The organism is Enterococcus sp. FDAARGOS_375 (genome assembly GCF_002393265.1).
In the GTDB taxonomy this organism is placed as follows: domain Bacteria; phylum Bacillota; class Bacilli; order Lactobacillales; family Enterococcaceae; genus Enterococcus_D; species Enterococcus_D innesii.
This window is the reverse complement of the sequence record NZ_CP023515.1, coordinates 3,313,530-3,371,200: the sequence shown is the minus strand read 5'-3', so window position 1 is coordinate 3,371,200 and position 57,671 is coordinate 3,313,530. Positions and strand designations below refer to the sequence as shown.

55 protein-coding genes (2 of these 55 cut by a window edge) are annotated in these 57,671 nt (G+C 41.4%); 43 read left to right on the top strand and 12 right to left on the bottom strand.

Annotated features, from left to right (window positions below; translation table 11 throughout):
- Nucleotides 1-126 carry the 5' end (the start) of a MurR/RpiR family transcriptional regulator gene (locus tag CO692_RS17435; protein WP_096742843.1) on the bottom strand. Its footprint begins 795 nt before the window's first position, so the window shows 126 of its 921 coding nt (coding positions 1-126); the start codon lies at nucleotides 124-126; its stop codon lies off the left edge, out of view.
- A 260-nt stretch (nucleotides 127-386) separates the two neighbouring features.
- Between CO692_RS17435 and CO692_RS17425 the strand changes: the two genes are divergently transcribed.
- The gene (locus CO692_RS17425) at nucleotides 387-1,778 is read left to right on the top strand and encodes a 6-phospho-beta-glucosidase (RefSeq protein ID WP_096742842.1); all 1,392 of its coding nucleotides are present in this window, start codon (nucleotides 387-389) and stop codon (nucleotides 1,776-1,778) included.
- 20 nt (nucleotides 1,779-1,798) lie between these two features.
- The gene (locus tag CO692_RS17420) at nucleotides 1,799-3,232 is read left to right on the top strand and encodes a 6-phospho-beta-glucosidase (RefSeq protein WP_008378424.1); all 1,434 of its coding nucleotides are present in this window, start codon (nucleotides 1,799-1,801) and stop codon (nucleotides 3,230-3,232) included.
- A gap of 231 nt (nucleotides 3,233-3,463) precedes the next feature.
- On the opposite strand, the gene CO692_RS17415 is transcribed toward CO692_RS17420, so the two are convergent.
- Both CO692_RS17415 and CO692_RS17410 read right to left on the bottom strand, forming a co-directional pair.
- On the bottom strand, nucleotides 3,464-3,934 hold the full coding sequence (locus CO692_RS17415) for a glutathione peroxidase (protein ID WP_077454296.1): 471 nt from the start codon (nucleotides 3,932-3,934) through the stop codon (nucleotides 3,464-3,466).
- Between the two features lie 152 nt (nucleotides 3,935-4,086).
- Nucleotides 4,087-5,472 (bottom strand): MATE family efflux transporter, encoded by a 1,386-nt coding sequence (locus CO692_RS17410; RefSeq protein WP_096742841.1) that lies wholly within the window; start codon nucleotides 5,470-5,472, stop codon nucleotides 4,087-4,089.
- 185 nt (nucleotides 5,473-5,657) lie between these two features.
- On the opposite strand from CO692_RS17410, the gene trxB reads away from it, so the two are divergent.
- The 6 genes from trxB (at nucleotide 5,658) to thrB (ending at nucleotide 12,299) form a co-directional block, all read left to right on the top strand.
- Entirely contained in the window at nucleotides 5,658-6,590 is a 933-nt protein-coding gene (trxB, locus tag CO692_RS17405; RefSeq protein ID WP_015509534.1) for a thioredoxin-disulfide reductase, read from the top strand.
- Between the two features lie 146 nt (nucleotides 6,591-6,736).
- Entirely contained in the window at nucleotides 6,737-8,464 is a 1,728-nt protein-coding gene (locus CO692_RS17400) for a phospho-sugar mutase (RefSeq protein ID WP_096742840.1), read from the top strand.
- A 247-nt stretch (nucleotides 8,465-8,711) separates the two neighbouring features.
- The gene (locus tag CO692_RS17395) at nucleotides 8,712-9,005 is read left to right on the top strand and encodes an ArsR/SmtB family transcription factor (RefSeq protein ID WP_005225828.1); all 294 of its coding nucleotides are present in this window, start codon (nucleotides 8,712-8,714) and stop codon (nucleotides 9,003-9,005) included.
- A gap of 116 nt (nucleotides 9,006-9,121) precedes the next feature.
- On the top strand, nucleotides 9,122-10,372 hold the full coding sequence (locus tag CO692_RS17390; RefSeq protein WP_096742839.1) for a homoserine dehydrogenase: 1,251 nt from the start codon (nucleotides 9,122-9,124) through the stop codon (nucleotides 10,370-10,372).
- Nucleotides 10,373-10,374: 2 nt separating this feature from the next.
- Complete coding sequence (gene thrC, locus CO692_RS17385; protein WP_081118105.1) at nucleotides 10,375-11,433, top strand: threonine synthase; 1,059 nt, start codon at nucleotides 10,375-10,377, stop codon at nucleotides 11,431-11,433.
- Nucleotides 11,430-12,299, top strand: coding sequence for a homoserine kinase (gene thrB, locus CO692_RS17380; RefSeq protein WP_096742838.1), 870 nt, complete (start codon nucleotides 11,430-11,432; stop codon nucleotides 12,297-12,299). Before thrC ends, thrB begins: the two co-directional genes overlap by 4 nt.
- A 78-nt stretch (nucleotides 12,300-12,377) precedes the next feature.
- On the opposite strand, the gene CO692_RS17375 is transcribed toward thrB, so the two are convergent.
- A complete protein-coding gene (locus CO692_RS17375) occupies nucleotides 12,378-13,265 on the bottom strand; it encodes a pyruvate, water dikinase regulatory protein (protein ID WP_010748043.1) in 888 nt (295 codons plus the stop codon).
- A gap of 95 nt (nucleotides 13,266-13,360) precedes the next feature.
- Here CO692_RS17375 and CO692_RS17370 point away from each other — a divergent pair, with 95 nt between their 5' ends.
- The 9 genes from CO692_RS17370 to recO all read left to right on the top strand — a co-directional run bounded on the left by CO692_RS17370 (nucleotide 13,361) and on the right by recO (nucleotide 20,631).
- The gene (locus tag CO692_RS17370) at nucleotides 13,361-13,792 is read left to right on the top strand and encodes a Fur family transcriptional regulator (RefSeq protein WP_005225833.1); all 432 of its coding nucleotides are present in this window, start codon (nucleotides 13,361-13,363) and stop codon (nucleotides 13,790-13,792) included.
- A gap of 160 nt (nucleotides 13,793-13,952) precedes the next feature.
- Entirely contained in the window at nucleotides 13,953-14,129 is a 177-nt protein-coding gene (rpsU, locus tag CO692_RS17365) for a 30S ribosomal protein S21 (RefSeq protein WP_002356740.1), read from the top strand.
- Between the two features lie 33 nt (nucleotides 14,130-14,162).
- On the top strand, nucleotides 14,163-14,612 hold the full coding sequence (locus CO692_RS17360) for a GatB/YqeY domain-containing protein (RefSeq protein WP_077454289.1): 450 nt from the start codon (nucleotides 14,163-14,165) through the stop codon (nucleotides 14,610-14,612).
- Nucleotides 14,613-14,796: 184 nt separating this feature from the next.
- Complete coding sequence (locus CO692_RS17355; protein WP_371875354.1) at nucleotides 14,797-15,756, top strand: PhoH family protein; 960 nt, start codon at nucleotides 14,797-14,799, stop codon at nucleotides 15,754-15,756.
- Nucleotides 15,757-15,777: 21 nt separating this feature from the next.
- Nucleotides 15,778-17,979, top strand: a complete 2,202-nt coding sequence (locus CO692_RS17350) for an HD family phosphohydrolase (protein WP_096742837.1) — start codon at nucleotides 15,778-15,780, stop codon at nucleotides 17,977-17,979.
- Nucleotides 17,979-18,455 (top strand): rRNA maturation RNase YbeY, encoded by a 477-nt coding sequence (ybeY, locus tag CO692_RS17345; protein WP_077454286.1) that lies wholly within the window; start codon nucleotides 17,979-17,981, stop codon nucleotides 18,453-18,455. The genes CO692_RS17350 and ybeY overlap by 1 nt, the downstream gene beginning before the upstream one ends.
- Nucleotides 18,439-18,828: a diacylglycerol kinase family protein gene (locus CO692_RS17340; protein ID WP_170920108.1), complete on the top strand. Its 390-nt coding sequence runs from the start codon at nucleotides 18,439-18,441 to the stop codon at nucleotides 18,826-18,828. The genes ybeY and CO692_RS17340 overlap by 17 nt, the downstream gene beginning before the upstream one ends.
- 36 nt (nucleotides 18,829-18,864) lie before the next feature.
- Nucleotides 18,865-19,764 (top strand): GTPase Era, encoded by a 900-nt coding sequence (gene era, locus CO692_RS17335; protein WP_005225846.1) that lies wholly within the window; start codon nucleotides 18,865-18,867, stop codon nucleotides 19,762-19,764.
- A 93-nt stretch (nucleotides 19,765-19,857) separates the two neighbouring features.
- The gene (gene recO, locus CO692_RS17330) at nucleotides 19,858-20,631 is read left to right on the top strand and encodes a DNA repair protein RecO (protein ID WP_096742836.1); all 774 of its coding nucleotides are present in this window, start codon (nucleotides 19,858-19,860) and stop codon (nucleotides 20,629-20,631) included.
- On the opposite strand, the gene CO692_RS17325 is transcribed toward recO, so the two are convergent.
- Complete coding sequence (locus tag CO692_RS17325; protein ID WP_096742835.1) at nucleotides 20,625-21,431, bottom strand: AraC family transcriptional regulator; 807 nt, start codon at nucleotides 21,429-21,431, stop codon at nucleotides 20,625-20,627. The two genes, recO and CO692_RS17325, sit on opposite strands and share 7 nt — an antisense overlap.
- Before the next feature lie 121 nt (nucleotides 21,432-21,552).
- Between CO692_RS17325 and CO692_RS17320 the strand changes: the two genes are divergently transcribed.
- The 5 genes from CO692_RS17320 to glyS all read left to right on the top strand — a co-directional run bounded on the left by CO692_RS17320 (nucleotide 21,553) and on the right by glyS (nucleotide 28,862).
- Nucleotides 21,553-23,565 (top strand): beta-galactosidase, encoded by a 2,013-nt coding sequence (locus CO692_RS17320; protein WP_096742834.1) that lies wholly within the window; start codon nucleotides 21,553-21,555, stop codon nucleotides 23,563-23,565.
- Nucleotides 23,565-25,322 (top strand): glycoside hydrolase family 35 protein, encoded by a 1,758-nt coding sequence (locus tag CO692_RS17315; RefSeq protein ID WP_096742833.1) that lies wholly within the window; start codon nucleotides 23,565-23,567, stop codon nucleotides 25,320-25,322. The genes CO692_RS17320 and CO692_RS17315 overlap by 1 nt, the downstream gene beginning before the upstream one ends.
- Nucleotides 25,323-25,621: 299 nt before the next feature.
- Nucleotides 25,622-25,861: a hypothetical protein gene (locus tag CO692_RS17310; protein WP_081118113.1), complete on the top strand. Its 240-nt coding sequence runs from the start codon at nucleotides 25,622-25,624 to the stop codon at nucleotides 25,859-25,861.
- A gap of 15 nt (nucleotides 25,862-25,876) precedes the next feature.
- A complete protein-coding gene (gene glyQ / locus CO692_RS17305) occupies nucleotides 25,877-26,788 on the top strand; it encodes a glycine--tRNA ligase subunit alpha (protein ID WP_077454407.1) in 912 nt (303 codons plus the stop codon).
- A gap of 1 nt (nucleotide 26,789) precedes the next feature.
- Nucleotides 26,790-28,862, top strand: coding sequence for a glycine--tRNA ligase subunit beta (gene glyS / locus CO692_RS17300; protein ID WP_096742832.1), 2,073 nt, complete (start codon nucleotides 26,790-26,792; stop codon nucleotides 28,860-28,862).
- 145 nt (nucleotides 28,863-29,007) lie between these two features.
- Here glyS and CO692_RS17295 read toward each other — a convergent pair whose 3' ends face one another.
- Entirely contained in the window at nucleotides 29,008-29,685 is a 678-nt protein-coding gene (locus CO692_RS17295; RefSeq protein WP_096742831.1) for a response regulator transcription factor, read from the bottom strand.
- 18 nt (nucleotides 29,686-29,703) lie between these two features.
- Nucleotides 29,704-30,849: a sensor histidine kinase gene (locus CO692_RS17290; protein ID WP_096742830.1), complete on the bottom strand. Its 1,146-nt coding sequence runs from the start codon at nucleotides 30,847-30,849 to the stop codon at nucleotides 29,704-29,706.
- Between the two features lie 244 nt (nucleotides 30,850-31,093).
- On the opposite strand from CO692_RS17290, the gene CO692_RS17285 reads away from it, so the two are divergent.
- From CO692_RS17285 to CO692_RS17270, 5 genes are read left to right on the top strand one after another with little or no spacing between them, the layout of a single operon-like run.
- Complete coding sequence (locus CO692_RS17285) at nucleotides 31,094-32,323, top strand: efflux RND transporter periplasmic adaptor subunit (RefSeq protein WP_096742829.1); 1,230 nt, start codon at nucleotides 31,094-31,096, stop codon at nucleotides 32,321-32,323.
- Complete coding sequence (locus CO692_RS17280) at nucleotides 32,307-32,981, top strand: ABC transporter ATP-binding protein (RefSeq protein ID WP_096742828.1); 675 nt, start codon at nucleotides 32,307-32,309, stop codon at nucleotides 32,979-32,981. The genes CO692_RS17285 and CO692_RS17280 overlap by 17 nt, the downstream gene beginning before the upstream one ends.
- Nucleotides 32,978-33,778 carry an ABC transporter permease gene (locus CO692_RS17275; protein ID WP_396108714.1) on the top strand — a complete coding sequence of 267 codons (801 nt, stop codon included), beginning with the start codon at nucleotides 32,978-32,980 and terminating at the stop codon, nucleotides 33,776-33,778. Before CO692_RS17280 ends, CO692_RS17275 begins: the two co-directional genes overlap by 4 nt.
- Nucleotides 33,775-34,182 (top strand): ABC transporter permease, encoded by a 408-nt coding sequence (locus tag CO692_RS18165; protein ID WP_396108711.1) that lies wholly within the window; start codon nucleotides 33,775-33,777, stop codon nucleotides 34,180-34,182. The genes CO692_RS17275 and CO692_RS18165 overlap by 4 nt, the downstream gene beginning before the upstream one ends.
- Nucleotides 34,175-34,753, top strand: coding sequence for a hypothetical protein (locus CO692_RS17270; protein ID WP_096742827.1), 579 nt, complete (start codon nucleotides 34,175-34,177; stop codon nucleotides 34,751-34,753). The genes CO692_RS18165 and CO692_RS17270 overlap by 8 nt, the downstream gene beginning before the upstream one ends.
- Before the next feature lie 71 nt (nucleotides 34,754-34,824).
- Here the strand turns inward: CO692_RS17270 and rlmD are convergent, their stop codons facing one another.
- Nucleotides 34,825-36,201: a 23S rRNA (uracil(1939)-C(5))-methyltransferase RlmD gene (gene rlmD, locus CO692_RS17265; RefSeq protein WP_096742826.1), complete on the bottom strand. Its 1,377-nt coding sequence runs from the start codon at nucleotides 36,199-36,201 to the stop codon at nucleotides 34,825-34,827.
- Nucleotides 36,202-36,315: 114 nt separating this feature from the next.
- Here rlmD and recX point away from each other — a divergent pair, with 114 nt between their 5' ends.
- The 4 genes from recX to CO692_RS17245 all read left to right on the top strand — a co-directional run bounded on the left by recX (nucleotide 36,316) and on the right by CO692_RS17245 (nucleotide 40,005).
- Nucleotides 36,316-37,110: a recombination regulator RecX gene (recX, locus tag CO692_RS17260; RefSeq protein ID WP_192940715.1), complete on the top strand. Its 795-nt coding sequence runs from the start codon at nucleotides 36,316-36,318 to the stop codon at nucleotides 37,108-37,110.
- Nucleotides 37,103-38,254 carry an A/G-specific adenine glycosylase gene (gene mutY / locus CO692_RS17255; protein ID WP_096742824.1) on the top strand — a complete coding sequence of 384 codons (1,152 nt, stop codon included), beginning with the start codon at nucleotides 37,103-37,105 and terminating at the stop codon, nucleotides 38,252-38,254. The genes recX and mutY overlap by 8 nt, the downstream gene beginning before the upstream one ends.
- A 93-nt stretch (nucleotides 38,255-38,347) precedes the next feature.
- Nucleotides 38,348-38,881 (top strand): DUF402 domain-containing protein, encoded by a 534-nt coding sequence (locus CO692_RS17250; protein ID WP_005225863.1) that lies wholly within the window; start codon nucleotides 38,348-38,350, stop codon nucleotides 38,879-38,881.
- 161 nt (nucleotides 38,882-39,042) lie between these two features.
- A complete protein-coding gene (locus CO692_RS17245) occupies nucleotides 39,043-40,005 on the top strand; it encodes an N-acetylmuramoyl-L-alanine amidase (protein WP_096742823.1) in 963 nt (320 codons plus the stop codon).
- 58 nt (nucleotides 40,006-40,063) lie between these two features.
- On the opposite strand, the gene CO692_RS17240 is transcribed toward CO692_RS17245, so the two are convergent.
- Entirely contained in the window at nucleotides 40,064-40,507 is a 444-nt protein-coding gene (locus CO692_RS17240) for a GNAT family N-acetyltransferase (protein WP_081118119.1), read from the bottom strand.
- Nucleotides 40,508-40,649: 142 nt separating this feature from the next.
- Between CO692_RS17240 and CO692_RS17235 the strand changes: the two genes are divergently transcribed.
- The 8 genes from CO692_RS17235 (at nucleotide 40,650) to CO692_RS17200 (ending at nucleotide 49,908) form a co-directional block, all read left to right on the top strand.
- Entirely contained in the window at nucleotides 40,650-41,765 is a 1,116-nt protein-coding gene (locus CO692_RS17235; protein WP_077454400.1) for an AI-2E family transporter, read from the top strand.
- A 112-nt stretch (nucleotides 41,766-41,877) separates the two neighbouring features.
- On the top strand, nucleotides 41,878-43,254 hold the full coding sequence (locus CO692_RS17230; protein WP_096742822.1) for a hemolysin family protein: 1,377 nt from the start codon (nucleotides 41,878-41,880) through the stop codon (nucleotides 43,252-43,254).
- Nucleotides 43,255-43,491: 237 nt separating this feature from the next.
- Nucleotides 43,492-44,508, top strand: a complete 1,017-nt coding sequence (locus tag CO692_RS17225; protein ID WP_096742821.1) for a lipoate--protein ligase — start codon at nucleotides 43,492-43,494, stop codon at nucleotides 44,506-44,508.
- Between the two features lie 10 nt (nucleotides 44,509-44,518).
- Nucleotides 44,519-45,244, top strand: a complete 726-nt coding sequence (locus CO692_RS17220) for a methionine ABC transporter ATP-binding protein (protein WP_096742820.1) — start codon at nucleotides 44,519-44,521, stop codon at nucleotides 45,242-45,244.
- Entirely contained in the window at nucleotides 45,231-45,899 is a 669-nt protein-coding gene (locus tag CO692_RS17215; protein ID WP_096742819.1) for a methionine ABC transporter permease, read from the top strand. The genes CO692_RS17220 and CO692_RS17215 overlap by 14 nt, the downstream gene beginning before the upstream one ends.
- Nucleotides 45,900-45,904: 5 nt before the next feature.
- A complete protein-coding gene (locus tag CO692_RS17210; RefSeq protein ID WP_096742818.1) occupies nucleotides 45,905-46,720 on the top strand; it encodes a MetQ/NlpA family ABC transporter substrate-binding protein in 816 nt (271 codons plus the stop codon).
- Nucleotides 46,721-46,911: 191 nt separating this feature from the next.
- Nucleotides 46,912-48,492, top strand: coding sequence for a peptide chain release factor 3 (locus CO692_RS17205; protein WP_005225872.1), 1,581 nt, complete (start codon nucleotides 46,912-46,914; stop codon nucleotides 48,490-48,492).
- Nucleotides 48,493-49,152: 660 nt separating this feature from the next.
- Nucleotides 49,153-49,908 (top strand): hypothetical protein, encoded by a 756-nt coding sequence (locus CO692_RS17200; RefSeq protein WP_096742817.1) that lies wholly within the window; start codon nucleotides 49,153-49,155, stop codon nucleotides 49,906-49,908.
- A 112-nt stretch (nucleotides 49,909-50,020) separates the two neighbouring features.
- Here CO692_RS17200 and CO692_RS17195 read toward each other — a convergent pair whose 3' ends face one another.
- The 3 genes from CO692_RS17195 to CO692_RS17185 form a co-directional block, all read right to left on the bottom strand.
- The gene (locus CO692_RS17195; RefSeq protein ID WP_096742816.1) at nucleotides 50,021-51,079 is read right to left on the bottom strand and encodes a WxL protein peptidoglycan domain-containing protein; all 1,059 of its coding nucleotides are present in this window, start codon (nucleotides 51,077-51,079) and stop codon (nucleotides 50,021-50,023) included.
- 20 nt (nucleotides 51,080-51,099) lie between these two features.
- Complete coding sequence (locus CO692_RS17190) at nucleotides 51,100-51,594, bottom strand: hypothetical protein (protein WP_096742815.1); 495 nt, start codon at nucleotides 51,592-51,594, stop codon at nucleotides 51,100-51,102.
- Nucleotides 51,595-51,919: 325 nt separating this feature from the next.
- A complete protein-coding gene (locus CO692_RS17185; protein WP_096742814.1) occupies nucleotides 51,920-52,420 on the bottom strand; it encodes a hypothetical protein in 501 nt (166 codons plus the stop codon).
- Nucleotides 52,421-53,807: 1,387 nt separating this feature from the next.
- Between CO692_RS17185 and CO692_RS17180 the strand changes: the two genes are divergently transcribed.
- The 4 genes from CO692_RS17180 to CO692_RS17165 all read left to right on the top strand — a co-directional run.
- Nucleotides 53,808-54,275: a hypothetical protein gene (locus CO692_RS17180; protein ID WP_096742813.1), complete on the top strand. Its 468-nt coding sequence runs from the start codon at nucleotides 53,808-53,810 to the stop codon at nucleotides 54,273-54,275.
- Between the two features lie 674 nt (nucleotides 54,276-54,949).
- On the top strand, nucleotides 54,950-56,482 hold the full coding sequence (locus CO692_RS17175) for a helix-turn-helix domain-containing protein (RefSeq protein ID WP_226818204.1): 1,533 nt from the start codon (nucleotides 54,950-54,952) through the stop codon (nucleotides 56,480-56,482).
- Nucleotides 56,483-56,761: 279 nt separating this feature from the next.
- Nucleotides 56,762-57,199, top strand: a complete 438-nt coding sequence (locus CO692_RS17170; protein WP_096742812.1) for a hypothetical protein — start codon at nucleotides 56,762-56,764, stop codon at nucleotides 57,197-57,199.
- Between the two features lie 443 nt (nucleotides 57,200-57,642).
- On the top strand, nucleotides 57,643-57,671 hold the start of the coding sequence (locus CO692_RS17165) for a hypothetical protein (RefSeq protein ID WP_096742811.1). 592 nt of this gene lie beyond the right edge of the window; the window shows 29 of its 621 coding nt (coding positions 1-29); its start codon is at nucleotides 57,643-57,645; its stop codon lies off the right edge, out of view.

The window sequence follows — 57,671 nt, the reverse complement described above, 5'->3', positions numbered from 1 at the left end:
GGTTTTTTCTGACAATTCCTTGATGGTTTGATCCGCCATCGCAGTCGGGTTGTCTAATAAATAATCGATCAACGATCGTTCCGCGGGTGCTAGTTTGATTTGGCGCATTTTTTCTTGTAGCAACATGGTATGTAGACTCCTTTTTACATTTTTTTGTTATAATTTGTAAATGGTTTTTACAGAATTTCTTCTTTATTAAGTACCTGGTTAATCGTTTATATACTAATTATTCCTTATTTTATGCTCTTTGTAAATCTTTTTTACAAAACACCTGCTAGAAGAAGCGAGATTTGCAAACGCTTTTTCTAAATAAGCTATTTACATTGAATCAAATGTTTTTATGAATGATAATAAGAATGTAAATAAAATAGCAAAGGAGCAATACAATGACAAAAGGAATTAAAATTGCAACCATTGGTGGCGGCAGCAGCTATACCCCGGAGTTAATGGAAGGCTTTATCAAACGCTATGAAGAATTGCCGATTCGTGAAATTTGGCTAGCAGATATCGAAGCAGGAAAAGAGAAATTAGAAATCGTAGGTGCGATGGCACAACGAATGTGGGACGCCACGCCTTATGATGTAAAAATCCACATGACATTGGATCGAGAAGAAGCGCTAAAGGATGCCGATTTCGTTACGACTCAATTCCGAGTAGGGTTGTTGAATGCCCGCATCAAAGATGAACGAATTCCTGCCTATTACGGCATGATTGGTCAAGAAACCAATGGCCCTGGGGGAATGTTCAAAGCGTTCCGTACGGTACCGATCATTCTTGAAATTGTTGAAGACATGAAACGTTTATGTCCGGATGCTTGGTTGATCAATTTTGCGAATCCAAGCGGCATGGTGACAGAAGCAATCGTGCGTTACGGAAAATGGGACAAAGTCATCGGGTTGTGTAATGTGCCAGTCATGGCAACCATGATTGAGCCAGCCTTAATTGGCAAAGAACCGGATGAATTGATTTACAAATTTGCAGGATTGAACCACTTCCACTGGCACAAAGTTGCTGATTCACACGGCAACGATGTAACGATGGACATTATTGATAAAATGTATGAAGAAGACAATGGCTTACCGAAGAATATCTTTGATGTACCATTTTACAAAGAACAGCTGGAACAAATGAAGATGATCCCTTGTGGGTATCACCGTTACTACTATCGTCAAGAAGAAATGTTGAATCATGCGATCGAAGAATACAAGACTGTCGGTACGCGCGCGCAACAAGTAAAACAAACCGAAGCCGAATTGTTTGAGTTGTACAAAGATCCTGAATTGGATCATAAACCTGAACAGCTGCAAAAACGTGGGGGTGCTTACTACTCAGATGCAGCGTGTGAAACGATTGCTTCCATTTATGCTAATAAAAATACCCAAATCGTCGTTTCAACCAAAAATGAAGGCGCCGTGCCTGATCTACCTGCCGATTGCGTAGTTGAAGTGACCGCTTACGTTGGTGGACAAGGCGCGAGAAATGTTGCCTTTGGTGAGTTACCAACAGCTGAAAAAGGTTGGTTACAGGTAATGAAAGCAATGGAATTATTGACGATCGAAGCCGCTGTGACTGGGGATTACAATATCGCATTACAAGCATTCACCATCAACCCACTGGTTCCATCAGGGGATACGGCAAAACGTGTCATGGACGAACTGTTTATTGCCCACAAAGATCACTTGCCGAAATTTAAGGAAACGATCGCACGTCTTGAAAAAGAAGGCGTCGAAGTACAAGATGAAGTAGCCCGCGAACTTGATCGCGAACTCGTTAAATAAAGAGAAAGTAGGAAAGAAACATGGCATTTAGAAAAGACTTTTTATGGGGCGGCGCAACAGCTGCCAATCAATGTGAAGGAGGCTACCAAGAAGGCGGACGCGGCTTAGCAAACGTAGACGTGGTACCGATCGGCAAAGATCGTTTTCCAGTGATTACTGGTCAAATGAAAATGTTTGATTTTGATGACGAACATTTCTACCCAGCAAAAGAAGCGATCGATATGTATCATCGCTACAAAGAAGACATCGCATTATTTGGCGAAATGGGCTTTAAAACCTACCGCTTGTCGATCGCTTGGAGTCGGATTTTCCCTAAAGGGGATGAAACAGAACCAAATGAAGACGGCTTGAAATTCTATGAAGATCTTTTCAAAGAATGCCACAAATACGGGATCGAACCGTTAGTAACGATCACTCACTTTGATTGTCCGATGCATTTAGTTGAAAAATACGGGGCATGGCGTTCTCGTGAATTAGTCGGATTCTATGAAAACTTGTGTAACGTGATTTTCAACCGCTACAAAGGATTAGTAAAATACTGGTTGACCTTTAACGAGATCAACATGATTCTACATGCGCCATTTATGGGAGCAGGTTTGTACTTTGAAGAAGGCGATAACGTTGAGCAAGTGAAATACCAAGCGGCTCACCATGAGCTGTTGGCCTCTGCGATCGCAACGAAAATCGCTCATGAAGTCGATCCTGAGAACAAAGTAGGTTGTATGTTAGCTGCTGGCGCATACTATCCATATACAAGCAAACCAGAAGATGTCTGGGAATCTCGCAAAGCAGATCGCGAAAACTATTTCTTTATTGATGTTCAATCACGTGGGGAATATCCACAATATGCGCTGAAAGAAATGGAACGCAATGGGATCGAAATCAAAATGGAAGAAGGCGACCTTGAGCTGTTGAAAGCTCATACCGTTGACTTTATTTCTTTCTCTTACTATTCTTCCCGCGTATCAACAACGGACGCTGAATTGTTAGAACAAACGGCTGGCAATATTTTTGCCTCTGTGAAAAACCCATACTTGGAAGCAAGTGAGTGGGGGTGGCAAATTGATCCACTTGGTTTGCGGATCACGATGAATGACATTTATGATCGCTACCAAAAACCATTGTTCATCGTTGAAAACGGCTTAGGAGCTGTCGATACACCGGATGCAGATGGTTATGTGGAAGATGACTATCGAATCCAATATTTGGCAGAGCATATCCAAGCAATGAAAGATGCGGTTGAACAAGATGGTGTCGATTTATTGGGCTACACCACATGGGGTTGTATCGATTTAGTTTCAGCTGGAACCGGTGAAATGAAAAAACGCTATGGTTTCATTTATGTGGACCGTGACAATGAAGGAAACGGCACCTTGAAACGAACAAAGAAAAAATCATTTGATTGGTACAAACAAGTGATTGCTTCAAACGGTGAAGATTTGTCGAATAACTAATCAAAAGAAGCTGCCGATGATCTCTTTAGATTCTCTAAGAGATCATCGGCAGTTTTTTAAAGTCTTTTTAAAAACTTTTGTAACGAACAGCTTCTTTAAGAAGAAATGGAGGTTCAAATATTTTTGATAACCGACAATGAGAGTGTTGTAAAATGTTTGCGTTGCAGCAATTACAAAAAGGCGACCTTAAGGATGAAATATTTTGCCCTTAAGGTCGCCTTTATCAATTTTTTAAAGAACTTTTTCAATTTCAGGAATCATTTTTTGAGGATTGGTTTGTGGAGCAAAACGCTCAACGACTCTGCCTTGGCGATCCACCAAAAATTTCGTGAAATTCCATTTAATGGCTTTGCCTAGCGTGCCCGGTGCTTCTTCTTCCAAATAGCGAAACAAGGGATCCGCGTCTTTGCCATTGATCACCGTTAACTTGTGCATCGGAAAATCAACACCATAGGTGGTTCGGCAAGCGGCTGCGGCTTCTTCGGCTGAACCGACTTCTTGTTTGAACTGGTCAGAAGGAAATCCTAAAACGACCAACCCTTGGTCTTTATAGGTTTCATAAAGACCTTGTAATTCTTTGAACTGCGGGCTCAAACCGCACTTCGTAGCTGTATTGACAATCACTAGCGGTTGACCTTCGTATTTTGCTAGCGAATACGTTTCGCCGTTTTCTAATGTTGCTTGGTAGTCATAGATTGACATAGCAAACGCTCCTTTTAATGTAAATCATAGTCGATAGCTTCTGAGACAAGTATAGAGCAAAGTCTTCAAAAAAACCAAGCAAACTTCTTGGGGTATCTTATTTTTTATGGAAAATAAAAAGTCCAGCAGTCACCGAGACCGCTGGACTTTAATTATGCTTCTGGTAAGACTTCTGGTTCGGCTTCTTGGGGATGAACGACAGACTTGGTTTTCCAGACACCAGAATGCCAGCGATAGATCATTAAGACACTGCGGAGTGCTTCGTCAATGGCATAAGCGATCCAAACGCCGATCAAACCGAATTTAAAGACGATCGCCAATGAGTAAGAAAACGGTAAGCTGATGACCCATAGAACAACCAGACTGCAGATCAATGGGAACTTCACGTCGCCACTTGCATTCAAAGAACCCACAAGGATCATATTGACTGCACGAGCTGTTTCTAAGACGATCTCTACCAAAAAGACACCTTTAGCAATCTCGATCACTTCCGCGTTGGAGGTAAAGATTCCCATGATTGGCTCAATAAACAAGTAAGTCAATAGACAGATCGTCACTGAGGCAATGATCCCGATCACCATCGTGCGCATGCCTCGCTGATGCGCGCGATCGAATTCTCCAGCACCGACATTGCGGCCAATCATGATTTGATTCCCTTGACTTAATGCGGAGGCAATCAAATAAACAAATTGGGTGATAGCTGTTACGTAAGATTTCGCAATCAAGACACTTGCACCAAGTTGAGCCACGATCATCGTCACCACGACTTGCGCACCTTGATAGGAAAGAGACTCACCAGAAGAAGGCAATCCGTAAGTCAAAATGTTTTTCATCACACCCCAAGAGACGTTCGAAAAACGGGCAGACAAAACAGAAAAATTCACGTGCTTCTTCAGTAATATTGCGGCAATTACTAAACCGATCGAATTACCAAAGACGCTAGAAAATGCCAATCCAGTCACACCGAAATTCGGCAATCCGAAGGGGCTGTATAAGACAAAATAATTCCCAATCACGGCTAGAATACTAGCAAACATCGGTACCAATAACGCTGGTTTTGTGAAACTGTGGCTACGCATAACAGCAATTATGACCGCCGTGATCGAGGAAAGGAACAGACTTCCGCCATATACTTGTAAGTACCCATGCCCGAGGGCAACTAATTCAGCATCCAGTCCCATGAAACGCAAGAGATAGGTTGAGCCAAAAAGGAACATTAAGCTGATTAAAATTCCAATGAATAATGAGCCAAAAAGAGCGGTATTGATGACTTTCGGGATCTGGTCCCGTTTTTTTGCACCAATTAATTGGGCAATAATGATCTGAGTACCTACGGTGATGAAACCGTAAATAAAGACCGTTAAATTTAACAGTTGATTGGCGGCACTGACAGCCGCTACTGCTGGCTCGGAGTAATGAGAAATCATCCAAACGTTGATATTCCCAATAACGACCCGCAAAAATAGCTCAACAAAAATCGGCCAGCTGAGGAAAAGCAGTTCGCGATCTGATTTTCCTAAAAGTTTTTTCTTATTCAATTGTAAGGACTCCTTATTTTCTATATAATAGACGTATCGTGAAAATTTTACAAAAATTGAAAAGAAAGTCAATGTAATTTTCAAAAGTAAAAGCAGGAATATCTTATTATTTTTTGTAAGCAGATGAGTTGAAAGAATTTGCTTTTGAAAGTAAAGTATGGGTAGTCCAAATTGGAGGGAAATATATGTATGATGTAATTATCATCGGCGCAGGCCCTGCGGGGATGACAGCAGCGCTTTATGCGTCAAGATCGAATTTATCAGTACTAATGATTGAACGAGGAGCACCTGGCGGACAAATGAACAATACGGCTGAGGTTGAAAACTATCCTGGCTTCGAATCAATATTAGGCCCTGAACTAGCATTTAAAATGTATGAAGGTGCCATTAAATTTGGTGTTGAAAATGCCTATGGGATCGTTCAAAGCATCACGGATCAAGGTGAGTTCAAAGAAGTTGCCACCGAAGACAAAACCTATCAAGGGAAAACAGTCATCATTGCCACAGGATGTGTACATAGAAAGTTAGGCGTCAAAGGCGAAGAAGAATTCGCAGGACGCGGAGTTTCATACTGTGCGGTTTGTGACGGTGCCTTTTTCCGTAACAAACGCTTGATCGTTGTTGGTGGAGGCGACTCAGCAGTCGAAGAAGCTATCTACTTAACGCAATTTGCTTCTGAAGTAACGATCGTTCACCGTCGTGACGAATTACGAGCACAAAAAATTATCCAAGACCGCGCATTTGCCAACGAGAAAATCTCTTTTATTTGGGATTCTGTTGTGGAAGAAATCAAAGGCAATGAGATGGTCGTAACTGGCGTGCAAATCAGAAACGTAAAAACGGATGAAGTGACAGAAGAAGCTGCTGGCGGTGTCTTTATCTATGTTGGTTTAGATCCGTTGACAGAACCATTCAAAGCTAGCGGTATCACGAATGATGCTGGCTGGATCTTGACAAATGATCAGATGGAAACTTCAATTCCTGGTGTTTACGCGATTGGCGATGTTCGTGAAAAAGGCTTGCGTCAAATCACAACGGCAGTCGGCGATGGCAGTATTGCTGGTCAACAAGTGTTTGATTTTATTGAAACACAAAAGGATGCTCAATTAACAAAATAATCTAATGGAATTAGCTGTTATTTTTAAAGTGTCAATCACTTTTGATAGCAGCTTTTTTTATTTTTCGTTGGTTATTCTTTGAGAAATCTGTAAGTAGTGTTATACTAATTTTAGAGCATTTTAACGGAAAAAGGAGAGGTTATTTTATGGCATGGGAACAAACATTTAATCAATGGAAAAACAGTGAACACTTAGATCCACAATTAAAAGAACAATTGACCGCATTAGAAGCAGATCCTGCGATGTTAGAAGACGCTTTTTATATGCCTTTGGAATTTGGGACTGCTGGCATGCGAGGGATTTTAGGACCTGGTATCAATCGGATGAACATTTATACGATTCGTCAAGCAACGGAAGGCTTGGCCCGCTTTATGGATACACAAGATCCCGAAACAAGACGTCGTGGCGTAGCGATTGCCTATGATTCCCGTCATTTTTCACCTGAGTTCGCGATGGAAGCAGCAAAAACATTGGCAAAACATGATATTCCAGCCTTTGTCTTTGAAAGCTTACGTCCGACGCCAGAATTATCTTTTGCTGTGCGTTACTTAAAAACCTTTACTGGAATCATGATCACTGCTTCTCACAATCCAGCCGAATACAATGGCTACAAAGTATATGGGGAAGATGGTGGGCAAATGCCACCAGCAGATGCGGATGCATTGACAAAATTTGTTCGGGAAATTGAAAATCCGTTGGAGATCCCTGTATTAAGTGAAGAAGAAGCCAAAAACAGCGGCTTGATCTCTATTATTGGCGAAGAAATCGATACTGCCTATCTGAAAGAAATCAAAGAAGTCACGATCGATCAAGAGTTGATCGATACGGTGGGCAAAGATTTGAAACTTGTCTATACACCACTTCACGGAACAGGGCGGATGCTTGGCGAGAAAGCGTTGAAACAAGCTGGTTTCCAACAATTCATTATTGAACCCTCTCAAGCGGTTGCTGATCCAAACTTCAGCACAGTAAAATCACCGAATCCAGAAGAGCACTCTGCCTTTGAATATGCGATTGCTTTAGGAGAAAAAGAAGGTGCTGACCTATTGATCGCAACAGATCCAGATGCCGATCGCTTAGGGGCTGCAGTAAGAATGCCAGATGGCAACTACCAAGTCTTGACAGGTAACCAGTTAGGTGCATTGATGATCCGTTACATTTTAGAAGCCCATAAAACAGCTGGAACATTGCCAGAAAATACAGCAGTCTTAAAATCGATCGTTTCTAGTGAATTGCCAACAGCGATCGCTAAATCCTACGATGTTGATATGATCAATGTTTTAACTGGCTTTAAATTTATTGCCGAAAAAATCCAACAATTTGAAACAGACCATTCTCAAACTTTCATGTTTGGCTTTGAAGAAAGCTATGGCTACTTAGTTAAACCATTCGTACGGGACAAGGACGCGATCCAAGCGCTCGTTTTATTAGCAGAAGTGGCTGCTTTTTACAAACAATCAGACAAAACATTGTATGATGGTCTGCAAGATATTTTTGAAGAGTACGGCTACTATGCAGAAAAAACGATTTCTGTAACGATGAGCGGCATGGAAGGGGCAACTAAGATTGCTGCCTTGATGAATACTTTCCGTGAAAAAGCACCTTCTGTCTTCGCAGGAACCCCTGTCGTGCAAACAGAAGACTTTAAATTGTTGACTCGTGTGGGCTTAGATGGTCACCAACAAAAAATGACCACACCGCCTTCTGATGTTTTGAAATACACCTTGGAAGATGAAAGCTGGATTGCTGTTCGTCCTTCTGGGACCGAACCAAAAATCAAGTTTTATATTGGTGTAAAAGGCGAAACGGCAGAAGCAGCAGAACAAAAAATTGCTGATCTGCAAGCAGCGATCGAAGAAATCACAGGTGAATAAAGTCATCTGATGTCTTCATAATCAAAAAAATTGCAATTGACTGAATGATCCGAGTGGTAGAAAAAGAAGCGTTCGCTTCCCTCAGCAAACAGGTGTTGAGGGACCGAAGCTTCTAAAGGGAATTTTCTGACGCTTGGATCTATTCTTGTCTTTTAGCTCGTTTCTTTTCCTTGATCGTCGAGCATTGATTGACAAGCTGTCTATCAAGGGCTAAAATGCAAAAGGAAATAAGAGAGGATGTGGCGCGATGACTACGCCGAAACTAGAAGAAATTCAGCAAGTAACACAGATTTTTAAAATGCTTAGTGATCCCACTAGACTAAAAATTTTGTTGTCTCTTCAAGAAGGAGAGCGCAATGTCACTTCGATTGCAGAACAAGTACATATGGAACAATCAGCAGTTTCTCATCAGCTGAAACTTTTGAAAGATAATCGGATCGTAAAGTCGGAAAGACAAGGAAAAACCATCCTTTATAGTCTTGATGACAAACATGTTGTGGATATTTTGCAAAAAACATTCGAACATATCCATCACCGTTAAAACTAGGGCGAGAATTTCTCAAAAGTCCTAGTTTTTTCTTATTGTTTTTGGTATGCTAGTGGAAATATTAAAATTAGATGAACGGTTTTTAATAACGTTTTCAGTTAGGGGGCATTATGGGTAAGCAATTGAACATTGGATTATTAGGAATGGGTGTTGTCGGCAGCGGGGTATGCCAAGTGTTGGCAGAGCAAAAAGAAGCCATTCTGGCACGCACAGGAGTCAGTGTGCAAATCACGAAAGCATTAGCTTCGCCTTACGAGGATAAGTCTGCGTTAGCGGCTAAGTACGGGTTTGCGTTGACGAATGAGGCAAATGAGTTGTTTGAAGATGAGACCATCGACGTAATTGTGGAATTGATCGGGAAGATCGATCCGGCAAAAGCGTTTATTTCAGCTGCTTTAGAAAATAAGAAGCACGTTGTGACGGCAAATAAAGACTTGATTGCCACCCATGGACCTGAACTGCTGGCAATCGCTGAAAAAGCCGGGGTGTCTCTTTATTATGAAGCCAGCGTGGGTGGTGGCATTCCGATCTTGCGTACATTGAGCACCCACTATCTGCCTGATACCATCACAGGGATTTTTGGTATCGTCAATGGGACGACCAATTATATGCTGACAAAAATGACGGAAGATGGCATGACCTATGAAGATGCTTTGTCACAAGCCCAAGCAAAAGGTTTTGCCGAATCAGATCCTACTAATGATGTTGACGGTATCGATGCGGCCTATAAAATGGTGATCCTGACCAAATTTGCTTTTGGGAAAACGATCTATGTTGCTGATGTGGCAACAAAAGGCATCCGCGGCTTAGCTGTGGCAGATATTAAGCAGGCACAAGCCTTTGGTTATGAAGTGAAGTTGATCGGTGCAGCACAAAAGACAGTTGACGGTTCCCTTACTGTGTCAGTTGGACCTGTATTAGTGCCGAAAAACCATGCGTTAGCGACGATCCAAAACGAGTTTAATGGCATTTTTATCGAGAGTGAAGGCATCGATCAATCAATGGTTTATGGACCAGGAGCAGGATCACGACCGACGGCCACCAGCGTGGTAGCGGATTTGACCGTTTTAGCAAAAAATAAAAGCTTTGGGATCGTTGAACCTTTTCTAACTTTTGAAAAAGAAACAGCATTAGCATCTGTAGAAGAAGTCCCTAGCCGGCATTATGTGTCTTTTTCAAGTCAAGAGATCAAAGGGAACGCTCTTCCAGAATGGTTTGCGTTTGAGCAAACGGTGTTCAACGAAGTAGACCAACGAATAGCTGGAATCACCAATCCAATGAGCGAAAAAGAGTTAACAGAAAAACTCGCAACTTATACCGATGCACAAGACATACAAATAATGAAAGTGATGGAGGAATAAACATGTATCAAGGATTATTGCATCAATACAAGGAATATCTGCCAGTCAACGAAAATACACCAGCATTGTCGCTGGCTGAAGGCAACACGCCGTTGATTCCCTTACCAAGCCTTTCCAAGGAATTAGGGATTCAATTGTATGGAAAATACGAAGGGCTGAATCCGACAGGCTCTTTTAAAGACCGAGGGATGGTCATGGCGGTGGCAAAAGCGGTGGAAGAAGGTGCCAAAGCAATCGTCTGTGCATCGACAGGAAATACCAGTGCGGCAGCAGCAGCTTATGCGACCAGAGCGGGGATCAAAGCCTATGTTGTTATTCCAGATGGCAAGATCGCTATGGGAAAATTGGCGCAAGCGATCGTTTATGGAGCCGACATCATTTCGATCCCAGGAAACTTTGATGAAGCGTTAAAAGCAGTACGAGATATTGCAGAAACCGAAGCCGTGGCGCTAGTAAACTCTGTCAATCCTTATCGTTTAGAAGGACAAAAAACAGCGGCCTTTGAAGTATGCGAACAATTAGGACAAGCACCGGATGTTCTTGCGATTCCTGTCGGTAATGCAGGAAATATCTCGGCATATTGGAAAGGGTTCAAAGAATGGCATGAGAAAAAAGGCACCACGTTGCCAAGAATGCATGGGTTTGAAGCTGAAGGTGCTGCTGCGATCGTCCGTGGTGAAGTCATCGAACAACCAGAAACGATTGCTACAGCGATTCGGATCGGCAATCCAGCCAGCTGGCAGTTGGCAGAAGCCGCTCGTGATGAATCAAATGGACACATCGATGCAGTAACCGATGAGGAAATTTTGAATGCTTACCGTAAAATTGCTGCGCAAGATGGTGTGTTTATTGAACCAGGCTCAGCTGCCTCGCTGGCTGGTGTCATCCAGCACGTGAAAGCAGGGAAAATCAAACCAGGTGAGACTGTCGTTGCCGTCTTTACTGGAAATGGTCTGAAGGATCCTGATACAGCTATCAAAGCGACAGAAGTAACCATCAATAAGATGAGTGATTTAGAAGAAATGCGTCAGCATCTTCGTGAAGGAGTTGCCAATCTATGAAGATCCGCGTTCCTGCAACCAGTGCGAACTTAGGTCCTGGTTTTGATTCCTGCGGGATTGCCCTGTCAAAGTATTTGTTCATTGAAGTTTTAAAAGAAAACGATACGTGGGAAATCATCCATGAGCTAGGTTCAGAGATCCCAACGGATGAAACCAACTTGCTTTTGCGTGTGGCATTGAAATTAGCACCAAACATGAAGCCTTTGAAAATCCGAATGAGTTCGGACATTCCTTTGGCACGAGGCTTAGGCAGCAGTTCCTCGGTGATCGTCGCCGGGATTGAACTAGCCAACCGCATGGCGCATATGAATCTGAGTGCAGCACAAAAACTTGAGATCGCAACCGCCATTGAAGGGCATCCTGACAACGTCGGACCAGCGATCTATGGAGATTTTGCGATTGCTGCCTATGATCATCAGCACAAGCATACGTATTTAGTCAAACATCATTTTCCTGAATGTGAGATCATCGCGTATATTCCTCACGATGAGTTGTTGACGGAAGCAAGTCGCCAAGTCTTGCCCCAGACACTTTCTCACGAGCAAGCAGTCGAAGCCAGTGCGATCGCCAATGTTATGATCGCAGCAGTCATCAATGGCAATCTGCCTCTTGCAGGGAAATTGATGCAGCAAGATCGTTTTCATGAAGCCTATCGTGAGAAACTTGTTCCACACTTGTCGACCATTCGCCAGATTTGCGAAGAAGAAGGCGGTTATGGCTGTTTCTTGAGTGGCGCAGGTCCCACTGTCTTAGCAATCGTCCCAGAAGACAAGGCAGAACGTATCTCAAAACTTTTGCATGCGCTGGAAAGTAATGCGTATATCGAACAATTGCAAATCGATCGTGAAGGGCTACAAGTTTTCTAAAGAGCTTTAAAATGAAAAATATACCAAAAACGATGAGCAGACTGAGTCCGCTCATCGTTTTTTATTGCTTAATAGTGGTTAATCTTTCGTCTCTGAGGTGTAATAGCTATGATCTTCTAAGTTTAATGCATTTAAAATCATTGAGGCGGTTTCTTCGATGGAAAGAGAAGCGACATTGATCACGACACAACCTAATTTCTCATAAAGATCATTGGCGAACGTCAGCTCCGCTTTGATTTTTTCGATATCGGAATACGCAGAATCGGGGTTCAAGCCGTAGGAGCGCATCCGTTCTTTGCGGATACTGTTTAATACATTCGGATCGTTTGTTAACCCAACGATTTTTTTCGGATCGATTTCCCAGAGCTGTTTTGGGATGTGGGCTTGCGGAACCAAAGGCAAATTAGCGACTTTTAAGTTTTTGTTCGCTAAAAATAGACTCAAAGGCGTTTTTGAGGTCCGAGAAACACCCAATAAAACGACATCCGCCTCTAAAAAGCCACGGGGGTCTTTCCCGTCATCATACATCACAGCAAACTCCATGGCTTTGATGCGTTTGAAATAATTTTCATTCAAGTGATGCAAAGCGCCGGGTTCTCGTGACGGTGCCACCCCAGTGCGGCGTTCAACTTCACTCACAGGCGGTGTTAGTACATCAAAATGATAGAGATCCGCTTCTTCACAAAAATGATTCGTCAAATCCACAAGTTCTTCTTTGATCAAGGTATGAAGAATAATGGCATTGTGTTTTTTTGCATCTGATAATGCTTTGATCAAGTGCTCTTTCGTGTGGATAAACGTGCGTCTGAAAAGGTTGAATTCGACGCTGGGGTATTGGGCCATTGTCGCTTGTGCAAGCTTCGATGCCGTTTCGCCGGCAGAATCAGACAATACGAACATCGTCACTGCGGCACTGGTTTGCAATTTTTCTTGCAAGTCTGGTTGTTCAGGTTCAGTTGGCTTCATAAGAAAAATCCTCTCTTGCTTTTTTATTGATTTCATTATACCATACTTAAGATTGATAGAATCGGAATGATTTTGATTTATCAGGAGGGCCTACGATGAAAAATCAAACACTTATAGAGCATGCCATGACTACATTGAAAGAAAATGGCTTTAAATACACCAAAAAAAGAGAAGCGATCATCACTTATTTAGTGAAACGCAATCGCTATTTACCAGCAAAAGAAATTCATGAATACATGTCGGAAAAGTATCCTGGTTTGAGTTATGATACGATCTACCGGAATTTGCACGATTTTTCTGAGATCGGTATTTTAGAAGAAACAGAGCTGAACGGGGAGATGAAGTTTCGCTATAACTGCTGTGCAGAATTAGAGGACCATCACCACCATCATTTCATTTGTACAGTCTGCGGCAAAACAAAAGAACTGCATATTTGTCCAATGGACTTCTTTCAAGAACAGCTTCCTGGTTGTTTGATCGAGGGTCATCGCTTCGAGATTTTGGGGCGTTGTGAAGAATGTCAATGAAAACCCAAACAAACTTGACAGTATCGAAGACTTTTTTACCAGAATGCCTTGACACTTTTTCAGGGGTTAGCTATAATTTTTAAAGGACAGTCGTGTTTTTTGGGATTTTATTTCAATAACAACTACGGTTACTTTTTAAGCTCGGAGGGAGGGAATTTACATGTCAAAAACAGTCGTTCGCAAAAACGAATCACTTGACGATGCTCTTCGTCGCTTCAAACGTTCCGTGTCAAAAGCGGGTACTTTACAGGAATCTCGTAAACGTGAATTTTACGAAAAACCTAGCGTAAAGCGTAAGAAAAAATCTGAAGCAGCTAGAAAACGCAAAAAATTCTAATTTTCTACTGTTTTGAGAATTGGAGCTGGTAGTGTGACACTACTAAGTACACTGAATGATGACATGAAGACAGCGATGAAAGCCAAAGACAAGGAAACCTTGCAGGTGATCCGCATGTTGAAAGCATCAATTCAAAATGAGCAGATCAAAAAAGGTACTGACTTGAATGAAGAAGAAGAGTTGACTGTTTTATCTCGTGAGATGAAGCAACGTCGGGACTCTTTAAATGAGTTTGAGAAAGCTGACCGAAAAGATCTAGCCGAGAAAGTCAAAGTTGAAATTGCAGTTGTTGAAAAATATTTACCAGCGCAACTTGATGAAGCGGAAATCCGCCAAATCGTTGCTGGAGCGATTGAAAAGACTGGTGCTTCTTCTTCCAAAGAATTTGGAAAAGTGATGGGTGCTGTAATGCCGCAAGTCAAAGGCAAAGCAGACGGCAATCAAGTCAATGCAATCGTTAAAGAATTATTGGATCAAATGTAAGCTCACGCCGCAAGTATGGATGACATGCTTGCGGCTTTTTTCTGATTTCGAAAACTTAAAAAAAGCATAAGGACAAAAGGAAACTACCTTTGGGCTTTATAAGTAATTTTTCTTTTTTCCATCTTATGTTATTATTAATAAGAACGCCAAAAAAGGAGCTGTAACATATTTGACAGACAAAACTATGACGATCGAGATAACACTTAGTGAAAACGATGATGTTCGTTTGCTATTAGGTGCTCACGATAAAAACATTAAAATTATTGAAGACTCGACAGGGACGGTCATTCACACTCGTGGTGAGCTAATCCAAATCGTCGGCGAAGCGGATGCAGCAGAAAAAGCACAATCTGTGATTCGAGCGTTGCAAGAGTTGATCAAACGAGGTATCAATATCAGTACCCCTGATGTGATCACAGCATTGAATATGGTAAACAAAGGCAGTCTTGATTATTTCAAAGATATGTATGAGGAAGAAATCATCAAGGACCGTAATGGTAAACCGATTCGGGCGAAAAATGCCGGTCAAAAGAAATATATCGAAGCTGTTCGCAAACATGATGTGGTCTTTGGTGTCGGACCAGCTGGAACAGGAAAAACCTTTTTAGCCGTTGTCATGGCGATCGCTGCTTTAAAGAAAGGCCAAGTGCAAAAGATTATTTTGACACGGCCCGCTGTGGAAGCAGGAGAAAACCTTGGTTTCCTACCGGGAGATTTGAAAGAAAAAGTCGATCCTTACTTACGACCCGTTTATGATGCGTTGTATCAAATTTTCGGGATGGATCATACGAATCGTTTAATGGAACGTGGCGTCATAGAGATCGCTCCATTAGCATATATGCGAGGGCGCACGTTAGAAGATGCCTTTGTAATTTTAGATGAAGCTCAAAACACGACGATCGCTCAAATGAAAATGTTTCTGACACGTTTAGGATTCAACTCCAAAATGATCGTCAATGGCGATACGAGTCAGATCGACTTGCCAAAGGGAACTTTAAGCGGTTTGATCCATGCGGAGCGAACGTTGCAAGAGATCCCCAAAATTGCTTTTGCTAATTTTGAAGCAGGAGATGTGGTACGGCACCCAGTTGTGGCCGAAATCATTCGAGCTTATGAAGAAGCAGATCTTAAAGACAAGCGCTGATCGTCTTTTAGGAGGAGAACTATGATCATTCAACCACTACGGAAATTTAGAGAAAGACTTGGGAAGTTCTATTTACCAGTTTTAATGTTTCTATTCTTTCTTTTTTCGATTGGTATCATGTACACCAGCGTCAAACAGAACAATGTCGATTATAGCGAAGGTCAGGTGGCGGAAGAAAACATCCGTGCCAATAAAACGATTGAAAATACCGCTGCGACAGAACAAAAGCGCAAATTAGCAGCAGAAGCGGTTCCACCAGAGTATACTTATCAAGACACACTGGCGCAGACACAGCACGATCGCATCGACCATTTATTTGACTTAATTGATTCAGTCAAAAAGTCGGTAGATGATGCCCACGCTAAAGAAGTTGCTGAGGCTGATGTGGATGAAAATATCCCTAAACCGAGTACGGATGAATACATCGCAGCATTAAAAAAAGAGTTTGAAAAAATGAGTGATGATGAACTTGATTTTTATCAGTCATTGACGAATAATTTTTTGTCGACGTTATTTTCTTTAAGTAGCGATGAATTGAATACGGTACGAACCTATGCCTTACAGCTAGTGGACGAGCAAATGGCTAAGCAGATCCGCCAAACAGAACTCAGCACTTTCCGCTCGGAGGCAGAAGACAAGATCCAATTTCTAGATGTTACTTCAGACATGGCATCAGTATTGCGTTTTATTGTCAATCAAGGAATCGTCGTCAATGATATTCCCAATGAAAAGCGGACGGAAGAAGCGAGACAAACCGCCATGGACGCTGTTCCACCGGTAATGATCTATCAAGGAGAAATCATTGTTCGTGAAGGCTCACAGATCGATGCCAACGCATTGGAAAAATTACAGCTTTTAGGAATGACCAATCAAACCTTCTCAGTTTTTCCATTGATCGCTTTAGTTTTAGCGATATGCTTACAAATGCTGATGCTGTTTTATTATACAAGACAGACAAAAGACGTTGAAAAACGTATGAACGCCGTCACTTTTTATATTTTGGCGATGGCATTCAGTATTTTGATCATGAAATTCTTCCAACTGTTCCAATCAGAATTAGTGACCTTTATCCCGCTCTTTTTCCCAGCAGCCTTTACACCGCTGATTCTGAGCATTTTCTCCAGCAGACGTTTAGGAATATTATCCGCGATTTTCCAAGTGGTCAGTGCACTCTTCATTTACTTTGATTCCAGTGGGACCAACTTGTTGACGACTGTTTTAGTGACCTACCTTTTCTCTGGTTTAATGGGGACGATGATCAAACGAGCACGTATTGCCAGTCAAGGGAAAATCGCAGTCATGTGGGTGATCGTTTTCCCATTACTCTTAAGCATCATGCTGGTCATTTTCCAAGGAATGGATTTGGCCCGCGGCAACACATGGACAACACTCGTCTGTGGATTGGCCGGCTCGCTCCTAAGCTATTTGCTGACAATGGGGCTGCATCCGTATATCGAACTATTGGTAACGGACGAAAGTATGATCGTTTTGAATGAATTGAGTAATCCGAACCATCCGTTGTTGAAACAGTTGTTGGAAGAAGCACCAGGGACCTATCATCACAGTATGATGGTTGCCAATCTTAGCGCCAATGCTGTAGCCGAGATCGGTGGGCAAAGCTTACTGACCCGCGTGGCTTGTTACTACCATGACATTGGTAAAGTCAAACATGCCAATTTCTTCGTCGAAAATTTACCTGCAGGTGCTGAGAATCCACATAATTTCTTGCTACCTGAAGACAGCAAACAAATCATCTTCGGTCACGTGATCGATGGGGCCGAAATTCTCGAAGAAGCCAAAATGCCGCGGATGGTGATCGATATTTGCCGTCAACACCATGGCACAACTCTGATGCGTTATTTCTATGTCAAAGCTCAAGAACGTAATCCCGAGGTGACGGAAGAAGATTTCCGTTATCCTGGGCCAAAACCGCAAACACGAGAAGCGGGTGTCGTGAGTATCGCTGATAGCTGTGAAGCAGCGGTTCGAGCAATGGAAAATCCGACCAATCAAAAGATTCAAGAATTTGTTGCGAATCTCATCAATGACCGGATCTTGGATGGTCAACTGGATGAAACAGGGTTAACGTTGAAAGAAATCCGGATGATTGAAAAATCACTGGTCAATGGACTTTGCAGTACCTTCCATTCACGGATCAAATACCCAAAGATGAAATCGGAAGCAGAGAAAATGAAAGAAGAACAAGAAAGAAGAGAGCGCTAATGGAGATTACCTTTTTAGATGAGACAAATTCAGTAGGGGAAACCAAGATCAAAGAGATCGAAGGCCTTCTACAATTTGCTGCAGGACATTTAGACCTTCCAGAGGATACAGAGATGTCGGTCACGTTTATGGACAATGCAGCCATCCAAGAAATCAATCGGGAGTATCGCGGCAAAGATATGCCGACAGATGTCATCAGTTTTGCCTTCGAAGAAGAAACGCCAGAGGAGATGCCGATCATTTTTGACGAAGCCCTTGAAGAGATGCCTCGTGATCTAGGAGACATTATGATCTCCATTGAACGGGCAAAGGAACAAGCTGCTGAATATGGGCATACTTATGATCGGGAACTTGGTTTCTTGGCGCTGCATGGTTTCTTGCATATCAACGGCTATGATCATATGACACCAGAAGATGAAAAGGAAATGTTTGGATTGCAAAAGGAAATACTGGATGCCTATGGACTCAAAAGATAAGAATATTGGGAAAAATAAACAGTTTATCTCGTCAATCGAATTTGCTTTCACCGGTATAAAAACCGTCTTTAAAGAGGAGCGTAATATGCGTAAACATGTTGCGTTAGGTATCGTTGCGATCATTGCAGGCTTTGTTTTCCGTTTGAATCAAATGGAATGGCTTTGGCTGCTGTTAGCTGTTTTCTTAGTGTGGATCGTGGAGATCATCAATACAGTCTTTGAGAATGTCGTTGACATGTTTACGGACTTTCATTTCCATCCTATCGGAAAAAAAATCAAAGATATGGCAGCTGGTGCTGTGCTGATGACCGCTGTGTTTGCATTAGTGGTCGCCGCGATCATCTTCTTGCCAAAATTGCTACAGCTCTTCTAAAGATGCACCAAAACCACAAGATAAAGGGGAACAACAATGACAACACACAAATCAGGCTTCGTTGCGATCGTCGGGCGGCCAAATGTTGGAAAATCAACACTACTAAATCGAGTCGTAGGACAAAAAATCGCGATCATGAGTGACAAGGCGCAAACGACTCGTAATAAAATTCAAGGGGTCTATACGACAGATGACGCACAGCTGATCTTTATCGATACACCAGGGATCCATAAACCCAAACACCGTCTAGGCGATTTTATGGTGGAAACCGCCTATAGTGCACTTCGTGAAGTTGACGTGACACTATTTATGATCAGTGCCGATCAAAAGCGCGGCAAGGGTGATGATTTTATCATCGAACGGTTGCGTCAAAGCCAGACGCCGGTTTTCCTAGTGATCAATAAAATAGATAAAGTCCATCCAGATGCCTTATTGGCAATTATTGAAGATTACTCTTCACAAATGGACTTTGCTGAGATCGTACCGATTTCCGCAACGGAAGGCAATAATTTCGAAACGTTAATGAAACTACTGATCGATGAAATGCCTGAAGGGCCTCAGTACTTCCCAGAGGATCAAATCACGGACCATCCAGAATACTTTATCGTTTCCGAATTGGTACGGGAAAAAGTTTTGTTACTGACCAGAGATGAAGTGCCTCACTCGGTAGCGGTTGTTGTTGACTCCATGAAACGGGACCATAATGATAAGGTGCATATTCAAGCGACGATCATTGTCGAACGTGACAGTCAAAAAGGCATTATCATCGGTAAAGGTGGAAAAATGCTGAAACAAATCGGGACGAAAGCTCGTTTAGACATTGAACACTTGTTAGATGACAAAGTCTTTTTGGAACTATGGGTGAAAGTTCAAAAAGATTGGCGCGACAAGCAAACCTTCTTAACAGACTACGGCTATCGCAAAGATGAGTATTAAGGAAATTTAGATCAATCATGGTCTGCTTTAAAAAGGAAAAACTGATGCAGTTAGTTAACTGGATCAGTTTTTTTAAAGAAATGGGGTACAACGATGAATCTTGTGGAAACAAAAGGAATCTTACTTTTTTCAAAAGACCATAAAGAAAAGGACAAGTTAGTCAAAATCTTTACGGAGTCAGCTGGGAAGCAAATGTTTTATGTCAAAGGGGCTCATCGGAAAAACAACCCCTTGGCACCAGCCTTGCTCTCCTATACTGAAGCGACTTACATGGGAACCATCAAAGCGGAAGGCTTGTCCTTTTTAAACAATGCCAAAGACATCCATCCATTTCGTACGATTCAAAGCGATATTTTTATCGCTGGCTATGCGACTTATCTGTTGAATCTGGCTGATTCTGCCATCGATGATCGGGTCTATGATCCACATCTTTACCAATTTCTGCACGAGGCGTTACAATTGATGGATCAAGGAAACGACGCAGAGATCATCACCAATATTTTTGAGATTCAGATTTTACACCGTTTCGGGATCACTCCAAATTGGACGCATTGTGCCATCTGCGGAAAAACTGACGGTCGGTTTGACTATTCCTCAAAATATAGCGGTATTTTATGTGAACAGCACTGGGGGATGGACGAACGTCGCTATCATGCGAATTCTCGTGCGATCCATTTTATTCGCTTATTTTCGCAAATATCCTATGAGCAGATTGCTTCGATCAAATTAAAGCCTGAAACGAAAGCAGCGATTCGACAAGTGATCGATCTATTGTATGATGAATATGTCGGCATCCATTTGAAAAGCAAGAAGTTTATCGATCAGATGGGGCAATGGCAAGACGTCTTAAAACCGAAAAATCAATGATAGAGTTGGCGAAACTTCAATGGAGTTAAGCCGACTCTTTTTTTGAACAATGCGGTAAAGTGACTCGCATCTTGAAAACCCACGGCGAAGGCGGCTTGCTGAATGGGCAGATCCGGCTGTGCCACCAAAAGTTCTTTGGCGCGGGCCATGCGATAGTTTAATAAGTATTGGGCGGTGGATTGTCCTAGAAAACGCTGGAACAACCGCGAGAGATATTGGGGCGAAACATAGACTAAGCCAGCCAAGTCTCTGATCGTGATCGCCTGATCGTAATTGGTTTCGATTTCTTGTATTACAGGGATCAGATATTGTTGAAACAAGGGGTGTTTTTCGGTTGGATTCCCCGAGTTCTCTTGCATGATCGCCAGCAAAAAACGATAACACTCGCTAGAAGCCTGTAACGGATCCCAACTGATTTTTGGGTCTTCTTTAATGCGTTGTTTGATCCAAGTCATATAGGAAAAAGTTTCAGACTCTTCAAATAAAAGATAAGGTTTACTTGTAAATTGTTTTAAGATCTCAGCTGCCAAAGGTCCTTGAAAAGTGGCAAAGGAGGTTTTCCAATCAGACAAGGGATAGTAGCGATGTGGAGTAAAAGGAAAAATCAAGATGCCTTCACTGGGACGTAAGATAAAGGATTCTTGACCAAAGGTGACGCGGCCTTCTCCTTGTTCTGTCTGCAGCCAATGAAAGTAAGGGTAGCCATCGGGTCGAACAACGTCATCTTGTGGCCAATCGTTTCCGATACTTTCAAGCGACAAAGGCAGCTGCTGGTTTGTTTGATAAAAATAAATAGGCATATCCAACCTCCATGTTTCGAAAAGTTATAAAATAGTGTTTCATGTATTATACTACAACAGAATGAAAAGCCTTACAATAAGAGAGTAGAAATCATTTTATTTTAAAGGAGCGTTCATTCTTATGACAAAATTTTTCGATCGAATTTTATTTGGCGGCGATTATAACCCCAATCAATGGCCCAAAGAGATTTGGGAAGAAGACATTCGAATCTTTAAAAAAGCGAGTATCAATAGTGCGACCGTCAACGTCTTTTCATGGGCAAAGATCCAGCCTTCTGAAAATTGTTATGATTTTGAGGAATTGGATCAAATTATCGAAAGATTAAGCAAGGAAGGGTTCGATATCGTCTTAGCGACATCGACGGCGGCGCTGCCAGCTTGGATGTTCAAGAAATATCCGGAAGTCGCTCGCACCGATTATGATGGTCGCCATCATAAGTTTGGGCAACGGCACAATGCCTGCCCTAACAGCTTAGTCTATCAAAAATACGCAGAACGCTTGGCAACGAAATTAGCCGAACGTTACGGCGAAAATCCACAAGTGACTTGTTGGCACATCAATAATGAATACGGCGGCGAATGTTATTGCGAAAACTGTGAGAAAGCGTTTCGTGTTTGGTTAAAAGACAAGTATCAAACGATCGAGGCAGTGAACAAAGCCTGGAACATGGAATTTTGGGGACACACTGTGTATGAATGGGATGAAATCGTGCTGCCAAATGCGCTGTCAGAAGGAATCGGCTATGACAAGACGGCTTTTGCAGGAATTTCTATTGACTACCGACGGTTCAACTCGGATAGTCTTTTAAAAAACTATATGATGGAACGGGACGCTATTCGGAAAATTGATCCGACAACTCCGATTACAACGAATTTGATGGGAACCTTTAAAGGACTGGATTATTTCAAATGGGCAAAGGAAATGGACCTTGTTTCGTGGGATAATTATCCATCGTATAATACGCCATGGAGTTTAGTAGCCATGACCCATGATCTAATGCGTGGCTTGAAACAACAGCCCTTTATGTTGATGGAACAAACACCTTCGCAACAAAACTGGCAACCTTATAACTCGTTGAAAAAACCGGGACAAATGCGGGCACAAAGTTACCAAACCATCGCGCATGGGGCGGATACGATCCAATACTTTCAATTACGACGTTCCGTTGGCGCTTGTGAGAAATTCCATGGCGCGGTCATCGAACATGTCGGTCATGAAGACACGCGAGTTTTTCGAGAAACAGCCGCTCTTGGGGCGGAATTAGCGCAGCTTTCAGACATCATTGGGACGCAATCTCAAGCACAAGTTGCTTTGATTTTTGATTGGGACAATTACTGGGCATTAGAATACACCAGCGGTCCGACAGTCGACCTGAAGTATGTAGAACAGATCCATCGCTACTATCGGTATTTTTATGAACAAAATATTGCCGTCGATTTGGTTCCCGTGGATGCTGACTTATCAAAATACAAGCTAGTTGCAGCTCCGGTTCTTTACATGATCAAAGAAGGGATGCAAGAGCGGCTCACTGATTACGTTAAGAAAGGTGGTTCTTTACTTACCACGTATATGAGCGGTATCGTTGATCAATCTGACAATGTTCACTTAGGGGGCTATCCTGGGCCATTGCGGGAGTTAGCTGGCATCTGGGTGGAAGAAATCGATGCATTAGCCCCAGAACAATCAAACGGGGTTTCCTTAGTCAATGAAGAACTGACAGGAACCAGTAATTTAGTCAGCGATTTGATCCATTTAGAAACCGCCGAAGCACTAGCGCATTATACAAGCAATTTTTATGCAGGAATGCCGGCAGTGACGAAAAATACGTTTGGTGAAGGAACTGTCTATTACTTTGGTGGCCAGTTGGAAGATCAGCTACAAGATCAGCTTTTCAAAACAATCGTCGAAGAAACCGGTATTACCCCAGTGATCGATGAGGCAACAAAACTGGAAGTTGCCTGTCGTGAAAATACAGAGGCGAAATTCTTCGTTATCATCAATTTCCACGAAGAAGCACAACCGTTGCCAGAAATTTTCGTCGGAGAAACGGATATCCTGACAGGTGAGGTTCTTTCTTCAGAAACGAAACTGGCACAGTACACCATCTATATCGTCAAAGAGGAGCGTAACTGATGCGAACTTTTGCTATTGAAGATGACTTTTATTTAGACCACAAGCCGTTTAAAGTGATCTCTGGAGCGATCCACTATTTTCGTGTCGTTCCTGAATATTGGCAAGATCGTTTAGAGAAGCTACGCTTGATGGGCTGTAATACCGTGGAAACCTATGTTCCTTGGAATCTCCATGAAGCACAAGAAGGTGTCTATCAGTTTGAGGGGATCCTTGATTTGCGGCGATTTATCCAAACGGCACAAGAAGTAGGGCTTTATGTCATTTTGCGACCAGCACCTTATATTTGTGCGGAGTGGGAATTTGGGGGACTACCTTATTGGCTATTGCAAGATCCTATGATGAAGCTTCGGTTTGATTATCCACCATTTATGGAAAAAATCACTCGTTATTTCGCCCATTTGTTTCCACAAGTGCGGGATCTGCAGATCACCCAGGGTGGTCCGATTTTAATGATGCAAGTAGAAAATGAATACGGCAGCTATGCCAATGATAAAGAGTATTTGCGGAAAATGGTGGCTGCGATGCGGCAGCATGGTGTAGAAACGCCGTTAGTGACCTCCGACGGACCTTGGCACGATATGCTAGAAAACGGCAGTATCAAAGACTTGGCTTTGCCTACGATCAACTGCGGCTCCAACATCAAGGAAAACTTTGAAAAACTTCGAAGATTTCACGGAGAAAAACGGCCACTGATGGTCATGGAATTTTGGATCGGCTGGTTTGATGCCTGGGGTGACGACCAGCATCATACGACCTCCACAGAAGATGCAGTAAAGGAATTACAGGATTGTTTAGCATTGGGTTCTGTCAATATCTATATGTTTCATGGTGGGACCAATTTTGGCTTTATGAACGGGTCAAACTATTATGAACGCTTAGCGCCGGATGTCACTAGCTATGATTACGATGCCTTACTGACAGAATGGGGAGAACCTACTGCCAAATACCAAGCCTTCAAAAAGGTGATTGCTGACTATACGGAAATTCCTGAGTTTCCCTTGAGTATGGAAATTGAGCGAAAAGCTTATGGAACATTCTCAGTGAAAGAACGAGTCTCCTTGTTTTCGACGATCGACACGATCAGTCAACCAATCATATGTAATTACCCCTTATCCATGGAAGCCTGCAATCAAGCGACAGGTTATATCTATTATCGCTCACTGATTGGGTCTGCTCGGAAGATTGCCGACTACCGTCTGATCAATACGATGGATCGTGCCCATACATTTATCAACCAGGAACTTTTGCGCATCGATTATGATCAAGAAATCGGTCAAACCTACAGTTTCGATTTATCAGAATCAGAAAACGAGTTGGGGATCTTGGTGGAGAATATGGGGCGGGTCAATTATTCCGTAAAAATGAACCATCAGCACAAAGGCATCAAAGACGGTGTGATCATCAATGGCGCATTCCAAAGCAACTGGGAAATCTATCCTTTACCGATGGATAATTTGCATGCCATTGATTTCCAAGGAAAATGGCAAAAAGGACAACCAAGTTTCTCACGCTTTGAATGTGTTTTTGATGAATGTGCAGATACCTTTATCGAATTGCCAGGCTGGGGTAAAGGGTTTATCCAAGTCAATGGTCATATGATCGGCCGTTTCTGGGAAAAAGGACCACAGCAACGCTTGTTCGTCCCGGCACCGTTTTTGAAAACTGGAATAAACGAGATCATCGTTTTTGAAAGTGATGGGAAAATCGCTGATGAGATCGTCTTTCATGATCACGCGGATTTAGGTCCAGAAGCATAAAAGTTCAAATTAGTCATTGACAAACCCTAGCTTCAACTACTATCATAAGGGTAATCGAATCCGTGCTATGACCGGAAGAAAGAAAGAAGTCCATTCCATGAAGCGAACTTGGGAGAGTGAAAGCCAAGTTGGAACCTTATTTCGCAGGCGTCCGTGAGCATGATCAATGAAGCTGCCGACTTGTCGGAAGTAGGGTGGAACCGCGAATGTATCGTCCCTATATCTATACACTCCGTATAGATATAGGGACTTTTTTATGTTTCACACCAAGAATAGCCAAAAACAAAGGAGGGTTTTTTATGTTATTTGATATGACGATTCCAGCAAGTGCGTTTACCGAAAAAAAGCTCAAAGTATTAGCAAGTATTCCGCTGCAGGTTCGCCTTTTAAAGGATGAACAGCTTATCCATGAATTTACAACGAGTCCAGACCAAATGCTTTACGACTTATCTGATGTTTTAGAAGCAGATGTCGTGGTCGAAGTGAAATTGATCCCCGGATCAGTTGTCGAATTTTATCCTGTCGTCAATGCGTTATAAGAAAGGAAGAAAAAGATGAGTAAACTAACTGTGCAAGAAATGATTTTGACCCTGCAAAAATTCTGGTCTGAAAACGGCTGTATGCTGATGCAGGCCTATGATACAGAAAAAGGGGCTGGAACCATGAGCCCATATACATTTTTACGTGCAATCGGTCCAGAACCATGGAACGCCGCTTACGTAGAACCTTCTCGCCGTCCAGCTGATGGCCGCTACGGGGAAAACCCAAATCGTTTGTATCAGCACCACCAGTTCCAAGTCGTGATGAAGCCTTCTCCTGAAAATATCCAAGAGCTTTATTTAGAAAGCCTGCGTCTTTTAGGGATCGATCCATTAGAACATGATATTCGTTTTGTCGAAGATAACTGGGAAAATCCCTCAATGGGTTGTGCAGGTCTTGGTTGGGAAGTTTGGTTAGATGGGATGGAGATCACTCAGTTTACGTACTTCCAACAAGTTGGCGGCTTAGCATGTAAGCCAGTGACATCAGAGATCACTTACGGCTTAGAACGTCTAGCATCTTATATTCAAGAAGTTGAAAGTGTCTACGATCTTGAATGGTCTGCAGGTGTCAAATATGGTGAGATTTTCCGCCAACCTGAGTATGAACATTCAAAATACTCCTTTGAAGTCAGTGACCAAGACTTGCTTTTAGGGAACTTCGATCGTTTTGAACAAGAAGCAAAACGTTGTATCGATGAACGCTTAGTTCATCCAGCTTACGACTACATCTTAAAATGCAGCCATACCTTCAATTTGTTGGATGCACGTGGCGCAGTCTCCGTCACTGAACGTGCTGGGTACCTCGCACGTATCCGTAACATGGCGCGTCAAGTAGCAAAACTATTTGTAGCAGAACGGGAAAACCTCGGTTATCCATTGCTTGATCCAGAAGTGGCGCAAAAACTGATTGAGGAGGGAAAATAAGATGGCACAAAACCTATTATTAGAAATCGGCTTAGAGGAATTACCTGCGCATGTCGTAACCCCAAGTATGAAACAATTACAAGAAAAAACGGCAGCTTTCTTAGATGCTCATGCATTGCCTTATACAACGATCGAAGCCTATTCAACACCTCGCCGCTTGGCTGTCTATGTCACCGGTATTCCTGAAAAACAAGCCGATACACAAGAAGACGTCAAAGGACCAGCGAAAAAAATCGCCTTAGACGAAGCTGGCAACTGGTCGAAAGCAGCGCAAGGATTTGTTCGGGGACAAGGATTGACAACCGATGACATCACCTTCCGTGAATTAAAAGGGGTTGAGTATGTCTATGTAACGAAACATACCCAAGGTCAAGCAACCGTTGAGGTATTGAAAGGATTGCAGGAAGTAATCACAAGTTTGACGTTCCCAGTAACGATGCACTGGGCAGATTACGATTTTGAATACATCCGACCCATTCATTGGATCGTTGCACTCTTTGGTGAGCAAGTCATTCCTTTCCAAATCCTTGATATTGCTACCGGTCGCGAGTCAAAAGGTCATCGTTTCTTAGGTGAGGCAGTCACGTTTGATCATGCGGACGAGTATTTGGAAAAAATGAAGCATCAGTTTGTCATTGCTGATCCAAGCGAACGTCAACAAATGATCACTGCACAAATCAACGAAATCGCTCAAGAAAACAACTGGCGGATCGATTTAGATGAAGACTTACTAGAAGAAGTGACAAATCTGGTTGAATACCCAACAGCGTTTGTAGGGGACTTTGAAGAAAAATATCTTTCTGTACCTGAAGAAGTGTTAGTTACTTCTATGAAAGAACATCAACGCTACTTCGATGTCCGCACCCTTGATGGAGAATTGCTGCCGCATTTCATCTCTGCCCGCAACGGGGATGCTGTGAAAATCGATAATGTTATCAAAGGAAACCAAAAAGTACTGACCGCCCGTTTAGAAGATGCTGAGTTTTTCTACAATGAGGACAAAAAGCTAACCATCGACCATTGTGTGGAAAAGCTTAAGCAAGTCACGTTCCACGAAAAAATCGGCAGTTTGTATGAAAAAATGCAGCGTGTTGGATTAGCTGCACAAATCATCGGGAAGACGGTTGGTTTAACAGAAGAAGAACTGACCGACCTTCAAAGGGCAGCTCAAATATATAAATTTGATTTAGTGACCAATATGGTAGGGGAATTCCCTGAGTTGCAAGGGATCATGGGGGAAAAATATGCCCTGATCCAAGGAGAGAAAACAGCAGTTGCCCAAGCGATTCGTGAACACTACATGCCGATCTCAGCAGAAGGCGAGCTGCCACAATCAAAAATCGGGGCTGTTTTAGCGATTGCGGATAAATTAGACAGCTTACTTGCTTTCTTCGCTGTTGATATGGTTCCAAGCGGTTCAAACGATCCTTATGCTTTACGTCGTCAAACCTACGGGATTATCCGCATCCTAGCTGAAAAACGCTGGTATTTCCCATTTGCTCAGTTACAAGAAGAGATTCGCGAAGCCATTAATGCCCAACCGGAAGTTTTTGGGATTCAACTTGCCGCAGGTCAAGAACAAGTGACTGATTTTGTGAAAGGCCGTCTGCGTCAATTCTTACTCAGCAAAAATACGCGTCATGATGTTATTGAAGCTGTTTTAGGCGCTCGTCAAGCAGATATCAGTACGTTATTTGAAACGGCTCAGATGTTAAGAGAACATCTGCAAGACACCGACTTCAAACCATCAATGGAAGCCTTGACTCGAGTCATCAATTTAGCGAAAAAAGCCGAATTGGAACAAGCAGCCATTGATCCTGCCTTGTTTGAAAACGACTCTGAAACTGCCTTGTATGAAGCGGTCTTAACAGTAGAGGACAAGTTCCCACATCAAACGATGGAAGAAAACTACCAAAGCTTAGTAGCACTGCGCCCATTGATCGAAGCTTATTTTGATCAAACAATGGTCATGGTTGAAGATGAAAATATTCGCCGCAATCGTTTTGCCTTGTTGGATAAAATCGCGAAGATGAGTTTGGCAGTGGCTAGTTTAGATGCTTTGATTACGAAATAAAGGAAGCTTGCAGTTGCACGTTTCTAAATAAAAAAAGCTGGAACTGAAAGAATCAGTTCTGGCTTTTTTCTATGTTTCTCGATTTACTTGTGTTCAGTCACAAGAAAACCGTCCTTATCGTACAATGAAAGGACGGTTTTTGGTGTTAAATTTTATAGCCTATCCCCCAAACGGTTTTGATATAAGAGGACTTCTTGTGGGTATCGTGCATTTTTTCCCGAAGGTTTCGAACGTGGACCATGATGGTATTATTGGAAGACGTGTAATATTTTTCGCCCCAAACCTCTTGAAACATTTCCTCAGAGCTTACCACTTGGCCTTTTCGCTCCATCAATAATTTTAAAATGGAAAACTCGATGGGCGTCAGGGAAAGTTCTTCTTCTTGCAAGAAACATCTTCGCTTATTGATATCTAATTCCAACTCCCTCACGATCAATTTGTTTTGATCTGATCCGTTGTATTGGGTCGAGCGACGTATCTGAGCTTTCACCCGAGCGATCACTTCCAACGGACGAAAGGGCTTCGTGATGTAATCATCGGCACCAATTGTCAAACCAGTGATCTTATCGATTTCCTCAGATTTAGCTGTCAACATAATAATTGGGTAATGATACTTTTTGCGGATGATTTTACACAGGTCAAAGCCTGTGATATCTGGCAGCATGACATCAAGAATCGCCAAAGAAAAGCTGTTTTGGTCGATCTGTGCCTGAGCTTCATTCCCATCTGCACAAGTGATGACAGAAAAATTTTCGTTTCGTAAATAAAAGGCAATCAAATCTGAAATTTCTTTTTCATCTTCAACTAAAAGTATCTTTTCCACTCGTATTGACCTTCCTTTTCAGTTAACTGACTTTCTAGTTTTTTCATGTTTATTTGTCGCTAAAGGCAATGTGACGATCATCTGAATCTCATTGTTCTTGCTAGCAGCTCGGATCGTTCCCTGATGCGCCAAAATAATTTCTTTGGCGATCGCCAATCCGAGACCTGCTCCACCTGTCTTGGTTGAACGAGCTTGATCCAGACGATAGAATTTTTCAAATAATGCCTCCAATTGTTCTTGTTCGATCGGCTCACTTTGATTCGCTAGGATAAAAGTTGCTGCTTGTTCGTCCACGGTTAGCTGCATTATGATCGTGGTTTGATCAGGCGCATAGGCAATGGCATTTTTTAACAGATTGTTTAACACTCGCGCCAACTGTTCACTATCGGCTTTTAATTTCAAGCTCTCTGGTCCAGAGTAGCAGATGGTTTGTTCTTTTTCTTTCAGCAGCGGATAGAATTCTTCTTGGATTTGCTTCAGTAAGAAGACGAAATCAAGTTCCCGTTGATACAATTGGATGTCTTGCAGATTAAAACGGGTGATGTCGAAAAATTCATTCATCAGCGTTTCCAAACGCTCAGACTTTTCTAAAGCAATCGTCAAGGATTGCGTCATTTGTTCATTGGTCAAGTTTTTCGTATCCAACAATAGGTTGAGATAGCCGATCACTGAAGCTAAGGGAGTCTTTAAGTCATGCGCCAAATAGGTGATCAAGTCCTTGGTGCGCTGTGTTTCTTCCTTTAAAAGAGCCTCATTGCGGTTCATCGAATCTTTTATTTTTAATAATTCATGATCGATCGCTAGGCTGCCCGTCGAACTTGCTTCCGATTGAGAGAAAAAGAGCTGAATTCCTTCGGCGATCCTTGCAATTTTTTTCCTTGAAACATAACGATAGATAAAATAGCAAATCAAGGTAACGGCAAAAACGAGAAAGAGGGAGAATGCCAAGAACAATTGTTTAACAGGGCGCCAGTCGACAAATGTACCAAGGATCATCCCGCCTTCGCCATCACTTGATTCCACAACTTCCTGTAAAACGAGGTTTGAAAAAAAATTATCCAGCACCATTTGAATGAGTCTCGTTTCCTTTAATAGCCATAAGGCTCCTACCAATAAGAAGAAGCCAACCAGAAAAAAGACAAATGAAGAATATTTACTACGCATGAAACAGTCCTTTCTAACTCGTTCTTGATTCTTTCTTGATTATAGCAAAGAGGAGTAGGAGCGAATAGCTAATTCTTCTTAAGAAATCTTCATATTAATAAAAAAAGAATGGAAGAATTCTATTTTCTTAAGAAATCTTCAGCAGATATTAAGAGAAACGTTCAAAACGGAAATTGATTCAATGGTTAAATAAAGGTGGTCATTCGATTAACCAATCAGGAAGGTGAGATGTTTGAGAAAGCATATGAACAAATCAAAAAAGAGTTTCATGATCATCAGTAGTTTACTGATCATCGGCAGTTCAGGCTGGACGAGTGCCTGGGGAATTGCTCGTCGTGAAGAACCTTCCATCACTCAAATAACTTTGCAAGATCTGCAACCGAGAGCAGATTTTTACTTAGTAGGAGTCGTTGAACCAGCAAGAACGGTTGAAGTCAAGGTGGATAGCTCAAGAGGATCAGTTGTTGAGAAGAAAGTAGAGGCAGGGGATCAAGTCAAAGCAGGGCAAGCTCTTTTTGTTTACTCTAACCCTGAGGGGGCTTTGGCCATTAAAGAAGCAGAACAGGCGACGGCAAATCGCTCGAGAGCTGTGGAACAAGCAAGACGGCAAACGAATCAAAAATGGGAACAATACAATAAGGTCACGAATCAGCTGGAGGAGACGAAACAAAAAATTGCCAGTGCGGAAGAAGAGGACAAAGAAGGGCTGGAAGATCGTAAAACCGATTTGGAAATGCAGCAAAGTCAATTACTGCTAGAAGCGCAAAACTTGGAAAGCAGCATTGGCGATGCCGAATTAGAGCTGGAACGGGCAGAATTAGAACTACGTTCAGTCAAAGAGCAGCATGGCTCAGACGTCGTGGAAGCCGAAATTGATGGAATCGTTAAAGACGTGGACGAACGACAAATGAATCGAAGCGCAAGTGAAGCGACTCCAGAGAATCCTTTTATGACGATCGTTGATACCAGTCGTCTCTTTTTAAAAGGGACTGTGGATGAATTTCGTCGCAATCAACTTGAGCCTGGTCAAAAAGTTGAACTTAGAGACCGTAATGGCGGCAGTCAGCGATGGACTGGAAAGATCACCCGAGTTGGGGATATGAAAGAGCCTTCGGTAGTGGTTGAAGAACAAGGCGCAAACCCTAATTTGTCGCAATTTAGTTTTGAGGTCGTTTTAGATGAAAGTGTGGAGCCACCTAGTATTGGCATCCATTGTTTTGTAGAACGCATTGAGGAAGAGCAAACCGCGATCAAGCTGCCCAAATCTTTCGTATTTTTTGAAGAAGATAGGCCCTTCATTTACGTCGTTGAGGACCATAAAATTAGTAAACTATCCGTGGAAATCATGGAAGATGAAACGGATGAAGCCATGTATCTGTTAGAAAGTGAACTGGATATGCAAGTGGCGCTCGTCTTCCCAACAGTTCGGATCCAAGAAGGAATGGATGTGAGACCAAATGATCCAACTGATTGATGTCTGCAAAACGTTCCCACAGGGCACTAGCGAGATTCACGTTTTGAAAAAAATCAACTTAACAATCAATGCTGGCGAGTTTGTTTCCATCATGGGCCGATCAGGATCAGGCAAGTCGACCTTGATGAATATTATTGGCTGTTTAGACACGCCAACAACGGGCAGCTATCTACTTGATGGTAAAAATACCAATCAAATGAGTGAAGATGAACTGTCCGAGATCCGCAATCAAAAAATCGGCTTCGTGTTTCAAAATTTTGAACTGTTGCCCAAACTATCCGTTTTACAAAATGCTGCCTTACCGCTCTTGTATGCTGGTGTCAATCAGGAAGAACGAACGACTCGAGCAATTCACGCTTTAGAAAGTGTCGGATTGAGGGATCGGATCGATTTTAGGATCAATCAGTTGTCAGGGGGGCAAAAACAACGAGTAGCGATCGCTCGGGCATTAGCAGGAGAAGCAAATGTGATCTTAGCGGATGAGCCGACGGGTTCTTTAGATACCGCTAATAGTCATGAGATCATGGCGCTATTTACTAAGCTGAATCATCTAGGAAAAACAGTGGTTTTGATTACCCACGAACAAGAAGTCGCGGACTATGCAAAGCGGCAAATCGTCATTAAAGATGGTGAAGTTGTTGAGGAGGGCACAAGATGACCGAAAATATTCGCTTAGCCATTCAAGCAATCTACCAGCATCGTTTGCGTTCCTTGTTGACGATGCTAGGAATCATTGTCGGGATTGCCTCCATCATTTCCATTGTGAGTATCATCAACGGAAATACTGAGAACATGAAAAAGCAGCTGATTGGTGGTGATACTAACTCGATGCGGATTGAATATGACGCCAGAAGTGCTTTTTTAGCGGGCGAAAGCGGCAGAAATGATCGTTTGCCTGATTACGCCCCGCAACTATCAGAAGGAGAGCTGCAAAAGCTGTTGACTATTGATCACGCCAAGAACGTTAGCTTGTTCTATGAAGCCAATCTGACAGTTTTCCAAAGAGACCAGCAAACCGATACGACAGTGCTAGGCATGGATGGCGGGTTCTTTGAAATTTTGCCCCATACGATCCTTGCTGGCAGAGCAATGACTGAAACCGAATTGCAGACACAAAAGCAAGTTGCGGTGATTACGAAAGATTTGGCGGAAATTTTTTTCTCGTATCGTGATCCTATCAATCAACTGATCGAAATCAATGGGACGCCCTTTCGCATCGTTGGCGTAGCTGTTTCTGACACGGAGCAACTGTCAGGGAAATATGTCTTCATCCCTCGAGGCAGCCAAAGTTTCGTCGAAGGAAAGCTCAACCAAAGGCCAACAGTGCTGTTTCAGGCAACGAATGCGGACATCTTAGAATCAGCAGTCGTTCAAGCCAGCCATGAATTGACCAAGAGTATTCCGCCTTCAGATTTTGTTTTTTCATCCGCAACTATGATGAAGTGCAGAAAATGACCGATGATATCAATCGATCAAATATGATTTTACTGGGGGGAATTGCTAGCATTTCCTTACTCGTCGGTGGGATCGGTGTAATGAATACGATGCTGGTCAGTGTGACAGAGCGTACCAGAGAGATCGGTTTGAAGAAAGCATTGGGTGCCAAACGTAAAGTGATTTTGCAGCAATTTTTGACTGAAGCAATCGTTTTATCGGTGATCGGGGGGCTGATTGGCATCATCGTCGGTCTGTTGATCAGTCTGATCGCTTTGCGTCTGTTAGAGTATCCGATGACGATCTCATTGTTATCCATTTTGATCAGTGTGTCATTTTCAATGCTGATCGGTACTATTTTTGGTTACTTACCCGCTTATAAAGCGTCGAAATTAAAACCGATCGAAGCATTACGCTATGAATAAAAGGAAGGTGTTTTTTAAGATAAAAAAACAAACAGCAATTATCTTGTTTGTGGCATTACTTAGTGGTTGTGGTGTTGCTGCGAATGACCCACAGACAAACAACGACAACGTACCGATCAACAACCAAATCAATACGCCGCAAACGCAAACAAGTCAAAGTGGAGACGAGACCCAAAATAATCACGATCAAACCGATCAGACAAAAGCGCAACAAGTGACTCAGACAGATGCAGAGCGAGCGAATGAGGAATTGGCACAAGCAGATGAAACGGGCACACTCATTCTTATTGATGGTGATCGTTTTGAGATGGAGTTGACGAACATTTCTCAAGGAACAGGGGAAGACGGCGAAGTCTTTGATATGGCGATCGCATCTGAGGAAAGATTATCCTTTACGATTACTAGCGAGACTGAGATAAAAGTAATTCTATATGATGCACAATCACATAATTCTCGAATTGTGGAGGGGTCACGTGCAGATCTGCAGCTTGAACGATCGGAAAGTCTGTATGGGCAGCGAGTAGGGGACACCTTTATTGCCACGAAAGTCCTCGTCTTACAAATCAATTAATCGTTATGCTTAAAAGACAACGAAAACAACATTCGCCTGACAGATCATAAGATGAGTTGTCAGGCGAATGTTTATTTGCGGGTCAATTTTACTACCACTTCACAGCGGGCGGTTTGTGGAAACATATCTACTGATTGCAGATATTCTACGTGAAACACTTTGGCTAGTTGGACTAAGTCTCTTGCTAAAGTAGAAACATTACAAGATATATAGACCATCTTCTTCGGTGGCTGTTTCAGCAAAGCTTTCAATAATCGTTCATCCAAGCCCGTCCTTGGCGGATCAACAATGATGCTATCAGGTCTGAAGCCTTCATTGAACCATTTTGGTAAGAGCTCCTCAGCAGTCCCCGTTTCATAATGGGTATTTTGGGCACCAATGCGGCGCGCATTTTCTTGGGCATTTTCAATTGCTTGAGGAATAATGTCCATACCGCGGACTTCTTTGGCATAAGGAGCCACGCTCAACCCAATCGTTCCCACGCCGCAGTAGGCATCAACGACTGTTTCATTTTTGCTCAAGTCAAGGGCTTTTAACCCTTCTTGATACAAGACGCTGGTTTGCTGCGGATTCAGCTGGAAGAATGCGCGGGCGGACAAGTCGAAGGTCAGTTCATTCAACCGTTCTTCGATTGCTTCTTTGCCCCAAAGATGAATCGTTTCCTCTCCCATGACGACGGATGTTTTTTTGTTTTGCACATTTTGCATGATGGAAACGACTTGCGGCAAGCGCTGATTGATTTCGCGAATCAGCGCATTTTTTTGCGGCAGTTTGACAGAATTGGTAATGAACACGACTTGGACTTCGCCAGTCGCGATCCCGATACGAACCATCAATGTTCGTAGAATACCGCTGTTTTTGCGTTCATCGTAAATGGGGATCTGGTATTTATTCAACAACTGGACGATGCCGTTGATCACTTTTTGCGTATCTTGTTCTTGTACGAGGCAATCATCAATGGCGACTAAGCGATGGGTCTCCATTTCGTATAAACCCGCTTCGATACGTTTGGTTTGACTGTTGTAACGCAATTGAAATTGCGCTTTGTTGCGGTAATGCCACGGAACACCCATGCCTAAAGTATCCCTTAGTTCAAACTGTTGGTAGCCATTTGGCTTAAATTTTTCAAGTGCTTGTTTCAAGAGGTCTTTTTTGAAATCTAATTGTTTATCGTAGACTAAATGTTGCAATTGGCAGCCGCCGCACCGGTCGTAAAACTTGCACGGTGGTTGGATGCGATCGCTGCTTGGCTTGACGATTTTGGTCATCTTGGCTTCAGCAAAGCGGGGAGATGCTTTGGTGACTTCGGCAATGACCTGTTCCCCCGGTAGAACACGGGGAACAAAGATGATCAGCTTTTTGTAATACCCGATGCCTTCTCCGTTGATCCCTAAGCGTTTGATCGTTAGTTGTAATTTTTGTCCAAGCTGGACTTGTGTATTTGCCATGTGAACTCCTTAAATAAAATAGTCAGTTCATTTTACCACATTTTTTCAGCTTGATTAGAAGGAATTTCATCGTAGTTGTGGTAAAATAGAATGTACGTTCGCGAGGTGAAGAAGATGAATACAATTATTCGTATCAATAAAGGAAAAGGACCCTTTTATGAGGTGGCGACATCAGAAGGTGAAACGCTGCGGGTCTCAGAAGATCTTTTGGTCCGTTTTCGGCTATTAAAAGGCAAGGAACTGAGTGAAGAAGAATTAAAAGAAATCAAAAAAAGTGCGGGGTTTGATTCAGGATTGCAGCAAGCCATGAACTATATCAGCTATCAGCTGCGTTCTGAAATGGAAGTCCGTACCTATTTGAAAGACAAAGAAATCGAAAAACAAGACCGAGACTTAGTCGTTGAACGTCTGAAAGAGCTGAATTTGATCGATGACAAAAACTACGGAGAGAGCTACATACGCACCCAAGTCCGTATGAGTGATAAAGGACCCGTAGTCATCAGTCAGCAATTGAGAAAAAAAGGCTTGAAAGATCCCGTGATTCAAGAAGTACTGCCTTTGTATACCGAGGAAATGCAATTTGAAGTCGGTTATCATACGGCTGAAAAAGCGATGCGTCGTTTTCACAATAAAAGCCATAAAGAAATGATCCAAAAGATAAAAATGCATTTGATGCAAAAAGGTTTTCATCAAGGAGTCATTCAAATGATTTTGAATGAATTACCGATGGAAAAAGATGAGGACCAAGAAAATGAAGCGCTCCAAAGAGAAGGTGCTCGACTTATGCGGCGGCATCAACGTTTGCCCTTGATGAAACGAAAAATGAAAATCAAGCAAGGCCTTTATCAAAAAGGGTTTGCCATCGATGATATACAACGATTCTTAGATGAGGAAGTAATGGATGAGTAAGCAATGGGAAGCTTGGGATGAAGAAAAAATCGAGACGTTCCAAGAAACATTTTTAACTTGGTATCATAAAGAAAAACGCAATCTGCCCTGGCGAGCGACCAACGATCCGTATGCAATCTGGATCTCAGAGATCATGCTTCAACAAACACGAGTGGAAACAGTGATTGGCTATTTTTACCGTTTTATGGAGCAATTCCCAACGATCCAGGACTTGGCTGAAGCTGAAGAACAAAAGCTGTTAAAGGTTTGGGAAGGTCTAGGTTATTACTCTCGTGCGCGCAATCTGAAGGCGGCTGCCCAGCAAATCGTGGCAGAATTCGACGGGAAAATGCCCAATTCAATTGAGGAGATTCGTTCACTAAAAGGAATTGGTCCCTATACAGCTGGTGCTATCGGCAGTATTGCTTTTGGCTTACCAGAACCGGCGATCGATGGAAATGTGATGCGGGTCGTCAGTCGGTTATTTTGTATCGAAGCAGATATTGCGAAAGCTAGCAGCCGAAGACCATTCGACGAGGCGATGAGAACGATCATTTCCCCCGATGAACCCGGTGAGTTTAATCAAGCCTTGATGGATCTTGGCTCACGAATCTGTACACCCACCACACCGAAATGTGAAGAGTGTCCCATCAGCCAGTACTGTCTTGCTTATGCAGAGAATCGACAAACAGACTTTCCAGTGAAATCGAAAAAAGCCAAGCCCAAGGATGTCTACTACATCGCAGGCGCCATCGAAGATCAAGGCTCGTTTCTACTTGTGCAGCGACCTGAAACAGGCTTATTGGCCTCTATGTGGCATTTCCCGTTGGTAGAAGTAACGAAAGAACAATATGAGGCTTTGCAGCGGACATGGGCAAAAGAGGAGCAGTTGCAGTTAGATTTGATTGCCGAAGATGATGCACTCGAGATTTTTCCTGATCTGCCTGTCGTTTGGCAAAAACGACATTTTGGTGAGATCACGCATATCTTTAGTCATTTGAAATGGCATGTCCTTTTATTTTATGGCAGAAAACGGGGAGAGCTCACGTTACAAGACAGCCAATGGGCTGCCAAAGAGTCCTTTCAAAACTATGTTTTTCCAAAACCTCAGCAGAAATTAGTCGAGCAATTAAAGAAATATCAGAAACTCGATAAAGATTTCTAGGCAAAGCTTTCTTTTATTGCTATAATATTAACGATGTCGGTGTAATGAACACCCAAACAAAACGCAAGTTTTCTTGCTGAGGGAAGGGTTGCTATGCGAGTTCCAAAAGAAGGAGAGTTTGTCAGCATTCAAAGCTACAAACATGACGGCAATTTGCATCGAACGTGGCGGGATACGATGGTCTTAAAGACCAGTGAATTCTCAGTGATAGGGGTCAACGATCATACACTAGTGACCGAATCAGATGGAAGACGCTGGGTTACCCGTGAACCAGCAATTGTATATTTTCATAAAAAATACTGGTTTAATGTTATTGCAATGATTCGAGAGAAGGGGGTTTCCTATTATTGTAATCTTGCTTCACCGTATTTACTTGATGAAGAGGCATTGAAATATATCGATTATGACCTTGATATCAAAGTATTTCCTGATGGCGAGAAACGTTTACTAGATGTGGATGAGTATGAATTGCACAGTAAGATTATGCAATATCCGCAAGACATTGATTTTATCTTGAAAGAAAATGTCAAAATTTTAGTAGATTGGATCAATAATGGCAAAGGACCCTTTTCGCAAGGGTATGTGGACATTTGGTATGATCGCTACAAGCAGTTGTCTCAAAAATAAGTAAAATGGGTCGGATCGCTCATTTTTCCCAAGAAACTTCAACCAAATTGGTTGGAGTTTTTTTGTGTCTCTAAAGGAATGCTTCCATCAGCAGGCTTTAAGTTCCGTTTAAGCTGATAGTCCCATGATAAAGAGACTAAGAAAATAAGTGGGGGAAGCACATGAAGAAAAAAGGGAAGCTTGTTATCGGGACCACCATGATTCTGCTTTTTGCAGCGGGGTTTGCTGTGTTGAGAAATGACCAATCCGCTCGGGAGGAGAGTCAAGAAAGTACTTCTCAAACTGAGCCTAACGCTCAAACAGAAGAGACCGCTCAGACTGTCAGTATGGTCCGAATTTATGTAGATCCCTCAGAATACGATGCAGCGGTTGAAAGTGAGAACGATTATGTATCGATCTATCAGACAACAAGTCAAGAGACAGTCATTGGGAAAATCCATCGAGGAAGTTGGGCAACCTTCATCAGTCAAACAGAAGAGATGGTTGAAATTCAAACAGATGATGGGGTAACAGGTTACATTGAAAAGCAATCAGCATCGATTCAAGAAGTCGCGCTTTCGGCAGTACCAAAAGATTTATCGAACTTCAAAGTCGTCCTTGATGCAGGTCACGGCGGCGAAGATTCTGGGGCACTTTCGACGGATCAAACGATCATGGAAAAAGATTTGACGTTAGCAACGGTCCAAACGATCGGCGAAGCACTGACCAAAGCAGGTATTCAAGTCAGTTATACACGCACCGAAGATCGTTATCTCTCGCTGTCAGATATTACCGCTGCTTCTCTTTCAGAAGAACCAGATCTATTTATCAGCATTCATTACGATAATTCAGAAATACCAAACAGCAATCAAGGACTGACAACATACTATTACTATACTGGGGCAAAAGAGATGGCAGAAACGATCACTGCCAATTTGAGTTCCTCGGTGGCATTGAGTTCCAACGGTACCCGTTTTGGTAACTATTATGTGTTGCGAGAACAATATATTCCAGCAGTTTTATTGGAGTTAGGCTATTTGAACAGTGACACCGATCTGTCAGTGATCACGAGTGACGGCTATGATCAAAAGGTGGCGCAAGCGTTGCTGGCAGCGATTAAAGAGATCGTGGAAGCAGAGGAATAAAAAAACAGCGACCACAAAACAGAGGAAGGATCTGTTTTATGGTCGCTGTTTTAAGTAATCACTTCTCGTTAAAGGTTTTGCTCATTTTGATATGGGGCATATCCGCGTCTAAAAAGACATCGCCTTCAGGCTGATAGCCTAACTTCAAGTAAAACTCTTTGGCGGTTAATTGAGCGCCTAAAGTGACCTTTTTGACTCCTTGTTTTTGAATGAAGGCTTCCGCACCTTCGATCAGTTGTCTGCCGTAACCTGAACCACGATGAGCAGCGGGGACTGCCATTCGCTGCAACTTCACTTCATGATCAGAGATAGGTAAGAAACGCAAGGTTGCGACTGCTTCATTATCATCGTCATATAAGACGAAGTGGACTGCCAATGCTTCATTTTCATCTACTTCCAATGCTAATGGAACACCTTGCTCTTTCACGAACACTTGATTTCGTATTTTCAATGACGCCAAATAAATGTCACTTAGCGTATCTTTTGTTTGTGCGATATGCATAAAAAACTCACCTCAGCTAATATTTCTCCGTTATTTTTAATAGTATACCACTTTTTTTACAAATTTCTTTTGTTTGCGGCTAAAGTCGCAAGCTTTTTTTTTCAAAATCATCTATAATGTTATAAAAAAGGGAGGGAATCTTTTGTTCGACAAATTTAAACAATCAAAACTGTTCTTTTGGTCTTTGGAAGCATTGGTTTTAGTGACACTTGTATTTGTGTTAAGCAAAGTCAATTTTCTATTTGCACCGATCGGCACGTTTTTTTCTACTTTATTTGCACCAGTATTGATTGCTGGCTTTCTCTATTATCTGCTAAATCCAATCGTCTTATTTTTGATGAAGACCACCAAAATAAAACGGCTGTTCGCTGTCATACTCGTTCTGTTGTTATTAGTAGCAGCCATCATCTTGATTTTCGTCAGTGTTATTCCTAATTTGGTGAGTCAGATTTCTTCATTGGCAGAAAATATTCCAACATTTGCCAAGAATATGGAGAGCTGGATCTCAAGAATCGCAGATGATCCATTCTTCAAACAAATCGATATCGCCCAGCAATTAGAAAACCTAAATCTTTCTTACGGCTCATTGCTACAGCAGTTTCTTAGTGGATTATCCACCAGTTTAGGATCGATCGTCAGTACGATCGCTTCCGCAACAATGATCATCGTGACCGTACCTTTTATCTTGTTTTACATGCTGAAGGATGGGGAAAAGCTGGTTCCTAATCTGAAAACTGTCTTTCCAGAAAGAAGACGAGAGCAGATCGTTGGCTTGCTGGGCGACCTAAACAAAACATTGTCCAACTACATCAGTGGGCAAGCGATCGAATGTATCTTTGTTGGTACCTTCACCTTCATCGGTTACTGGATGATTGGCGTCAATTATGCCTTTTTATTCGGTGTGATCGCAGGGGTTACGAACTTGATCCCATATTTAGGTCCTTATCTTGGCTTGATTCCGGCGGTATTAGTGACGGTCTTTGATGAACCTTTCCGAGCGCTACTATGCTGTATCGTGGTTCTGATCGTCCAACAATTAGATGGGAATGTAATTTACCCGAATGTGATCGGCAAATCATTGGCGATCCATCCGTTAACGATCATTTTAGTCTTATTAGTTGCTGGTAATCTAGCTGGCTTATTAGGAATTTTCTTAGGTGTGCCATTTTATGCGATTTGCCGAACGATTGTCGTCTTTATTGTTCGCCTAATCAAAGATGACAAAATTAAGAAAAATCAGGAACGGTTGATTGAATAATCAATGACTGGTGTTTTTTATTGCAAAGAAAAAAACTTTGTGATAGGATTTTATCGTGGGCTAAGCCCACGATTTTTTTTAGAAAATGAAAAAATAAGGAGAGAATGCTATTATGAATGCTGACCCCGAGAGTCAGTCGCTTCTAGCGCAAATTTTATTATTGATCGTTTTGACATTGATCAACGCTTTTCTAGCGGCCTCTGAGATCGCAGTCGTCTCAGTCAACAAAAACCGTGTGGAGCAAAAAGCGGAAGAAGGAAATGTCAAATCACAAAAATTATTGAAAATCATTGATAATCCAACAAATTTCTTGTCAACGATCCAAGTTGGGATTACCTTGGTGAATATTTTATCTGGGGCATCTCTGGCAGATACCTTGTCGACCCGTTTGGCACCTTTATTAGGTGGGGGAACAGCAGCTAAAAGCTTAGCGAATATTATCGTTTTAGCGATCTTGACGTATGTGTCGATCGTTTTTGGTGAGTTGTATCCAAAACGGATCGCCATGAACAAATCAGAAGAAGTTGCCCAGTTCACTTCTGGTGTCATTCGAACGATCGGGATTATTGCCAAACCTTTCGTCTGGTTCTTATCTGCTTCGACAAGTTTATTGGCGCGCATCACTCCAATGGAATTTGACGATGAAGACACGAAGATGACCCGTGATGAAATGCGGTATATGTTGGAAACAGAAGGGGTCTTTGAAGAAGATGAATTAGAGATGCTGCAAGGGATCTTTTCATTAGACACGAAAGTCGCCCGGGAAGTCATGGTTCCTAGAACCTCAGCCTTTATGGTGGACATCAATGACTCAGTAGAAGAAATTTTGACTGAAATTTTAGCAGAAAATTATTCTCGTATTCCTGTATATAATGAAGATAAAGATAAAGTCGTAGGGATTCTACATACCAAAAATCTATTGAAGTGTGCGTACAAATACGGCTTTGATACGATGGACATCAAACAAATTCTACAAGAACCATTGTTTGTGCCAGAAACGGTCTTTATCGATGATTTGCTTTATGAATTAAAGAAAACCCAAAACCAAATGGCGATTTTGCTTGATGAATATGGCGGCGTCGTTGGGTTGGTTACACTAGAAGACTTGCTAGAAGAAATCGTCGGCGAGATCGATGATGAATCAGATGAAGTCGAAGAGCTTTATGAGAAAATCTCTGATAAAGAATATGTCATTCAAGGCCGCATGTTGATCGATGATTTTAATGAAGCCTTCAACATGAGCTTGCATATGAGTGATGTGGATACGATGGCGGGATATTTGATCACTGCTTTAGGATTGATCCCTGATGAAGGCGAAAAGCTATCCTTTGAAGTGGACAACGTAAAGCTGATCTCTGAAGAAATGGAAGGCTCACGGGTCTTGAAGATTCGGGTGATCTTCCACGACCCTGAAGACGGCGAAGTGGAACCGGAGGAAGAACGCCGCTATTTCCGCAAAGATTTTGATGAAGACGAGCCGCGCCGTTAAAGCTCCGTATAAATGAAGTGAGGAAGACCAAGGCATTTGCTTTGGTCTTTTTTGTTCCTTTTTTACTTATTCCCCTTGATTTGTTTGTAAGAAACGGTTACGATAAATCTAATCAATAATACAGTTTAAAAACAGATAAAAAAACATGTGTATCTTATCTTCAAGCAATTTGATTGCATTTTTTCGAAAGAAAAGCGAGAATGTCCATAGAAATCTAATGAGAACGAGGGGCTTATAATGAAATTTTATCGTATGCTTAGTGAAGATATCCGTTACAATTTGGCAACTGAAGAGTACTTGATGGATAACATAGATGTTTCAGAACCTTGTCTTCTGTTATACATACAAAAACCTTGTGTTATAATCGGTAGAAATCAAAATGCGTATCAAGAGATCGATTTTGAGTATTTGCGAAGCCGTAATATCGTTTTGACTCGCAGGACATCTGGTGGTGGAGCGGTTTATGACGATCTAGGCAACATGAGTTTTAGTTTTGTCACTAAAAAAGATGCCACAAGTTTTGGCGATTATCAAAGTGCGACGCAACCTATCATGAAGGGGTTAGCGGCAATGGGAGCCAAGGATATTGAAGTACACGGTCGCAATGATTTGTTCATTGATGGGAAAAAGTTTTCTGGCAATGCGATGTATACAAAAAAAGGCCGGACTTATTCTCATGGCACATTGATGTATGATGTGAACCTGGAAGAATTGACGAACGTTCTACACGTTGCCCAAGAAAAAATTGCTTCTAAAGCAACGAAATCCGTGCGGAAAAGTGTGACGAATATCAAACCTTATTTGGCAGAGCAATACCAATCAATGGATACCAAGGAATTTCGAGATACACTCCTTTGTCATATCTACGAAGTAGCCGCCATCGATGAAATCAGTGATCAAGAGATCGTCTTGACGGAAACCGATCGACAAGCGATTCAAACGTTGTTTGAAGAGCGGTATGCGAATAATGAGTGGATTTTCAATGAAGCCCCAGCATTTGAATGGCAAAAAAGAAAGCGGTTTGAACAAGTAGGGATCGTTGAAGTCGATTTTACTGTGAACAAAGGCAAGATCGCAGCACTCCAAATTACGGGTGACTTTTTTGGGCAAAAAGAGATCAGTGAACTGGAAGCAATGTTGCAAGGGGTTGATTTTGAACAAAGTACCATCAGCCGCTTGCTAGAGGGAATCGCCATCGAGCAATTTATCCATCAGATGACCACTTCTGAATTTTTAGCATTGCTGTTTGATTAGGAGGAAAAAGATGTTAGAAGCGATCAATCTCACAAAGCGTTACGATCGAAAGGTTCTCGATGGTTTGTCTTTTTCGGTTCAGGCAGGGGAAATCGTTGGGGTCGTCGGCAAAAGCGGCTCAGGAAAATCGACGTTGCTTCGGCTTTTAAACTTGATTGAAACCCCAGATAGCGGGGAATTACTTTTTGATGGCAAAAAAATCGATGCATCGAACAAAAAGCAGCTGCTACATGCGCAACAAGAAATCGGCATGATTTTTCAAAATTACAATCTGTTAAACAATCGAACCGTTTTTGAAAACGTCTATTTGCCTTTGAAATTAATGGGGAAATCATCGGAGAAGGTGTTGGAGATGCTTTCGTTTGTTGGGATGGAAGACAAAGCCCACATCTACCCAGCCAAGTTGAGCGGTGGGGAGAAACAACGAGTGGCTATTGCACGAGCATTGATCCGTGAGCCGAAAATTTTATTGTGTGACGAACCCACCAGTGCGCTGGATGAAGATACCAAAGCGGATGTACTTGCTTTGCTGCAAAAAGTTCAACAGACGTTCCAGCCAGCAGTCGTTTTTGTCAGTCATGAACTATCGGCCGTCCGACAAATTTGTCAACGTGTGTTTGTATTGGAAGATGCCGTCTTTGCGGCGGAATTTGCCAATCAGCCCCAGCCAATTGTCCGCATTGAAAGCTCTTATGTGAACAAAGTGGAGAGGAGTTTGCTGCATGACGATCAGTGAGAGTATTTTGTATTATCTGCCTGAATTGCTGGAATCTTTGAAAGAAACAGCGATCATGATGGGCATTTCGATGTTTGCAGCCTTTGTCTTAGGACTACCGCTAGGTGTCTGGCTTTTTCTCAGTCGCAGTCGTGGGAAAAAAATCTCATTTCTTTATGAGTGTCTGAATTTAATCGTGACGATCATTCGCTCGTTTCCATTTCTATTATTTGTCGTAGCCTTGATCCCGTTGACGCGGATGCTTTTAGGTAGCTCATTTGGACCGATCCCCGCCAGTTTTCCTTTGAGCATCGTTGCCATGAGTATTTTTGCTCGCTTGACGGAGCAAGTACTGCTGGATGTCCCAGAAGAAGTTTCTTATTTGGCAAAATCCTTGGGCGTCAGTCAATGGCAGTATGTTTGGTCATTTTTACTAGTAGAAGCCAGAAGTGGCTTGATTTTATCCTTGACGACGACAGCAGTCAGCATGGTTTCTTATTCGACGGTGATGGGGATCGTTGGCGGGGGCGGTATCGGCGATTTTGCGATCCGCTATGGCTATCAACGCTATGAATATGGCGTCATGTATTTTGCAATTATCATCATGATTCTTTTGGTCTTTATCCTGCAAGGGATTGGCAATCAAGCAGCAAGGAAACTTGATAAACGAAAATAGGAGGAATGAAAGTGAAAAAAGGATTTGTTTTAGGATTGAGTGTATTGGCATTAGGTGTATTGGGGGCTTGCGGTTCCAGCTCTGATGAGGCGAGCGAAGAGAAAATCATCAAAGTCGCTTCACAAACGACACCAATGACCGATGTCGTAAAAGTTGCTGCTGAAGCGGTCGAAGATGGTTGGGAGATCCAATTGGTTCAAGTCAATGACAATATCCAGTACAACGAGTTGCTGAATAATGACGAGGTCGATGCCAACTTTGCGCAACATGAACCATATATGCAAATGTATAATGAAGAAAAAGATGCAAACCTAGTGGCATTAGATAAAATCTACAACGCAAAAGTCGGCTTTTATTCCAAAGAGTATACGGATATCAATGATATTCCAGAGGGAACGAAAGTCGCATTGCCGAATGATGTGTCCAATGAAGGTCGAGCGTTAGCGATTTTAGCAGAAGAAGGGTTGATCACTCTCAAAGATGGCGTTGGGGTCAATGGAACACTTAAAGACGTTACAGAAAATCCGAAAAACTTTGAATGGTTATCTGTCGATCTACTGAATCTTGCGGAAGCCTATGATGAGCCAAATGTATCTTTGGTATACAATTACCCAACCTATATTGCGAAAATCGGTTTGAAACCAGCAGATGCCCTTTTCTTAGAAAAAACCATCGATGATCGCTTTGCTATCTCATTGGTTGCTCGAGAAGACAATCAAGATTCTGAAAAAATCGCTGTATTGCGCCGTGCCATGACTAGCGATAAAGTTCGTGAGTTTTTAGAAAACGAGCACAGTGATACGTTATTGCCAGCATTTTAATTTGTTTCCATCAAATGAAAGGAACGTCCTTTGCCTGACTCTTCAAAAGAGACCAGTCAAAGGGGGTTCTTGTCTTTTTTTGCTTTTTTATCACCCTTATCCATGATATACTGATTTGGTCAGAAAACTAGCGACAGTCTTAGATGGACACTGTTCGCATTGTAAATACAAGAAATGGAGCAATAAAATCAATGGATAATCCAAAATTAAAACAACAAGTCGATAGTCGCCGTACCTTTGCGATTATTTCCCACCCGGATGCGGGGAAAACAACCATTACAGAACAATTATTACTATTCGGTGGCGCGATTCGCCAAGCCGGTACGGTCAAAGGAAAAAAGACTGGCAATTTCGCAAAGTCCGACTGGATGGAAATTGAAAAACAACGGGGGATCTCCGTTACCAGTTCTGTTATGCAGTTTGATTACCAAGGCAAACGGGTCAATATTTTAGATACCCCTGGGCATGAGGACTTTTCTGAAGATACCTACCGTACCTTGATGGCGGTGGATAGTGCCGTCATGGTGATCGATAGCGCAAAAGGGATCGAAGCGCAAACGAAAAAACTCTTCCAGGTCGTTAAAAAACGCGGTATTCCGATTTTTACCTTTATCAATAAACTCGACCGTGATGGCCGCGAACCATTAGAATTATTAGAAGAACTAGAAGATCTTTTAGAGATCGAATCATTTCCAATGAATTGGCCGATCGGCATGGGGAAAGGATTAGAAGGGCTGTATGATATCCATAACCAGCGGGTCGAATTTTACCGTCCAGACAATCACGGTGGGGAACGTTTAGTTGCCCTAGATGAAAATGGACAATTTCCTGCAGACCATCCATTTGCCGAAGATGGGCTGTTCCAACAAGTTTTAGAAGAAGTGGAATTGCTGCAAGAAGCTGGCGATGCCTTTGACACAGAAAAAATCGCTCGTGGCGATCAAACACCCGTGTTCTTTGGTTCTGCCCTTACGAATTTCGGTGTACAGACCTTTTTGGAAACATTCTTGTCCTTTGCACCAGCACCTTATGGTCACAAAACTTTGGCCGGTGATGAAGTCAGTCCTTATGAACCAGAAATGTCCGGGTTTGTGTTCAAGATCCAAGCAAATATGAATCCTGCCCATCGTGATCGGATCGCCTTTGTCCGTATTTGTTCAGGAACCTTTGAACGAGGCATGGACGTGACACTAGAGCGTACCGGTAAAAAAATGAAACTCAGCAATGTGACACAATTTATGGCAGATACCCGAGAAAATATTGAAGAAGCAGTCGCTGGAGATATCATCGGGGTTTATGATACGGGAAATTATCAAATCGGTGATACGATTTATGAAGGAAAACTCAAAGTTGCTTACGAAGAGCTACCATCGTTTACTCCGGAACTCTTTATGAAAGTCACTGCAAAAAATGTGATGAAGCAAAAATCATTCCACAAAGGAATCTATCAGTTGGTCCAAGAAGGAGCCATCCAGTTGTACAAGACGTATCTTAGTGATGAGTATATCATTGGTGCTGTCGGGCAGCTGCAATTTGAAGTTTTCCAATACCGCATGATGAATGAGTACAATGCAGAAGTTATTATGACCCCAATGGGCCACAAGATCGCTCGCTGGATCGATCCGAAAGACTTAGATGAGCGCATGAGCTCAAGCCGTAATATTTTAGCGAAAGATCGTTTCGATCAACCATTGTTCTTATTTGAAAATCAATTTGCAATGCGTTGGTTCGCTGACAAGTACCCAGACGTCGAATTGAAGAGCTTGATGTAAGAGCCGTTTCCCGCTAGACTGTTTAGGTATACTCAGCTTTGTGGGTAGCGTGAATCTTTTTTAGGGTAAAAGGTCCTTTCTTATCAAATTGGATAAGAAGGGGCTTTTTTGTACTGCCAGGTTGCTTTTGATGCAGAATGAAATGTGGGATTAGTCGTGAATGATTCACTGATTGAAGAATTTTCTGAAAAAATTATCCTAATTCATAAACATTCTTTTAAAAGAAGATAAAAATGAGTTGGGAAAAGAGCGTAGTATTAAAGATGACAGCAAGGAATTGCATTTGAAATGAATAGAAAAATAGCATAGGCAACATTTGATGATTCAGGAAATTTTCTTCTTGTTTGAAAGTAGAGGAAAAGCAGAGAAGAGATTGCCAGTGTTAGTGGGCATTTAATTCGTTGATTGAGGGACATCTTCTTTTTGTCAGATGCTACTAGTGAAGATATCTGAGCAGGATTTGGTTATAGACCTTGAAACTTCATTTGAAGCACTCCTAACAGATGGCTTAAGTTTTCAGTTGGTGAACCATGGCTTTGTGACTTCAAAATGGATTAGTCTCATTGCTAGTTTACTAGTTATCTATGTCTCGATTTTGCTAAAGCGAATAATTATTTGTTAAATAAAAGTGATTTCTGAAAGAAGAAAGGGGACCAGGTAGTGCTAAAAAGTTTGTTATTCATTTTTTCCGTGATGATTTTATTTCCAACATTAGAGGCTATGGCTGATGACGTTTCCGAAACTTTGATTTTTGATTTAAACACGATTGACTTTAAGGATGAACACTATTATTTGTTAAGAACCACACAAGATCTTCAGCTGACTGTCGATAGCAACGGCAGTGAAGGTGCTTTTGGCGTTACAATCACTGCTGTTGGAGAAGCATTTTCAGCAGAACTAAACAGCGTGAACGGTTCGGAAGAGATGATCATTCAGATTGAGGATGCTGATGAAGCATCAATGATTCTTAACGTAGCTGCAACATTGAACATAAAGGAATATCTTGATTCCAACTCTGAGTACTACCTATCAGTCACTTTTACAGCAATTGATGATTCAGAGACCTTTACGAAAGAGATAAAAATGAATCAGACGGATGAGGAAAAAGAAGAGATACCGGATGAAAACCAAGACGATGAAAAGCAAGAAGACAATGGCATCGAAGATGAATCCGAGAGCCAAAAGGAAGAAGCAGAATCTAATTACGACGAGCAAGCAAACTTGGAAGAAGACACCCTTGATAATGACTCTACCAATTTAGAAGATTTGATCAGCGATGTCGAGGATGAGGTTAGTGCTGAGTTTTTTTTAGGGGAGAAAAGCCAGTACGAGACAGCAACCTTTTTTTCAAAAGAAATGATCATTGAAGAGAAAATATTTAGGCATATATCAGGAAAAACCACTTATTTGATATGAGTGGTTTTTCTTGTCCCACTTCGGCGAGGAGATACGCAACATTACTTTAAAAAGGAAACTATCAATAATTGATGAGCAGTGGAATAAGCAGAAACAGCACAAAAGAGAGGAACTAGCCCTCTCTTTTTCTTTTTGAATTCACTATATATATGACTGCCACTGTAAGTGCTGCTAAGAGAATTAGGATGATCCAGATAAACAATTGATTGTCTGACTGAATAGTGACAGTATTTGTGGGAATGCTTTCTTTTTTGAAGTCATCCAGGTCTTCTTTCTCATAAGAAAAAAGAGTGGTGATTGCTTTTCTACTTGTTTCTATTGTCAACCGGTATTCGCCTTCAATAAGTTCACTATTGTCTATTAAAGGAATCTGCATTCTTGATTTGGTTAACGGCGTTAAAAGAACGGAATCTGCTAACTCCCCAGAGGCAATTGTTTCTCCATTTGGGTTTATTAGTTCGTAGAGCGCATTGTTCAAGTTGCCTAAAATAGGATTATAGTTGAGGGCGTAAAATTGGAGGTTTACCGTATCTTGAAGCGCAACAAAGGAGAAATCCTCATAAACGACGTCTTTGAGCTCTTCCACTTCATTAAAAAGTAAGTTGATAAAAATAAGTGATTCATACACAGATTTGATACCGATTGAATCTTCTGCTGTTTCAAGACCCATGATCTGACTAAAATTGATTGCCCCCATCACGGTTCCTTCACGTGCATGCTCCTCTGGAAGAGTAATCGTAACGGTCACCAGAACGGATTCATTCGGGGGGATCTCAATTTGATTATCGTCATCTAATGCCTCTGACTCGATCGATGCATAATTGGAAAAGTTATACTTGTCATCTAGCAGTAAGTTTAGGTCATCGCTATAGATGATAGCTGATTCTCGTGAGAGAGCAGTAGAGGTGTAAGGTGTGACAACAATGGATGAATCACCGGATCCAACATTTTCTAGTGTAATTTCAACAATATACGCCGTCTCCATCTCAGGAGAAATACTCAAGGTATTATCAGAAGTTTTGTACTCCGTTTCACTAAGTGTAAGTTTTAATGAATTCGCAGTTTCATCGGCATTTACGCGACAGATGCTTGCATTGCTAATGAATGCTATAAAGAGAAGCAACACAGAAATCCTTAGAAAAGAATTTCTGTGTTTGAATGTATGATTCATGATTTTTTTCCTTTTGAAAATTATAGTGATGGAGTTTGACCAGGATCGGTACCATCTTGTGCAGTTACAGTGATCACAGGAGCGTCTGCATCTTCTGCTAATGCAGCAAAAGCTTGTGCAAATGTTTGGTCGATTGTAAATGTTATGTCTGTTCCTAGGGATTCAATATCAACAGGGGCAGCAGTCAAAGTGTTAAGATTAGTGGCGTCGACAACGATTCCATCAAAGTCATCAGGCGCGTTAACAGCAAAATTAACGATTGCTGTAGAAGCAGTTAAATTGGTCAAAGTACCACCTACATTTGAAATAGTCCCTTCAACAGGTCCTTCAAATATACTTTCACTAATAACTGGTGCTGTCAAAGAGATATCATTAAACACGAAAGATGCATCTCCATATTCGAGTTCAATCGGAATCGTTATCGGGTCAGGGACATCTGTCACAGCATACGCGTTGACTCCTCCGGCTAACAACAAAGATGCAATGAGAGTACTGCCTAGAACAATTTTTTTCATATTCAAAACCTCACTTTAATTATTGCAGTTGTTGCACTGCTTAAATGAATTATAATATGCAATTTAGGGTAGCGATTATCCGATTTAGTGCAAATTTTTTTGAAAATATATAAAATATATACGGTGGAATATTTTATTGTGGTTAAAATTTGTCATTGCGATTATCATTTGTTCATTTGAAGCTGGCAGCAACGATCTGCAAACTACTGCGTCGGTTTTTGTTTATAAAATGAAAACGATAGAGACTTGATAAATAAGTCTCTGTCGTTTTATAGAAAAGATTCGGATGATTCGATTGTGTACAAAAATTGGCGATCTTTTTTGCTTATAGTGATACACAAGAAAAGTTTTCACTTTCCCCTGAAAGTCTGGCTGTAACAGTAATTATTGGTGGCTCTGTTAAGAAAGCAGTCTCACGGCTAACGGAATAAGTGGAGTTGATCGTGTTTTCTCCACGAGAAATAGCCTCGGCTTTGATCGTCACTGTTGGGTTATCAGTGATTTGGATGCCACTTTGTTCAGGGGCTTTGACTTCAACGATCACCTCAATGGGTGAGCGAGTGTAATTAAATAGTGCGACGCCCACATTTGAAATTCCTCCTCGCGCAGAAAGGGGGCTGTTTTCGAAAAAGGCATCTCCGATAGTAAATCTTCCCCCATTCGTTAAACGCATTTCGTTGTGAAAAGCGAAAGCAGAATTTCCATCTAAGATGGTAACTTTGAGGGGTTCGCTATTAGGATTGCTGACGCTTAAGGCGGTTGCATTGACTCCTCCCGTTAGTAAGATTGTGGCTCCGAGAGTGATACTTAAGAAAGTTTTTTTCATTTTTAAACCTCGTTCTAGATTTTCAGATGTTTTTCTGAATATAAAAAGTATAAAGGGAAATTATCGTGAATATTATCTATATTTTTGCAAATTATCAATAAATAGTGTAGAAAATTGATAAAAAGTAGGGTTGTTTGTTTTTGCTGGGGATTTTTGAAGGAGGGATAGGTTGTTTTTCCTATGGAAGTCCCTGTATAACTAAAACGAAGGAGTAAAGCAAAAATAGCCTATTAAACGAACAACAAATGAAACCATTGCTTCAAACTGGTGGCATCCAGGGCATCTCTCCATTTTGTGATGCATGATCTATTGGTAAAAAAGCACTTTTCCGATGCTATTCGGAGTAATTGCTGTGATTTGTCGGCATTGGCGCTTCTCTAGGAAGATCATAGGAGGTTTTCTTTATCTAAGTCGGTTTCGTTCATAAGTAGAGTATTATGCCCAGCGTAAACGTCAGCCACTAATTTGTGGAGGTTTTTCAGGTAGGGTAGGTGAAGTGCAGAAGTCAACAAATGACTTGACTTCAACCCTTTGATTTAGTCTCTTAAAAATCCAAGATTCACTGAAATACAGAACAAGTTTTCTGAGGGCTTTATTTAAGTGATCGCTTTTATTCTCTACAATTGTCCTTAAGATTGCTTTTGCCTGCATTCTCAGGAATCTTTTTAAGTAATACAAAAATTGACATAGAATAAAGATATCGGTGAATATTGTCAAAAATATTGGAATAAATTATAGAATGTGCGTTTTTATCTGTTAATCGTGGGGATTTCTTGGTAGAATGACCTCGTAGAGCATTTCACTTTCTCTGTTGTTTTCTTGTGTCAGGTTAAGGTTTTATTTGAGAAAGATCGGCTTTTTTATTTTATATCAATTGGGGCTGAGAAATCATTTATGATTGAACAGTCCCAAAAAGTATAGGTAGAATTATGTTTATTGTGATGACGGTTGAAGGAGTGCTAGCGATATGAAATTCTTACAAAGAAAAGAGGGATTTCAGCGGAATCATTTTTAGGAATGACCAGCAGGGGCATGGTGAAGAAAGCTAACAGAGTTAGGGTTTCTGATGTAATCGAATGTTCAATAGAACCCATTGTTTGAAAGTGTAATTCATGAGAACTGTCAATTCAAAACAGGATGCCTCCTATTTTATCAGGATGGATCGTGAAGGGAATTAGCAAACTCTTAGGGTAGCCTTTGACTTTCAGGACAGAGCTTCGTTTAAAAAATTCAACACTCATTTTTTTCTGTAACTGGCAAATTCTTCTTATTATAATAAATGATTATTTTTTTTTTAGTTTTTTTCATCAAAAGACGATAAAATTAAAAAAGAAGATGCTATATGCTTATTAAAGAGGATTAAAGTTCTTTTTAGGAGTGTGAAAATATGCTGCAGTCTAAAGAAAAAAATATTGAACAGCAAAAGGCTTTGATGATAAGCGTTCGTTTTTTCAGTAATAAAGTAAATTCGATTTTAGAGCGAAATCTTATTGTTGATCAAAAAGCAGATATCGCTGAAACGCTAGCGTATTTGGAAGATTCTTTAGGGGAGATCAACATCCTTACCCACACGATCCAGCATGTGTTTTGTATCGCGGAACATGCACGCTTAGATCAAGCCGGTTGTCACCATCGACTAGAGCATTTTTGGGGAGATGTTATTTGTTATGTGATCGAATGTGTAGACAAATCGGGCAACTATTATGACTTTAAGGTAGTAGGAAATGTTGATGCGGGGGATAAAAAGTTGATTGACGCATTTAGTGAATTGACGGATGACTTGGTCATTTTGAATATCTATGAATACAAAGATTGCTGGATAAAACGAGAACGCAGTACTCTAAAAGGAACTTGATCCTTCTTTCTAGAAGCTCATCTTTTTCTATCGGAAATTATGTTTGAATATTCTGACATTTTACCACGCTTTTTTACGCCTTAGTAAAAGGGAGTTGCTTTAGTTTGTCTTCGGCAAGTGGATAGAACGACAAAGCTAGCAATCAATTTCTCGAGACATTAATAGCAGGCTTTCTCAATCCCTCAGGAGAGCCATTGGCCAATCGAATTGGCTAGAGGCTACAAATCCATTACTCCTGCAGAAGCCAGCTTACTTTTTTTTACAATGGACGAAAGAACTTTGATTCCATGAACAAAGTGAACCATCAATGTGACTGCTGATTTTCCCCTTCTTATGACTAACACTCCTAACCAGTAGAAAGGATCTTAGTGTGCAAGTTTAGTTTTCCTATAAATGATGCGCTGCGGGATTAAGCGTTTTTTTGTGAATCAGTATGTAGCAGAAAGTGTAGAAAGGCTTTTTTTTTCTTCACATATTTGCGGAGTTTGAAGAACAAGCTTCGCATTTAGATTCATTATTGATGCCAAAAGCAGATCGATCAAGTCAGAGCTACAATACCAAAATGGGTATCATAACAGTGAATACTACACTCAGACAGAATACTTTTCAGATTAAGAGAAAAATCTTAGAATGAGTTAAAGTTGAAGAAATTATTAAAAATGACCGTTTTGTGAATGATTTGGCAGTTACTTAAAGTTTTTTTAATACAATTGGAAGCTGGGATATTTTTTATTAAGGCGGTTGAAAAATTGGATTATATAGAAAAATTGTATAGGTTTTACTTAACTAAGAAACAAGTTGATAAACTAACAATTGTAAGAAATCTCGTTGTTGAAAAACAACTTTCTTTAGATGCGATTGGAGAATCCCTCAGTAAGTCACTTTATCAGGTGAAAATCCTCTTAACTGAGATCGATGATGATCTAGCCGGTATTTCAACGCTGGAGGACTCCTTTTTTTTTCTTGAAAAAAGAACACTTCATCTGTCTGATGATTTAAATCAAGAACAAAGTCTGTATATTTTTGTAAACCCCAAAAAAAAGTATTTTTTGGAATCTCCCTATTACAAACTCCTCATCTATTTATTAAGAAAACGAAAAACACGAATGGTGGATATTTCAGAAGAGCTGATTTTTAGTGTTTCATATTGTTATAAACTACTTAGTTATTTAAAAAAAATGTTCGCGGTCCAAAATGTACCGATAAAAATCAGTAATAGCAGTGATTCGATTCAATTAACTGGGGAAGAATCATGTATTCGCATGTATCATTATCTCGTCGAAGTCATGGCCTGTAATGTTTATACAGAACATCCCATCCGTTCTAGTGTGGAGTGGATCGCCAAAGATTATGAGACGTTGCGTACGACAAAGGTCAAGCATGCGATCGTTTTTTCTATTATTGAAAATGCCATTCTCCGAGGGAATATTGTTCCTGGAGTTGATGCGTCAACATTAGCGCTTTATCATTGTTTAAAGAAAGAAAATGATCAACAGCTGGCAAATCTTTTTCCTATTCGCAATCAATCTGATGTGGAAAAAGAACTTGTCTACTATTATTTTTGGCGGGTGCTTTTCATCCCAGAAACAGTGAGAGAGTCTGAAAAAAAGGTGATCGGGGAAAAATTCCTCATGCTTGAAAACAATGATTATGTGGATTTTGCTTCTCAGATTCTTGAACAACTTTCAAAGAAATATGCTCTAACAAAGCAGGCTTCATCAGTTTTTATCTATGAAGTAGTGATCAATACTTGGGGCTATATCCATCTGTATCTAGATAATTTTTTGTCAATCGGGGAGATTGATTATACAAATGATCGACTGGTTGAAGTGGAGGTTATCATAGATCGGGTCCTTAATAATCATCGGGGATGGATCGAGAGAGAGCCGCTTTTTATTCGTAAGCTTTCCCAAATCGTTACTTCCTACCTACCTATCCAAAAAGAAGATCAAATAAATATTGGTATCTCTCTTTTGAATCATCCGGAATATATCCCTGTTATCAAAAATACGCTATTGAAAATCTATAATGAGAAAGTTATCAAATTTAATGCCAATCTAGCTGACTCTGATATTTTGGTTTCAGATGGTGTGCTGATCCATAATGCATCACAAAAATTTGCATTTTTTGGCAATGTTCATAATACAAGAGATTGGGATAATTTGAATGCCATGATCCAATCAGCGATCTTGGCGAAATATACATAAAGCAGAGCGCAGCTGGCGCTCTCTTTTTTTGAGTCGTTTCAAAATTTGTTTTGGGTTGCTGGCAGATGAGTGCTAAAAAACGAAATGGAAATTAGCCTCAGGTGCTTTTCTCGTTTGAGAAAGAACCGCTTACTTTGAGTTGCTTGAGACCGCATTAAAAAAAATTGCTAAATAATGTGCAAATTTTTGACAAAAAAAGATAAATAAAATAGTCGGAATTGCGGTATTTTAACTATAGCAATTTTATTTGTAATAAATAAACCTGAAGGTGATTTGAAGATGATGGAAATAATAGAAAATATACGCTTAAGTGAAAGAATGTATTCCATACGTTTTGCTAACGAAAGATACGATCATTTCTATCGAAATTGCGTGTTTCCGATAAACTTTGGCCTAGATCAAGTAGAAAAATATATCGTTGATTCATTGAATATCCTGAAAGACACGTTGAAAATCGTTGATTCCACTAACGTTTTGATAATGGATGGGGTTAAACATGCCTCTGAAGAGGTAGCTTTCACATTTATTGATGCCCATTGGACAGATGCAGAACAATACATAGTCGAGTTGAAGGACACAAACAAGGTAGAATATATCACTTTGATTACAAATGTTGAAACAGAGTTGGCGGCAATAAAGCAATTTGTGAAGACTGAATTTCCAAATACTGAATTTACGATCGATTACTATGATGAGGCTTGGGTGGTGAAACCATAAAAGTGAAAGTTCCTTTGGCTATATAGAAGAATAGCTCTGACTTAAAACAAATAAACTGTTGCGTCATTTTGCATCATTGAGGAAATCAATTCTCCCTAGACTGTAAATATCGGTGTTTTGAGGAGAATTGAGGGTTTTCCATTTGTGCTATGATTTAAGCGGAGAAGGATTCACAAGACCAAAATCAATAACTATTTTTTGACTGGATGAATGACTGTTGAAGGAATTATTGACGATAATTGACTGAAGAGAACATGCGTAAGGGAATATGATGAACAAAAGATCTCCCTCTCTTTACGATCAGTTTTTTTACCTTTGTCGAGTAGAGACCACCTTTCTAAGCGGAGGGATACCGCAAGAAAGGGAAGAATGTCATTTGTTTGGTAATAGTGAATCGTGTCTTGCCTTAAAACAGTAGGTATTTTTACTCAAGGAGAACTAGAATGATGAAACGGATTAAAGCAAGCTGTCT

Coding starts and splice junctions, on each gene's coding strand:
- CO692_RS17240 (WP_081118119.1), bottom strand. CDS start 40,507: ATGCATATCGCACAAACAAAAGATACGCTAAGTGACATTTATTTGGCG.
- CO692_RS17185 (WP_096742814.1), bottom strand. CDS start 52,420: ATGAAAAAAACTTTCTTAAGTATCACTCTCGGAGCCACAATCTTACTA.
- era (WP_005225846.1), top strand. CDS start 18,865: ATGACAACACACAAATCAGGCTTCGTTGCGATCGTCGGGCGGCCAAAT.
- CO692_RS17355 (WP_371875354.1), top strand. CDS start 14,797: ATGACGATCGAGATAACACTTAGTGAAAACGATGATGTTCGTTTGCTA.
- mutY (WP_096742824.1), top strand. CDS start 37,103: ATGAGTAAGCAATGGGAAGCTTGGGATGAAGAAAAAATCGAGACGTTC.
- CO692_RS17370 (WP_005225833.1), top strand. CDS start 13,361: ATGAAAAATCAAACACTTATAGAGCATGCCATGACTACATTGAAAGAA.
- CO692_RS17315 (WP_096742833.1), top strand. CDS start 23,565: ATGCGAACTTTTGCTATTGAAGATGACTTTTATTTAGACCACAAGCCG.
- CO692_RS17195 (WP_096742816.1), bottom strand. CDS start 51,079: ATGAATCATACATTCAAACACAGAAATTCTTTTCTAAGGATTTCTGTG.
- CO692_RS17170 (WP_096742812.1), top strand. CDS start 56,762: ATGATGGAAATAATAGAAAATATACGCTTAAGTGAAAGAATGTATTCC.
- CO692_RS17180 (WP_096742813.1), top strand. CDS start 53,808: ATGCTGCAGTCTAAAGAAAAAAATATTGAACAGCAAAAGGCTTTGATG.
- CO692_RS17390 (WP_096742839.1), top strand. CDS start 9,122: ATGGGTAAGCAATTGAACATTGGATTATTAGGAATGGGTGTTGTCGGC.
- rlmD (WP_096742826.1), bottom strand. CDS start 36,201: ATGGCAAATACACAAGTCCAGCTTGGACAAAAATTACAACTAACGATC.
- CO692_RS17275 (WP_396108714.1), top strand. CDS start 32,978: ATGACCGAAAATATTCGCTTAGCCATTCAAGCAATCTACCAGCATCGT.
- CO692_RS18165 (WP_396108711.1), top strand. CDS start 33,775: ATGACCGATGATATCAATCGATCAAATATGATTTTACTGGGGGGAATT.
- CO692_RS17290 (WP_096742830.1), bottom strand. CDS start 30,849: ATGCGTAGTAAATATTCTTCATTTGTCTTTTTTCTGGTTGGCTTCTTC.
- CO692_RS17400 (WP_096742840.1), top strand. CDS start 6,737: ATGGCATGGGAACAAACATTTAATCAATGGAAAAACAGTGAACACTTA.
- recO (WP_096742836.1), top strand. CDS start 19,858: ATGAATCTTGTGGAAACAAAAGGAATCTTACTTTTTTCAAAAGACCAT.
- rpsU (WP_002356740.1), top strand. CDS start 13,953: ATGTCAAAAACAGTCGTTCGCAAAAACGAATCACTTGACGATGCTCTT.
- CO692_RS17350 (WP_096742837.1), top strand. CDS start 15,778: ATGATCATTCAACCACTACGGAAATTTAGAGAAAGACTTGGGAAGTTC.
- ybeY (WP_077454286.1), top strand. CDS start 17,979: ATGGAGATTACCTTTTTAGATGAGACAAATTCAGTAGGGGAAACCAAG.
- CO692_RS17425 (WP_096742842.1), top strand. CDS start 387: ATGACAAAAGGAATTAAAATTGCAACCATTGGTGGCGGCAGCAGCTAT.
- CO692_RS17415 (WP_077454296.1), bottom strand. CDS start 3,934: ATGTCAATCTATGACTACCAAGCAACATTAGAAAACGGCGAAACGTAT.
- CO692_RS17210 (WP_096742818.1), top strand. CDS start 45,905: ATGAAAGTGAAAAAAGGATTTGTTTTAGGATTGAGTGTATTGGCATTA.
- CO692_RS17285 (WP_096742829.1), top strand. CDS start 31,094: ATGAACAAATCAAAAAAGAGTTTCATGATCATCAGTAGTTTACTGATC.
- CO692_RS17340 (WP_170920108.1), top strand. CDS start 18,439: ATGGACTCAAAAGATAAGAATATTGGGAAAAATAAACAGTTTATCTCG.
- CO692_RS17175 (WP_226818204.1), top strand. CDS start 54,950: ATGATTTGGCAGTTACTTAAAGTTTTTTTAATACAATTGGAAGCTGGG.
- CO692_RS17420 (WP_008378424.1), top strand. CDS start 1,799: ATGGCATTTAGAAAAGACTTTTTATGGGGCGGCGCAACAGCTGCCAAT.
- CO692_RS17280 (WP_096742828.1), top strand. CDS start 32,307: ATGATCCAACTGATTGATGTCTGCAAAACGTTCCCACAGGGCACTAGC.
- CO692_RS17220 (WP_096742820.1), top strand. CDS start 44,519: ATGTTAGAAGCGATCAATCTCACAAAGCGTTACGATCGAAAGGTTCTC.
- thrC (WP_081118105.1), top strand. CDS start 10,375: ATGTATCAAGGATTATTGCATCAATACAAGGAATATCTGCCAGTCAAC.
- CO692_RS17250 (WP_005225863.1), top strand. CDS start 38,348: ATGCGAGTTCCAAAAGAAGGAGAGTTTGTCAGCATTCAAAGCTACAAA.
- glyQ (WP_077454407.1), top strand. CDS start 25,877: ATGAGTAAACTAACTGTGCAAGAAATGATTTTGACCCTGCAAAAATTC.
- CO692_RS17270 (WP_096742827.1), top strand. CDS start 34,175: ATGAATAAAAGGAAGGTGTTTTTTAAGATAAAAAAACAAACAGCAATT.
- thrB (WP_096742838.1), top strand. CDS start 11,430: ATGAAGATCCGCGTTCCTGCAACCAGTGCGAACTTAGGTCCTGGTTTT.
- CO692_RS17190 (WP_096742815.1), bottom strand. CDS start 51,594: ATGAAAAAAATTGTTCTAGGCAGTACTCTCATTGCATCTTTGTTGTTA.
- CO692_RS17245 (WP_096742823.1), top strand. CDS start 39,043: ATGAAGAAAAAAGGGAAGCTTGTTATCGGGACCACCATGATTCTGCTT.
- CO692_RS17205 (WP_005225872.1), top strand. CDS start 46,912: ATGGATAATCCAAAATTAAAACAACAAGTCGATAGTCGCCGTACCTTT.
- CO692_RS17395 (WP_005225828.1), top strand. CDS start 8,712: ATGACTACGCCGAAACTAGAAGAAATTCAGCAAGTAACACAGATTTTT.
- glyS (WP_096742832.1), top strand. CDS start 26,790: ATGGCACAAAACCTATTATTAGAAATCGGCTTAGAGGAATTACCTGCG.
- recX (WP_192940715.1), top strand. CDS start 36,316: ATGAATACAATTATTCGTATCAATAAAGGAAAAGGACCCTTTTATGAG.
- CO692_RS17375 (WP_010748043.1), bottom strand. CDS start 13,265: ATGAAGCCAACTGAACCTGAACAACCAGACTTGCAAGAAAAATTGCAA.
- CO692_RS17230 (WP_096742822.1), top strand. CDS start 41,878: ATGAATGCTGACCCCGAGAGTCAGTCGCTTCTAGCGCAAATTTTATTA.
- CO692_RS17215 (WP_096742819.1), top strand. CDS start 45,231: ATGACGATCAGTGAGAGTATTTTGTATTATCTGCCTGAATTGCTGGAA.
- CO692_RS17320 (WP_096742834.1), top strand. CDS start 21,553: ATGACAAAATTTTTCGATCGAATTTTATTTGGCGGCGATTATAACCCC.
- trxB (WP_015509534.1), top strand. CDS start 5,658: ATGTATGATGTAATTATCATCGGCGCAGGCCCTGCGGGGATGACAGCA.
- CO692_RS17325 (WP_096742835.1), bottom strand. CDS start 21,431: ATGCCTATTTATTTTTATCAAACAAACCAGCAGCTGCCTTTGTCGCTT.
- CO692_RS17225 (WP_096742821.1), top strand. CDS start 43,492: ATGAAATTTTATCGTATGCTTAGTGAAGATATCCGTTACAATTTGGCA.
- CO692_RS17310 (WP_081118113.1), top strand. CDS start 25,622: ATGTTATTTGATATGACGATTCCAGCAAGTGCGTTTACCGAAAAAAAG.